Origin of the sequence: Massilia alkalitolerans DSM 17462, from assembly GCF_000427785.1 — a bacterium.
GTDB lineage: Bacteria > Pseudomonadota > Gammaproteobacteria > Burkholderiales > Burkholderiaceae_D > Telluria > Telluria alkalitolerans.
In genome coordinates this window covers 1-56,285 of sequence record NZ_ATYR01000005.1, presented here as the reverse complement: position 1 = coordinate 56,285, position 56,285 = coordinate 1, and the positions used below count along the sequence as shown (strand labels likewise).

Below are 56,285 nucleotides of genomic sequence, written 5' to 3'. Positions count from 1 at the left end.
CATGCACACCGTGGGCAGCCTGAAGTCGCGCTTCGCCGCGGTCTTGTCGCCCCTGTGGGACCTGCGCGGCCTGCTGCGCGCCAGGCGGCGCGGGCGCCCCGACTGTATACAGGTGCGCGACAAGATCGCCTCCGGCCTGCTCGGGCGGATCGCCGCCGCCGTGCTGCGCGTGCCCTTTGTTTACTGGATGTCCTTCCCGATCGTCGAAGGCTTCGAGGTGCGGCGCGACGAGATCGGCCGCCGCGGCAAGGGACTGCTGTGGTGCGGCCATGCCCTGCGCGCCTGGGCCTCGCGTTTCGTCATCTACCGGCTGGTGCTCCCCGGAGCGCGCCACATCTTCGTGCAGAGCGAGGCCATGGCCGACTGGATGGCGAACCAGGGCTTCGAGCGCACGCGCATGACCGCCGTGCCGATGGGAGTCGATGCGGCGCTGTTCGATCGCAGCACCGTGGAGCCAGTCATCGATCCGCGCCTGGATGGCCGCCGCGTCATCCTGTATCTCGGCCGCATCGCCCAGGCCCGCCGCTCCGACTTCCTGCTGGACGTGGCCGAACAGCTCAAGGACGAGTTTCCCGACCTGCTCCTGGTGCTGGCCGGCGACGCCGCCTCGAACGACGAAATGGCCTGGATGCGCGCCGAGATCGCGCGCCGCGGCATCGACGAGCACGTGCTGCTGACCGGCTGGCTGCCCCAGCGCACAGCGCTAGGCTATGCGGTGCGGGCCGAGGTCGGGCTGTCGCCGATTCCGCGCAGCACCCTGTTCGACGTCTCCTCGCCGACCAAGCTGGTCGAGTACCTGGCGCTGGGCATCCCCAGCGTCGCCAACGACATCCCGGACCAGCAACTGGTCATCGACGAGAGCAGGGCGGGCTTGTGCGCGCCGATGGAGGCCGGCCCCTTCGCGGCAGCGGTCAGGCGCCTGTTGCAGGACAAGGCGCTCGCCGCCGAGTTAGCGAAACGTGGTCCAGCGTACGTAAGAAGCCACCGGACCTATGCTATTCTGGGTCGGATTGTTGTAGAAACGTACACAAAAATCCTGCCTGTTCAGAAGTGAAAAAGCAACACTTCAGTCCGGCAGGCATCGTATCGTGCGCTTCCTGGAGTAAATACCGTTGTACTATCCAAAACAATTTCTAATTTGCAAATATCTTTGCAGGGACCTGAAGGAAGGGCGAATGGCATGAACCGGGCATCGGCACCAGCAGCGCCAGCGGCGACGCACTCATCGCCGAAAGTGCTCATGCTGGGTACCGAGCCTGGCGGACGCGGCGGTGTCGCCACTGTGGTCTCGCTGCTGCGCCAGAACGGCTTGTTCGAACGCGAGGGCGTCTGCTACGTGCCGACCCATGCCGAAGGCAGCCGCGCCGCCAAGGTCGGCGCCGCCTTCAAGGGCTTGCTGCGCACCCTGGTTTGCCTGGCACGCCGTCCCGAAGTCGTGCATGCGCACGCCGCCTCGAACGGCAGCTTCGTGCGCAAGTCGGTGCTGCTGGCCCTGTCGCGCGCGAGCGGCGCCAACACCGTCTTTCACCTGCACGGCGCCTGCTTCGACCGTTTCATCGAGGCTTCCGGCCCGCTGATGCAGCGCTGGATCCGCCACACGCTCGAGAAAAGCTCGGTCGTCATCGCGCTCTCCAGCCGCTGGGCCGGTTACCTGGAGGGCTTCGCGCCACGCGCGCGCGTCGTCGTGATCCCGAACTCCGTGCCGCTGCCGCCGCCGGTGCAAGAAGCGCCCGAGCCGGGCCGCATCCTGTTCCTCGGCCAGGTCGAGCCGCGCAAGGGCATCCATGAATTGCTCGAGGCGCTGGCGCTGCTGCGCGAGCGTTTTCCGCATGCGCATCTGGCGCTCGGCGGCCAGGGCGAGCTGGACAAGGCGAGGCGCCGCGCCCTCGAGCTGGGCGTAGCAGACCGCATTACCGAGCTGGGCTGGGTCACGGCCCAGCGCAAGCAGGAGGAACTGGCGCGTGCATCCATCTTCTGCCTGCCGTCGCATGCCGAAGGCTTGCCGATGGCCTTGCTGGAGGCGATGGCGGCCGGCAAGGCGGTGGTCAGCACCGGCGTCGGCGGCATCCCGGATGCGCTGCGCGACGGCGACAACGGCTTGATGGTCGAGCCCGGCAACGTGGCCGCGCTGGCGGCCGCCCTCGGACGCCTGCTCGGCGACGAGGCGGAGCGCAGGCGCCTGGGTGCGCGCGCCCGCGCCACCATCGAACAGGAATTCGAGTCCGGCGTCGTGATCGGACAAATATCAGCGGTGTACAGGCAACTGCGGGAGCTGCGCAGCTAACTAGAACATCGCGACACATCGCAGGGTGAGGGGAGAGCTATGAACGCAACAGTGAGGTTGGGATGGCTGGTGAACCGGCTGCGCTGCATGTCGGTCGCCGAAGTGGGCTACCGTGTCCGCCAGGCGGCCGCCACCAAAATGGGCCGGCGCATGGCCGGCCGCACGGCGCCCGCGCCGCTGCCGCGCGCGCGCACGCTGGCCGTGAGCGGCGCCCCCACCCTGGAGCGTGCCGAGATCGAGGCGCTGCTGCTCGATGCCGACCGCATCTGCGCCGGCCACGTGGTGCTGTTCGCCGAGCGCCGCTTCGACGTCGGCGTGCCCACCGCCTGGAACCGCGATCCCGACACCGGCGTCGTGGGCCCCTCGGTCTATGCCGGCGACATCCCGATCACCAACCGCGAACTGGTCGGCGACATCAAGCACGTGTGGGAGCTGAACCGCCACCTGCACCTGGTGCGGCTGGCCCAGGCCTGGGCAATCACGCGCGACCCGCGCTGGCTGCATGCGCTCGAGCAGCAGCTGCGCAGCTGGCTGGAGCAGTGCCCGCCGCTCACCGGCCCCAACTGGACCAGTTCGCTGGAACTGGGCATCCGCCTGATCAACTGGAGCCTGGTGTGGCAGCTGGTGGGCGGCGAGAACAGTCCTCTGTTCGAAGGCGAGTCCGGGCAGAAGCTGCGCGAAGACTGGCAGGGCAGCATCCACGCCCACTGCCGCAGCATCGCGCGCCACCTGTCGCGCCATTCCTCGGCCAACAACCACCTGATCGGCGAGCTGGCCGGCCTGTATGTCGGCGCCAGCACCTGGCCGTGCTGGAAAGAGTCGGCCGAGTGGCTGGAGCAGGCCCGCCGCGAGCTCGAGCACGAGGCCGTGCTGCAATTCTCGCGCGACGGCGTCAACCGCGAGCAGGCTTTTGCCTACCACATCTTCTCGAGCGAATTCCTGTTCGTCGCCGGCCTGATGGGCCAGGCCTGCGGCCAGCCCTTCCCGCGCCCGTACTGGGCTTCGCTGCAGCGCGCGCTGCGCTTCCTGCGCTCGGTGCGCGACGTTGGCGGCAAGGTGCCGGCGGTGGGCGATGCCGACGACGGCTGCGTGTTCCGCCTCGACGCTTCCGGCATGGACCGCGCCGCCCAATTGCTGGCGCTGGGCGACACCGTGTTCGGCGCCCATTCTGACAACCATCCGGGCGTGCGCTGGCTGCTGCACGCGTTGCCCGGCCCGCGCCCGGACTGCGACCCGCACGAGGTCGACAGCGGCTGGGCCTTCCCGGACGGCGGCTACCTGCTGTTCGGCAACCATTTCGGCGAGCACCAGGAAATCAAGGGCATGCTCGACTGCGGCCCGCTCGGCTACCTCGGCATCGCCGCCCACGGCCATGCCGACGCGCTGGCGATGACGCTTTCGGTGGCCGGCGAGGAGTGCCTGATCGATCCCGGCACCTATTCCTACTGGCAGGATCAGAAGTGGCGCGATTACTTCCGCGGCACCTCCGCCCACAACACGGTGCGCATCGACGGCCAGGACCAGTCCGTCAGCGGCGGGCGCTTCATGTGGCTGCGCAAGGCCCAGGCCCGGATCGACCGCATGCCCAGCAGCCCGAACGACTTCGACTTCCGCGGCTCGCACGACGGCTATACCCGCCTGTCGGACCCGGTGCGCCACATGCGCAGCGTGCGCTTCGACGGCGCCAGCAATACCCTGACCGTGCGCGACGAAGTCTCGGCGCGCAAGCAGCACAAGGTCGAGCTGTTCTGGCACTTCGCGCCCGAGCTCGACGTGCGCCTGACCAGCCACGGCTTGTCGGTGCGCGGCAAGCGTTTCGTGCTGCAGATGCAGGCCAGCGGCGCCGACCTGCAGCTCGAACTGGTGCGCGGCGCCGAGAACCCGCCGCTCGGCTGGTGCTCGCGCACCTATGAATCGAAGCGCCCCTGCGAAGTGCTTCGTATCACGACGGTATCGTCCGCCGTCCCCGTCGAATGCAGGTTTACAATAACGTTCCTGCATTAACAAAAAGTTATCATTAGGAAATTCCCGATGCTGATATATCTCGTTGCTGGTGCCCGTCCCAACTTCATGAAGATCGCACCGATCGTGCGTGCGCTCCAGGCTTCCCGGTCCGGGAATGGCCTGTCCTTCAAGATCATCCATACCGGACAGCACTATGACCGCGAGATGAACGACGTCTTCTTCGAGGAACTCGGCATCCCGCAGCCGGACGTGTTCATGGCCGCCGGCGGCGGCAGCCACGCCCAGCAGACCGCCAAGATCATGCTGGGCTTCGAGGAACTGTGCGAGAAGGAACGCCCGGCCGCGGTGCTGGTGGTGGGCGACGTCAACTCGACCCTGGCCTGCTCGATCGTGGCCAAGAAGCTGCAGATCCCGGTGGCCCACGTCGAGGCCGGCCTGCGCAGCGGCGACATGTCCATGCCCGAAGAAATCAACCGCCTCGTCACCGACAGCATCTCGGACTGGTTCTTCGCCACCGAACCGGCCGCCTGCGAGCACCTGCGCCGCGAGGGCAAGGCGGAATCGAGCGTGCACTACGTCGGCCACGTGATGGTCGACAACGTGCTGTACCAGGCCGACAAGCTGGCGCAGGCCGACACCTCCGGATTCGAGACCAGCGCCTTCAAGGCGCAGCAGGGGCGCTACGGCGTCGTGACCCTGCACCGCCCCAGCAACGTCGACGAGCCGGCCACCTTCGCCCGCATCGCCGGCGCGCTCAAGGAGATCGCGCAGGACCTGCCCCTGATCTTCCCGGTCCACCCGCGCACCCGCGCCAACATCGAGAAATTCGGCATCGACCTCGGCCCCAATGTCACCCTGGCCGGCCCGCAGGCCTACATGGCCTTCCTCAACCTGTGGAAGGACGCGGCCGTGGTGCTCACCGACTCCGGCGGCCTGCAGGAAGAGACCACGGCGCTGGGCGTGCCCTGCATCACGATTCGCGAGAACACCGAACGTCCGGTGACGGTCGACGAAGGCACCAACGTGCTGGCCGGCACCGATCCCGAAGCCATCGTGCGCGAAGCCAGGAAGGTCTTGCGCGGCGAAGGCAAGCAGGGCCGCCGGCCGCAGCTGTGGGATGGCCGGGCGGCCGAGCGCATCGTCGCGGTCCTGGCAAGGGAACTCGCGGCACGCGATGCCACCCCCATTGCAAAGGAAGCCGCATGAACGCACACACCACGCAAGCCACCCACGACCGCATCACCCTGATGGGCTGCCAGGTCGATAACCTGACGATGGAAGAAACGCTGGGCAAGGTCGAGGGCTTCATTCAGTCCGGGCTGCCCCACCAGCACGTGGTGGTCAACGTGGACAAGCTGGTCAAGGCCAGCCGCGACCCGGAACTGCGGCAGATCATCAACGATTGCGCGCTGGTGAACGTGGACGGCATGCCGGTGGTGTGGGCCTCGCGCCTGCTCGGCAAGCCGCTCAAGGAGCGGGTCGCCGGCGTCGACCTGTTCGAGGCCCTGATGCGGCGCGCCGGCGAGAAGGGCTGGCGCGTGTTCCTGCTGGGCGCGCGCGAGGAAGTCGTCAGCAAGGTGGCCGAGACCTATACCCGCAAGTACCCGGCGCTCAGGCTGGCAGGCTACCGCAACGGCTACTGGAAGGGCGAGGAGGAAGAGCGTGCGGTGGCGGAGCAGATCCGTCTAAGTAATGCCGACCTGCTGTTCGTGGCGATCAGCTCGCCCAAGAAAGAACAATTCCTCGGTAAATACCAGGCCCATATGCGAATTCCCTTCGCGATGGGCGTCGGCGGCACCTTCGACGTCGCGATCGGCAAGGTGAAGCGGGCCCCGCTGTGGATGCAGAAGTCCGGGCTCGAATGGTTCTACCGTTTCCTGCAGGAGCCGCGCCGCATGTTCCGGCGCTACTTCATCGAAGACATGGCCTTCATCGGGCTGTTCTGCAAGGAAGCACTCAAGGGCAGGCAGGCCGGTCAGGGATAGGGCGGCCGCAGAAGCCGCCCGCACAAGAATACAAAAAACCCCAAGACAAGAGTATGCGGAGACCGCATCATCGTGCCGGACCGCTTCCTGGCGGCCGGCGCCGTTTTGTGCGTGGGTTTTCGCTACGGGGGTGATATGCTACGCTATTGATTGCCACATTATTAATACATTTCATATATCACAGAGAGAAACACAATGAAGATCCTGGTTACTGGCGGTATGGGCTACATCGGCTCGCATACCGTCGTCGAGCTGCAGAACGCGGGCCACGAGGTGGTCGTGGTGGACAACCTGTCCAACGCGGTCTCGTCGGTGCAGGAGCGGGTGCAGCGCATCACGGGCAAGAACTTCGTCTTCGAGGAAGCCGACATCCGCGACCGCGCGGCGATGGAGCGCATCTTCGGCGCCCACAAGGTCGACGCCGTGATCCATTTCGCCGGCCTGAAGGCGGTGGGCGAATCGGTGGCGCAGCCGCTGCGCTACTACGACAACAACGTCAACGGCAGCGTGATCCTGTTCGAGACGATGGCCAGGTTCGGCGTGAAGACCATCGTGTTCTCGTCCTCCGCCACCGTGTACGGCGACCCGGCCTCGGTGCCGATCCGCGAAGACTTCCCGCTCTCGGCCACCAACCCCTACGGCCGCAGCAAGCTGATGATCGAAGACATCCTGCGCGACCTGGCCAAGGCCGAACCCGACTGGCGCATCGCGCTGCTGCGCTACTTCAACCCGGTCGGCGCCCACGAGAGCGGCCTGATCGGCGAAGAGCCGAACGGCATCCCGAACAACCTCGTTCCCTACATCGCCCAGGTCGCCAACGGCCAGCGCGAGAAGCTGTCCGTGTTCGGCGGCGACTACCCCACCCCGGACGGCACCGGCCTGCGCGACTATATCCACGTGGTGGACCTCGCGATCGGCCACGTGAAGACCCTCGATCGCCTGGCGAAGGAGCCGGGCATCGTCACCTACAACCTCGGCACCGGCCGCGGCAACAGCGTGCTGGAAATGGTGCGCGCCTTCGAGCAAGCCTGCGGCCGCAAGATTGCCTACCAGATCGTCGACCGCCGCCCCGGCGACGTTGCCCAGTGCTACGCCGACCCGGCCAAGGCGCGCGAAGAGCTGGGCTGGACTGCCGAGCGCGATGTCGCCCAGATGTGCGCCGACGTGTGGCGCTACCAAACCACTGCCAAATAAGCACTGCCAAACAATCCATATGTAAAGGACGGTCTGATGAAAGCCATGATTCTCGCTGCAGGCAAGGGCACGCGTGTGCGCCCGCTTACCTATGACCTGCCAAAACCCATGATCCCCTTGCTGGGCAAACCGGTAATGGCCTACCTCGTCGAACACCTGAAAAAGCATGGCGTGACCGAAATCATGGTCAACGTCAGCTGGCTGCACGAAAAGATCGAGGAGTATTTCGGTGAAGGCGAGCAGTTCGGCGTCCAGATCGGCTACTCGTTCGAGGGCTACATCAACAACGAGGGCGAGGTCGTGCCCGAGCCGATCGGTTCGGCCGGCGGCATGAAGAAGATCCAGGAATTCGGCGGCTTTTTCGACGACACCACCATCGTGCTGTGCGGCGATGCCCTGATCGACCTCGACCTAAAGGCCGCGCTGCTTGAGCACCGCCGCAAGGGCGCGATGGCCACCGTCATCACCAAGGAAGTCCCGTGGGACAAGGTCTCGTCCTATGGCGTGGTGGTCACCGACGCGGAAGGCCGCATCACCGAGTTCCAGGAGAAGCCGAGCGAAGCCGAAGCCAAGTCCAACTTCATCTCTACCGGCATCTACATCTTCGAGCCGGAAGTCATCGACCTGATTCCGTCGGGCGTGCCCTTCGACATCGGTTCGGAACTGTTCCCGCTGCTGGCCGAGCGCGGCCTGCCCTTCTATGCCCAGGGCCGCCCCTTCAACTGGCTCGACATCGGCACCATGAGCGACTACTGGGAAGTGCTGCAGACCGTGCTGACCGGCGAGGTCAACCACATGGACGTGCCGGGCATCCAGATCGAGCCGGGCGTCTGGACCGGCCTGAACACCAGCATTGACTGGGAAGGCACCACCATCGAAGGCCCGGTCTACATCGGCTCCAACGTCAAGATCGAAGCCGGCGCCCGCATCGTCGGCCCGACCTGGATCGGCCACGGCAGCCACATCTGCGAAGGCGCCGAGATCGTGCGCAGTGTGTTGTTCGAATACACACGGGTGTTGCATGATGTAACATTGCACGAAATGATCGTCTTCAAGGACTACAGTGTCGACCGCAAGGGCGAGATGAAGCATGCCTCCGAGTATTCTTCGCAGGAATGGCTGAATGCGCGCGACCGCCGCCGTTCGGTCCGCAAGGAAATCGATGGCGTAGCCCAGAACGCAATTCAAAAGATCAAAGAGAAAGCAAGCGCATGAAAATTTATCCAGTCATCCTCTCCGGCGGCGCCGGTACCCGTCTGTGGCCGTTGTCGCGCGCCGTGCTGCCCAAGCAGCTGCTGCCGCTGGTAGCGGACCGGACCATGCTGCAGGAAACTGCGCTGCGGGTGGCTGAATGGCCGGGAGTGATGGCGCCGCTGGTCGTGTGCGGCAACGACCACCGCTTCATGGTGGCTGAACAACTGCGCGAGACCGGCATCACCCCGCTCGGCATCCTGCTCGAGCCGGTCGGCCGCAACACCGCCCCGGCGGTGGCCGCGGCTGCCTACTATCTGAAGGCGATCGACCCGGAAGCCATCATGCTGGTGCTGCCGGCCGACCACGTCATCGAGGACGGCGCCGCCTTCCGCGACGCGGTCGAGCGCGCCGTCACGCTGGTGTCGCAGGGCGCCCTGGCCACTTTCGGCATCGTGCCCAAGACCCCGGAAACCGGCTACGGCTACATCCGCCGCGGCGAACAGGTGGCCGGTTGCGGCGACTGCTACAAGGTGGCGCGCTTCGTCGAGAAGCCGGATGCCGCTACCGCGCAAGGCTTCCTGGACGAGGGCGGCTACTACTGGAACAGCGGCATGTTCATGTTCCATGCCGAGCGTTTCCTCAAGGAGCTGCAGGAGCACGCGCCGGCCATCGCCGACGCTGCCGAGAAAGCCGTCAGCACGGGCTACCGCGACCTCGACTTCTGCCGCCTGGAAGAAAAGGCCTTCTCGGACAGCCCGTCCGATTCGATCGACTATGCGGTGATGGAAAAGACCGTCGATGCCGCCGTGGTACCGGCCGACATCGGCTGGAACGACGTCGGTTCCTGGTCGGCGCTGTGGGAGGTGCAGCCGAAGGATGCCAACGGCAATGCCCAGCGCGGCGACGTCTACCTGGACAACGTGAAGAACTCGCTGGTGCGCGCCGAATCGCGCATCGTGGCCGTGGTCGGCGTGGAAGACCTGGTCGTGGTCGAGACCCAGGACGCGGTGCTGGTCACCCACAAGGACCAGGTGCAGCGCGTCAAGCAGGTGGTCGACCACCTCAAGTCCAAGGCCCGTACCGAGCACCTGCATCATACGCGCGTCTATCGTCCGTGGGGCCACTACGAAGGCATCGATGCGGGCGACCGTTTCCAGGTCAAGCGCATCACCGTCAAGCCGGGCGAGAAGCTCTCGCTGCAGATGCACCACCACCGCGCCGAGCACTGGGTCGTGGTGTCGGGCACTGCGCGCGTGACCTGCGGCGAGAAGGTTTGCCTGCTGTCGGAAAACGAGTCGACCTACATCCCGATCGGCATCACCCACCGCCTGGAAAACCCGGGCAAGATGCCGCTGCATCTCATCGAGGTGCAGTCCGGCAGCTACCTCGGCGAGGACGACATCGTCCGCTTCGAGGATATCTACCAGCGCGCCTGATCTTCAACGGTGTAGTAGCAAGGTGGGCGGCTCGACCGCCCACCTTGCGTATACGGCCGCGTGATAGCGCCGCGCTCGCTTGCATAGCGGAACCGTGTGAACCCCTTCCGGAACGCGGGCATACAATGCCCGCAACTGAACCGAGCGAGGGGGCATCCATGAAAACAATGCTTGCGGCATCGAGCCTGGCCATCAGCATGAGCCTGGGCCTGGTTGCGCCGGCGGCGCATGCCCAGAACGGCACGCCGCTGCTGGACCTGACCCTGTACGGCCAGCTCGAGCGCTGGCTCGGCGCCGGTCCGCTGGACCTGCGCAACATCTATACGCGCGAGCAGGGTCACAATTCGCGCGATTTCCATGCGGCCGCCGATGGCGCCGGCATGAACTTCACGCTGCTGCAGGTGACCAACGATTTCGGCCAGAGCTGGATCGTCGGCGGCTACAACCCGCAGAGCTGGTCGTCGACCGACGGCTGGCACGAAACCCCGCGCGACTGGCAGCGCACCGCCTTCATCTTCAACTTCACCGACGCCAAGCTGTGGCGCCAGGTTCAGTCCGAAGACATCCTGCCGAACCGCGGCCTGCGCCAGACCTTCAACGAACCCAACCACGGCCCGACCTTCGGCGCCGGGCCCGACCTGTTCGTCAACGACCGCCTGAACGCGGCGCTGTCCTGGCAGGTGAGCTATGGCGACGGGCTCTCCGAGGGCACCAGCATCATCGACGGCAGCACCGGCGGCCAGCTGTTCCGGGTCGACGCGCTCGAGGTGTATTCGATCTCGCTGGTGCCGGAACCGGGCAGCACGGCGATGTTCGTCGGCGGCCTGGGCGTGCTGGGCTGGGCGGCATGGCGGCGGCGCGCCGCTGCGGTCCCTGGCGGCAAGGCACGCAAGCATTGAAAAGCGCCGAAGGGCAGGTGCGGATCGTCGCTTGAGGGTTTGGCAAGCTGTGGCATGATGGCGGCGGAGCCCGGCTCCGCCATTCGTCCACCTTGCGACCGATCCATGCGACTGAACCTGCAAACCCGTTTGCGTGCGCCTTTGCGTGCCATCTTCTGCTGCTGCCTGGCGGCCTTGTGCCTTGCCGGCGTCCTCCGCGCGCCGGACGCCCATGCCGCCAGCGCCTCCGCGCTCAAGCCCGAACAACTGGCCATCGTCATCAATGACGACGACCCGCACAGCGTCGCCGTCGGCGCCTATTACCGCAAGCGCCGCGATATCCCGGCCGCGAACGTGGTACACGTGCGCATTCCGGGCAAGCCGCGCAGTATCAGCCCGGCCCAGTTCCGCCTGCTGAAGGAGGAGATCGACAGCCAGCTCGGTCCCGGGGTCCAGGCCGTGCTGATGGTCTGGACCGCGCCCTATGCAGTGGACTGCAATTCGATCACCGGCGCCTATACCCTCGGCTTCGACGGCGGCCAGTGCGCCAGGACCTGCGCGCCTGGACAGCCGAGTGCCTATTTCAACAGCAAATCGGCGAAACCCTTCAGCGAGCACGGGATGCGGATCTCGATGCTGCTGCCCACCGAGTCGGTGCAGGAGGCAAAGGCGCTGATCGACCGCGGCGTCGCGGCGGGCTTTCGTACCGTGCCCGCCACCGCCTACTATCTCGCCACCTCGGAAAAGGCGCGCAACACCCGTGTCGGTTTCTTCCCGCGTCCCGGCCGTATCCCGGGCCGCCGCCTGGCTACCCGCGTCATGCAGGCCGACGTGCTGGAAGGGGTGAAGGACGTACTGGTCTACCAGACCGGTATGGCCCAGGTCGCCAAACTCGAGACCCTCGGCTTCGTGCCCGGGGCTCTGGCCGACCACCTGACCTCGCTCGGCGGCGACCTGCTCGGCAACAGCCAGATGAGCAGCCTGCGCTGGCTCGAGGCCGGCGCCACCGCCAGCTACGGCACCGTCAGCGAACCCTGCAACCACTGGCAGAAGTTCCCCAATCCCTCCGTCCTGCTGCGCCACTACCTGAGCGGCAACAGCGCCATCGAAGCCTACTGGAAGAGTGTTGCGTGGCCAACACAGGGGCTATTTATTGGCGAACCGCTCGCCGCACCGTATCGCGGACGTTAGCAGCAAACTAAGCATACATACACGGCAGTACCAGCTTCTCTTTCCGCCCGTAAATAAAAGGGCAGGTTTGCTCGCGCTTGTCTGTCATGAATTTGTCACCGTGTCGATTTACTATCAATTTTGCTAATGATAAATTTCATTTTGCTAACGTTATCCACGTTCAACTCGACCAGGACTTTTCATGAAAATGCATGTTGCACCGATTTGCCTACCCGGGCGACTCACCGTGCTGGCCGCGCTACTCGCCGGCCTCGCTACTCCTGCCTTCGCCGCGCCCAGCCCTGTCGTGATCAGCCAGGTGTACGGCGCAGGCGGCAATGCCAACGCCGCCTGGAACCGCGATTTCATTGAACTGTTCAACCGGAGCGGCAAGGCGGTCAGCCTCGGTGGCTTGAGCCTGCAATACCAGGCTGCCGGCGCCAGCAGCAACTGGGCGTCGTTTACCGCATTGCCGAACGTAGTGCTGGAACCAGGCCAGTACTTCCTGGTCGGCGCCGCTTCCGGCGGCACGGTGGGCGCCTCGATCGGTGACGTGGACCACAGCACCAACTCGATCAACATGTCCGGAACCACCGGCAAGATCGCGCTGGCCGAGTCCACCACCCTGTTGGGCGTCGCCGACGGCGGCGGCAAGCTGGTCGACCTGGTCGGGTTTGGAACGGCCAGCCGATACGAAGGCGCCGCGGCCGCACCGGCGCCATCGACCACCAACTCCATCCAGCGCCGGGCACTCGGCTGTACCGATACCGACCAGAACGCTGCCGACTTCGAGGCCAAGGCGGTCACCGGTCCGCGCCGGACCACGTCGGATCGCAATGTCTGCCCTGGGGGCGGCGATCCGGATCCGACGCCGCAGCCGAAGCCGATCGTGACCAGTTGCCCTGCCAGCGTCACCGGCCAGCAGGGAACTGCCTTCAGTGCCGCCCTGAGCGCGAGCGACGCCGACAGCATCGTCAACGCCGCCAGCATCAGTTCGGGCGCCGTCGCCGGTATCTCGCTGGTCAACTTCAGTGCGGCCGGCGCGAATGGCGCGAGCGCCAGCGTCAGCCTGGTGGCCGATGCCTCGGTCGCCAGCGGCATCCACCAGGTCGCCGTCAAGTTCACCAATAACGACGCGCAGGAAGCCAGCTGCACCGTGAGCGTGAGCGTGAGCGGCACGCTGACGATCCCGCAGATCCAGGGCAGCGGCGCGACCAGCCAGTACCGGAACACGGTCCAGACCACGAGCGGCGTGATCACCCACAAACTTCCAGGCGGCGGCTTCTTCATCCAGGACGCCGGCGGCGACGGCAACCCGGAGACATCCGACGGCCTGTTCGTGTTCGGCGCCACCACTGCCGCCGCCGTTGGCGACCTGGTGCGCGTGACCGGCACCGTCCTCGAATACACGCCAAGCGGCGCGACCCGCTCGTACACCGAACTGAGCAACGTTACTTCCGTGACCCGCGTCGGTGCCGGCGGCAGCGTGGCGCCCACCAACATCGAGCTCCCCAACAGCGACCTCGCACGTTACGAAGGCATGCTGGTGCGCTTCGTGGGCGGCCTCACCGTCAACCAGACCGCCTACCTCGGCGAACGCGGCGAACTGACGCTGTCCAATGGCCGCCGCGAACTGCCGACCAATCGCTACGTACCGGGCTCGAGCGATGCGATCGCGCTGGAAGCGGCGAATGCACGCAACATGATCGTGCTCGACGACGGCATCTTCACCACCCCGGCCCAGGTTCCCTACCTGTTCGCCGACGGCACCGTGCGCGCCGGCGACACCGTCAGCGACCTGACCGGCGTGCTCGATTTCGGCGCCATTGGCGGCGGCGGCGCGGCGTTCAAGGTGCAGCCGACCGAAGCACCGGTGTTCTCGCGTACCAATCCGCGCACCGAAGCTCCGGTGCTCGCAGCCGGCAACGTCAAGGTGACGAATGCCAACGTGCTGAACTTCTTCACCACCTTCACCAACGGCGGCGATGCCTGGGGCGGCACCGGGAAGGGCTGCACGGTCGGCACGACTACCCGCGCCAGCAATTGCCGCGGCGCCGACAACATGGCCGAGTTCGAGCGCCAGCGCGACAAGATCGTCGCCTCGCTGAAAGCGATCGACGCCGATGTCGTGGGCCTCAACGAGATCCAGAACAACGGCGACGTCGCAGTCGGCTACCTGGTCGACCAGCTCAACGCAGCCTATGGCAAGCCGACCTATGCGGTGGTGCCCAAGCCGGCCGCCCTAGGGACCGACGCCATCCGCGTGGCGATGATCTACAAGCCGGCGGCGGTCTCGCTGGTCGGCGGCGCGCTGTCGGACGGCCACGACGTCAACAACCGCCCGCCGATGGCCCAGACCTTCAAGGCCGCCAATGGCGCGAAGTTCTCGATGATCGTCAACCACCTGAAGTCGAAGGGCGGTTGCGGCGGCGCCCAGCCGGGCGACATCGACAGCGGCGACGGCCAGGGTTGCTGGAACAAGACCCGCATCGAGCAGGCGCAGCGCCTGGTCAGCTACTTCATCCCGCAAGTGCTTGCCGCTTCCGGCGACCCCGACGTGCTGGTGATGGGCGACCTGAACTCGTACGGTTTCGAAAACCCGATCACCTACCTGACCTCGAACGGCCTGGTCAACCAGATCGAACGCTTCGTGCGCCCGAAAGGCATCGCCTATTCGTACATCTTCGGTGGCCTCAGCGGCTACCTCGACCATGCACTGGCCAGCACCTCGCTCGACCCGCAGGTGGCCGACGTGGCCGAGTGGCACAACAATGCCGACGAGCCGGAAGCAATCGACTACAACCTGGGGGACAACGCCGTGGATCCGTACGTCAAGAACGCCTACCGCGCGTCGGACCATGACCCGGTGGTGGTCAGCCTGAACCTGACCCCCAGCTTCACCGACGTGAGCGCCTCGGTCAAGGTGGCGCAGAGCGGCCTGACGATGAACCGCGCCACCCTGAAGTACACCGGCAAGATCACCTTCACCAATACCGGGTCCACTCCGCTGGCCGGGCCCCTGCAGTTCGTGCTGCAGGGCCTGACCGACGGGGTGAGCCTCGACGCTGCGGATGGCTCGTTCAATGGCGCGCCCTATGTGACGCTGCCGGATGCGCTTGCGCCGGGCGCCAGCGTGACGCTGACCACGACATTCAGCAATCCCGCCAAGAAAGCGATCGGCTACACGCCGAAGCTGTTCTCGGGCACGTTCTAATCACTTCATCGGGAATCACACCATGAACTTCAAGAATTTCTTCCTGCGCGCCGTGCTGGTGCTCTCCATCCTGGCAGCGGCCCCGGCCGCACTGGCGGGTCCGATCTACCGCGTCACGCTCAATACCGGGTGGGCTGGGCAGAGCGGATTCCTCGACCTGAGTTTCGGCGGCCTGGTCGGCGCCGGCAGTTCGGTCGCGCGCGTTACCGGGTTCCAGGGCGACTTCGACACCACGGTCGACCCGTACTTCGAGCCGGACGACGGCAGCGGCCAGGGCAGCGAGCGCGCCAACGGCAGTCGCGCCGGGGGCTTTACCCTGGTGGCCGGCGATACGCTGGCGCTGGTCAGCCAGGCCGTGACCTTCGGCGACAGCTTCAGCTTCGACCTGCAGTTCGACATCGCCGCCGCCGGGCTGGCCTCGGACTTCGGCATCGGGCTGCTGGACGAAAACCTGAACCCGCTGACCTGGGGCGATACTGCGTTGACGTTCACCGTCACACCGGGCGGCGGCGTGACATTCGTCGGTGCCGAACTGGCGTCGGTACAGATCGTCAACGACGTGCCGGAACCGTCGGACTGGGCGCTGGTCCTGACCGGCCTGGTCCTGATCGGCAGCATGCGCCGCCTACAATCGCGCCGCTGATCTGTTCCTGCGTGTCAAAGCACCTGCCTGCGGGCAGGTGTTTTTATTTGTAGAAGGGGAAGGGCAGCGGCGCAGGAGCACCGCGATGGAGCAGGAAAGATCAGGACTGGGCAGGACCGTTGCCTTCGGCAGCGGCGCGGCGCATCGCATCGATGCGGTAGGCTTCGGCATTGCCGTCGATGATGCGCAGGCTGCGGCAGCCTTCGGCGGCGCAGTCCGGGGCCGGGTTGTTCGGGCCGGCGGCGGCGGCGACGGCCGGGCCGGTCGACACGGCAGCGGAGGAGGCTGTCGCGGTGGCGGTTGCGGCGACACCCAAGTCGCTTTGGACTGCCGAGCCGAGCGTCATCGAGGTCTGGGTCTCCTGCTGGCCTGCGCCGCAGGCGGTCAGGAGGGTGGTCAGGGCGATGGCGGCGATAGTACGGAGGGAGATGTTCATGGTCGGTCTGTTGAGCAAGCTCGTCTGTAACGAGTTCTATTGTAGTGAGTAAATTTTTCCAGTGCTCAATTATTTTCGTTAGTGAACAGAAAATATTAAGATTTAGAAACAGAAATACGCGACGTTGCCGTGCGTTGGGCGCAGTTGGCGCATCTGTTTTTAAGGAAATAAAGAATTCCCAGAGGAAATTGATGTCCTGCGGCAACGGTTAGGTGTGACCGTACAACGACAGGGCCTCGGTGTTGCTGTTGTCCTGGCAAGCCCAGCCATGCATACGGGATTCGCTTGACCACATGTTGGCAAGAAGGGAAGATGGACCTATGCGAAAACTCATCCTTGTCTTCCTGCTCGGCTGCGCCGCCTGCACCACCCAGGCCCAGGACCCGCTGCGTCAACGGGCGCCTTCCCCGAATGCACCATCGGCCACGGCCCCGTCGGATACCCTCGGCAGCCTGCGCGCACTGGTCGGCGACGCCGCCTGCAGCGACAGCGCCCAGTGCCGTACGCTCCCGCTCGGCGCGCGTGCCTGCGGCGGGCCGGAGGCCTACCTGGCGTATTCGACCGCGAAGGGATCCGAAGCCCAGTTGCGTAGCCTGGCCGAGCGTTACCAGGCCGAGCGCAGGGCAGCCAACAAGGCATCCGGCATGATGTCCACTTGCCAGTTCATGCCCGATCCAGGCGCGGTCTGCCAGGCCGGGCGCTGCCAGCTGGGCACCGGAGAGGCGCTGGCGCGCTAGGCGCGGAGACGGCGACCCGAAAAAAAACACCCTGCAAGCCGGAACTTGCAGGGTGTTTTCATTTGCGCGGGCCAGGAGCCGGCCCTTGCCAACTCAGTCGGCCGCGGCGACCAGCGCCGAGCCTTCTTCCCTGACCTGCTTGGCAGCCGGGGCCGGGGTCGGGATCGGGTTGCTTGCATCCACTTCCAGCAGCGAGGTGCCGAGCGTGGTGCTGCCGTCCAGGTAGCGGATCGCGCCGAGGTAGCGGGTGCCCGGGGTCAGGTCGGACCAGCTTGCCACTGCCGACGAGGTGCCGCCCACGAACACGCTGCTTGGCAGGGTGACCTTCAGGTTGCCGCCGGTGTCGGCGCTGCCGACCACCCACGATGCCAGGGTGTAGGTGGCGCTGCCGCCGCGCGGTGCGTAGCCTGCCACGCAGACACGGTAGGTGCCGGCCGCCGGCGCCATCAGCGTCACCATCTCGTTCGAGGTGGCAGTGCCGCTGTAGCCGACTTCGGTGTTCGCCGAGTTGTAGACCATCAGGTCGAGGTCATCCGAACCGCCGGCCTTGAAGCCGCTGGTGTCGATGTCGCGCAGCGAGAAGCGGGCCACCATGGTGCCGGCCGGGATCGTGACGCTGGTTGCCGTCACGCCTGCCGAACCGCCGGCCTTGCACTCGGCCACGCCGCCGTCTGCCGCCAGGGTGCGGCCGACCGACTGCTCCGCCAGGGTCGCCGGCTTCAGGCCGCCCTTGAGCGAGGTCAGCTTGCCGGTGAAGCCGCTGCCGATGGTGAAGACCTGGTTGCCGGTCACCTGTTCGCTGTGCAGCACTGGCGGGTTGGTGAAGGCCTGCGGACGGGCGGTCAGCGGGCTGCGCACCACGTGGACGCCGTCACGCCATTCCAGCGCGCCGAAGCTGTACGCGTTCATCGCCGCAGTGGTGCGAGTCAGGTTGACGCTGAACGTGCCCTTGGCGCCCGGCGCCAGCGTCAGCGATGCCGGCACCACCGACACGGTGAAGCCCGGCAGCGATGCGGTGGCGTTGTAGGTCGAGGACTTGTCCGACACGTTGGTGACGGTACGGGTCAGCGTGATCTTGCCCAGCACGCTGCCCGCGGTCAGCGAGGGCAGGTTCAGGTTGTACGCCGGGATGCTGCCGAACGAGCTGCAGGTGGCAGCGGTGAACATGCCGCCGATGCCGCAGCCGAAACGCACATGGTCGGTCACGCCCGAGTCGTACACCAGGCCCGGATCGGTGGCCATGTTCGGCACCACGTGGCCGGCGCCCTGGCCCCATGGCAGCTGGCCGTTGGCTGCTCCGGCGCGGCCGTCGGGGAAGGTCGCGGCGGCGGTGGTCATCAGCGCCGACTTGATGGCCGCTGGCGACCAGTCCGGGTGCAGCTGCTTGAGCAGCGCCGCCAGGCCGGCCACGTGCGGGCTCGACATCGAGGTGCCCTGGTAGGACGCCCAGGCGACGTTCGGCACTTCGCTGCCGTTGGCGATCGCGTCGCGTTCGGACTGGGACTTGACCGGGGTGACGCCGGCGATCACGTCGACGCCGGGGGCCGTCAGGTCCGGCTTGAGGATGCTGGTGTAACCCTGGTTCGGGCCGCGCGACGAGAAGCTGGCCATGACCGGGGCCGGGGTGGTACCGACCTGCGGGCTCCAGGCCGAGATCGCGACGGTGGCGCCGCTGTTGGCCTGCACGTAGCTGCGCAGCGCGGTGCCGTCGGCCAGGCTGATGTGGACTGCCGGCACCGAATGCACTTCGGACACGAGGGCGTTGGCGGTATCGATCAGCACCATGCCGGCGCCGCCGAGTTCACCCACCACCTTGCTCTTGTCGATACGGGCGCTGTTGCCGCGTTCGCACAGGACGACCTTGCCCGCGACCAGGCTGGCGTCGAGCGCTGCGGCGGCGCTGCCGCCATAGGTGGTGCGGTCGGTTGCGGAGTAGCACAGGCGGCGCGCTTCCTTGTCGGCGGCGTTCAGGCTGGCATACGGCACCACGCCGGCATCGCGCGCCGAGATCGCCGGGGTGGCCGGCAGCGCGGTCGTGTTGAGCGACGCGCCCAGGTACTTGATGTTGGCGCCGGTGGTGGCGGTGGCGCCGTTCAGGCGGTTGTGGGTCGAGGCGGCGACCGTGGTCACCCACGGGCTCAGGTGGGCCACGGCGTTGGCCGGGCCGCTGTTGCCGGCCGAGGCGGCGACGAACACGTTGGCGTTGGAGGCGCCGAAGAAGGCCAGTTCGACCGGGTCGGTGACGCTGGTCTGCGAGCCGCTGATCGAGTAGTTGATGACGTTGACGCCATCCTTGACGGCCTGGTCGATCGCCGCGACGCTGTCCGAGTTGTAGCAGGAGTTGCGGGTGCCGCTGCCGTCCGGGTTGGTGGGGTCGATGAAGGTCCAGCAGACTTTGTAGGCCGCGATGCGGGCGGCCGGCGCCATGCCGCTGGCGCGGCCCATCGCCACGCCGTTCAGCGTGACCGGGGCGCCGTGGTTGCCGCCCGCGGTGGTGGCGGTGTGGGTGCCGTGGCCGCCGTGGCCGGATGGCCCGTCCACCGAGTCGCGCGGCGAGGTGAAGTCGGACCAGTGCTGGACCCGGCCGCTCGCCTTGAAGGTGGTGTTGAAGTAGCGTGCGCCGATCAGCTTGTTGTTGCAGTGCGATGCACTGAAGCCTTCGCCGGTCTGGCAAGTGCCTTTCCAGCTGCTCGGGGCGGCGCCGAAGGCCAGTTCGCCGGAAGCGTCGAAGGTCGGGTTGCCGTTGGCGTCGACGCGGTCGGCGAACGAAGGATGCTCCGGCCAGATGCCGCCGTCGACGATGCCGATGACGACGCCGTCGCCGGCCTTGCCCACGCCGCCCTGCTGCTGGTTCCACAGGCCTTGCGCCTTGTCCAGGCCCAGGAAGGTCGGGGTGAAGTTGGTGTCGAGGGTGCGTTCTTCGTCGGCGGTGATGGCGGCGACGGCCGGGTCGCGCTTCAGGGCCCGGACTTCATCGTCGGTCATCAGGGCCGCAAAGCCGTTGAAGACCACGTTGTACTTGTGGGTGACATTGGCCTGGTTGACGTTCGCCAGCACGGTGTTCTGCTTTTGGTCGAGGTAGCTGATGTAGGCCTGGACGTCGCCGGCGTTGACATTGAGCTGCTGGCCGGCGGCCGGCTTGGTGGCCGGCAGGCCGGCGATCTCGCCGGTGTAGGTGGCGACCGGCTTGTCGGCCAGCTGGACGATATAGGAGCGGCGCACCTCATCGGCGGATGCCTGCATTGCCACGCTCGACAGCAACGCGAGGACGGCGAGGGATACTGGACGCAGTTTCATTCTTGTTCCTTGTTCTTGTCGGAGGCGCGGATTATTTGGCGCGGCGGCGCGAGGTGGCGGTCAGGCCGGCCATGCCGAGCAGCAGCAGGGCGATCGAACCCGGTTCCGGAACGTCGGCCAGGCGCATGTTGTCGATGCCGAACTGGGCCTGGTTCTGGGTGAAGGCGCGCTCGCTGATGCAGTCGCCGTTACCGTCGAACAGGCAGGCGCTGATGGTCAGGCTGCTCAGCACCGCCGAGCGGAACGCGGCATCGACGTCGAAGCGGTCGAACACGAAACGGCCGGCGCTGTTCTGGCCGGCGAAATCGGCGCCGGTGACGATCGAACCGCCTGCAGCGATGGTGCCGCTCAGGATCAGCCGGCCATAGCTGAAGTTGGGCAGGCCGCCGACCGGGGCGACGAAGCCGAAGTCCAGGCCCTGGAACCTGAAGGTCTGCGTGCCGGTGGTGTTGTAGATGCTCACCCGTCCATCGTTGAGGCCGGCGTAGTAATTGCCGTCGGCGCCGACTGGGCAGGAGGTGATCAGGCAGGCGAAAACGTTCTCCGAATCGATCAGCGCGCCCACGCCGCCCCATTCGTCAGGCTCCGCAGTGGCGCTGTTGCTGACCTCCAGGCGGTAGTTGTCGATCATGAAGGCGTCGCCCGTGTTGTAGGCGGTGTCGCCCGGATTCAGCTGGTCCGACACGATGTTCTTCACGTCCTCGAACGTGATCACGCCGGCGTGCGCGGGAGCGAATGCGCCGAGTGCGCCGATGGCGGATGCGCACAGCAGTTTTTTCAGGGCGATGGGGAGGGAGGGCGCGGTGGATCGGATATCGCGTTTCATCAGTCGAGTTACCTTTATCGTTAGGGTTATGTGGTAATGCCGAAATGCTGCGCCGTTGTTGCTGGCTAGTTGTTAATTGAACATAGATTGCCCACATTTTCCGTTGCGGGTTGTCATGAAATATATCAACGGAAACAACAAGAAAGTAAAAAATTTTAACGTGGAAAATTTTTTAGTTGAGCAACTTTACGGAAGTAAATTCTGTTTCTCCTAATAAGGTTAGATGTGAAACAGATTGCGAACATGTAAGAAAATTGCGACAGCCCTTGCGTGCGTCACTAGCGTGGTTTTTTGTTTTATGGCAGAGCTTTCTGCATGTGCATGCCCTGTCTGGCATCAGGCTTGACGACCATGAAAGAAAAGTTGTCTCAACTGATGGGCACGTGGTAGCCTGCTCGGCGCAGCGCGTCGTGACACGCAGGCGGCAACTACGCAGCACCGTCGCGCACGGTGCGATCGGCGCGCAAGGTCTTATTGATGGGGCAATCGAGGAGTCAGTCAGATGTATGCAGCAATGAAAGATTTCCAGATCAAGGGCCGGCGCGCCCATGGTTTCACGCTGCTCGAACTCCTGGTGGTGATCGTCATCATCGGCCTGCTTGCCGCCTATGTCGGCCCCAAGTACTTCTCGCAGCTCGGCAAGTCAGAGGTCACGGTGGCCAAGGCCCAGATCGACGCCTTCGACAAGTCGCTCGACACCTATCGCCTCGATGTCGGCCGCTATCCCAGCACCGAAGAGGGCCTGAACGCGCTGATGGTGGCGCCGCCGAGCGCCGGCGCGAAGTGGAACGGTCCCTACCTGAAGAAGGGCGTGCCGCAGGACCCATGGGGCCGCGCCTACCAGTACCGTGCGCCGGGCAGCAAGGCCGACTACGAGATCCTCTCGCTCGGCAAGGACGGCCAGCCGGGCGGCGCCGGCGATAACGCCGACATCTCCTCGCAGTAAACCGTTTTCGGTCTCTCGTCCAAGTACCAAGCAGGGCAGCCTCCATGCAGTTTGCCGTTCGTACCCTTGCGCCCGACATGTCGATCTCCAGCGTCGTCGTGGATGCCGCCGACGCCCTCGATGCCCGCCGCCAGGTCGAGGCGCGCGGCTTGTTCGTCAGCGCGGTCGAGCCGGCGCGTAGTTCGCCGTTCTCTGCGCTGTTCTCCGGCAAGGGACGCAGGCAGGGCGGCAAGCTGTCCATCGTCCTGTTCAGCCAGGAACTGCTGGCCCTGCTCAACGCGGGCCTGGGCATCGTCGAAGGCCTGGAAGCACTGCTCGAGAAAGAGGCCAGCCCGGGCGCGCGCAGCGTGTTCGAACGCCTGCTGGGAGGACTGCGCGAAGGCAAGCGCTTCTCCAGCGTGCTGGCAAGCCAGCCCGACCTGTTCCCGCCGCTGTATGTCGGCATCGTGCGCGCCGCCGAGGGCACCAGCGACCTGCCGCGCGCGCTGTCGCGCTACATCGATTACCAGCAGCGCATCGATACCGTGCGCAGCAAGATCGTCAGCGCCTCGATCTATCCGGTGATCCTGCTGCTGGTGGGCGGCGGGGTGAGCGCCTTCCTGATCGGCTACGTCGTGCCGAAGTTTGCCGAGGTCTACCAGGGCGCGGGGCGCTCGCTGCCCTGGATGTCGCAGCTGCTGCTCGACTGGGGCCAGTTCGCATCGAAGCACGGCGGCGCCATCGGGGTAGCCGCCCTGCTGGCCATCGTCGGCGCGGTGGCCGGGGTGCGCCATTTGCTGCGCAGCGGCGGCATCAACCGCCTGCTGGTGCGCCTGCCGGGCATCGGCGAGCGTGCCCGCATCTATGAACTGTCGCGCCTGTACCTGACGCTCGGCATGCTCACCGAAGGCGGCATCACCATCGTCGGCGCCATCGAGACCGTGCAGCCGATGGTGTCCGGCACCGTGCGCAAAGGCCTGCTGCATGCGCGCGTCGCGGTCGAATCGGGGCAGCCGCTGTCGACTGCCTTCGAAGCCAACGGCTTGACCACGCCGATTTCGCTGCGCATGCTGCGCGTCGGCGAGCGCACCGGCGACATGGGGCCGATGCTGACCCAGTCGGCCGCCTTCTATGACGGCGAGATCACGCGCTGGATCGACCGCTTCACCCGCACCTTCGAGCCGCTGCTGATGGCGGCCATCGGCCTGGTGGTAGGCGCCATCGTGGTGCTGCTCTACATGCCGATCTTCGACCTGGCTGGAGACATGGGATGAAAGACGATGCCGTGACCCATGCCCCCCTCGATCCGGCGCTGCTGGCGCGCGCCCGGGCGCAGGCAGCGCAGTCGCGCCGCGGCCTGGTGGCCGAACTCGAAGGTCTGAGCGGCCTGGAGCCGCGCCGGATCATCCGCGAGCTGGCGGCCCCGTTCGGCCTGCCGGTAATGGAAACCGCCGCCATGCTGGCGCAGGCTCCCGCATTCGACCTGCTGCCGCTGGCTGGCGCCATGTCGCGCCATTGCGTGCTGCTGCGCGATGCGTCCGGCCACCTGACCGGCGTATTGTCCGATCCCTTCGACCTCGACCTGCAGACCTGGCTGGGCGCGCAGGCGCGCGCCACCGCCAGGAACCCGCTCGACCTGTGCCTGGCGCTGCAGTCCGACATCCAGGCCTACCTGTCCAAGCAGGAGGAATCGGCGCGCGCGGTGGACAGCCTGGTGGGCGCCGACGGGGAAGGGCGGCGCGACGGCAAGGTCAACCAGGTGCTCTCGTTTGCCTCGGTATCGGAAAGCGGCAGCCCGGCCGTCAAGCTGGTCAATTCGACCCTGTACGACGCCCTGAAAGCCGGCGCCTCCGACATCCACCTCGAGAGCACGGCCGGGGGACTGGCGGTGAAGTACCGTGTGGACGGGGTGCTCGACCATGCGGCCACGGTCGGCGGCATCGAGCTGGCCGAGCACATCATCTCGCGCCTGAAGGTGCTGGCCGAACTCGACATCGCCGAACGCCGCATCCCGCAGGACGGCAGCTTCCGGGTCGAATCCGGCGGACGCGACATCGACTTGCGGGTGTCGATCATGCCCAGCATCCACGGGGAGGACGCGGTGATCCGTATCCTCGACAAGCGCGCCATGATCGAGTCCTATGGCGCGCTCACGCTGGAGGCGCTGGGCTTCGACGCGCCCTCGCTGGCGACCCTGCGCACCCTGGCCCAGGAAGCCTACGGCATGCTGCTGGTGACCGGGCCGACCGGCTCGGGCAAGACCACGACCCTGTACGCGGCGCTCACCGAGATCCACAACGGCCGCGAAAAGATCATCACCATCGAAGACCCGGTCGAGTACCAGCTGCCGGGCATCCTGCAGATCCCGGTCAACGAAAAGAAGGGCCTGACCTTCGCGAAAGGCCTGCGCTCGATCCTGCGCCACGACCCGGACAAGATCATGGTCGGCGAGATCCGCGACCGCGAGACCGCCGAGATCGCGGTGCAGTCGGCGCTGACCGGCCACCTGGTGCTCACGACTGTCCACGCCAACAATGTGTTCGACGTGTTCGGCCGTTTTACCCACATGGGCATCGATCCTTACGCCTTCGTGTCGGCCCTGAACGGCATCTGGGCCCAGCGCCTGATCCGCATGAACTGCCCGCACTGCGCGGTGCGCTACGAACCCGACGAGGCCGAGCTCGCCTCGGTGCACCTGGCGCGCGAGGACGCCCAGGATTACCTGTTCATGCGCGGCAAGGGCTGCGGCGACTGTCGCGGCACCGGCTACCGCGGGCGCCGTTCGATCGCCGAGATCCTGACCCTGAACGACGAGATCCGCGAACTGATCGTCGACAAGCAGCCGATTCGCCGCATCAAGGCCGCGGCCCACGCCAACGGCACCCGCAGCCTGCGCCTGGCCGCGCTCGACCTGGTCAAGCGCGGCGCCACCACCATCGACGAGATCAAGCGGGTGACCCTCCATGCGTAGAAAGTTTGGACAGTCCCTGCGCCTGGGGGTGGCCGCCGACGGCCTGGCGCTGCTGCGCGTGGGCGGCTGGCCGCGCGCGGGCGCCGAGGTGCTGGCCCTGCAGGCGGTCGAAGCCGGCGCCCCGGATGCGCTTGGCAAGGGCCTGCGTGCGCTGCTGGGTGAATGCGATCCGCGCGGCTGGCCGCTGACCGTGGTGCTGGCCGACGACCTGGTGCGCCTGTGGCAGGTGCCGCCGCCGCCAGGCGCGACCCGCCTGGCCGACCTGCAGGCCGCCGCGGCCCTGCGCCACCAGCACCTGTTCGGCGCGCCGCCGCTCGAGTGGCGCATCAGCGCCGACTGGGATGCGGCGCGTCCCTTCCTGGCTGCCGCCGCGCCGGAGGCGCTGCTGGCGCTGCTGGAGCTGCTCGCGCGTGAACACCGCCTCCACCTGGTCGAGGTGGCGCCGCAATTCGTGGCCGCCATGAACGCCTGGCGCCGCGAGCGCCGTCCGGGCGCCTGGTTCGGCCTGGTGCATGGCGGCGTGCTGTCGATCGCCGCCTACGAAAGCAGTTCCCTGGCGGCGGTGCGCACCGCAGTGATCCCGCAAGGCGCCGACCGCGACTGGCTGGAAGCCCACGTTGCGCGCGAAGCATTGCGGGTCGGGGTAGGGCGGCCGGAGCGCATCCAGCTGTGCGGGGCTGCCCCGGCAGGCTGGGCCAGCGCGGCGGGCCGCCTGAAATTCGCCTGCACCCTGCTGGAAGACGACAGCGCCGACTGGCCGCTGCACGTGCGCCTGGCGCGCACCGGGATGGCATCATGAAGCGCACCAATATCGATTTCGCGCCGCGCAGCCTGCGGCGCGCCCTGTTCCGCGTCCCGCCGCGTTTCGCCGGTTTCCTGCTCCCCACCGCCATCCTGTGCTTCGTGCTGGTATCGCAGCTGCGCCAGTACCAGGAAGAGCGCGAAGGGCTGGAAGCATTGCAGGCTGCCATCGCGGCGCGTTCGCAGGCCGTGCGCCCGCTGCCGGTGGCCGCGCAGCCGACCTTCACCGTGTCCGATGCGCAGGCCCAGGCCGTCAACGACGCCGTCATGCAGCTCAACCTGCCGTGGCGCGACCTGGTCGAGGCCGTGCGCGCCGCCACGCCGGGCAACGTCGCCCTGCTGGCGCTGGAACCGGACGCCAAGCGCCGTACGCTACGCATCACGGCCGAGGCGAAGAACAGTGACGACATGCTGGCCTACGTGGCGAGGATGGAAGAGCAGGGCTGGTTCGCATCGAGCGCCCTGGTGCGTCACGAGATCGCCGAGCAGGAGCCGAACCGGCCGCTGCGCTTCCAGATCAGCGCTCAATGGGGCACAAGCGGGGGCGGCCAATGAAAGACATGAATCTGTCCGCGCTGTGGCTGCGCCTGGTGCTGGCGCTGCGCCGCGTGAATCCTGTCGTGGCCGGCGCCGTCGCGCTGGCGCTGGCGCTCATGGTCGCCTTCCTCCTGATGCTGCGGGCCCAGTTCGACCTCGAGGAGCAATATACCGAAGCGCGCCGTCAGGCCGCCTTGCCGCCACCCATGCCCGGTGCCGTCGCGCCGCCCCCGCCGAGCGCGGACCAGAACCTCGCGCATTTCTATGCCTCGCTGGGCGAGCGCGGCAAGGTCGAGCGCCAGCTCAAGACCCTGTTCGGGCTGGCCGAGAAGAACGGCCTGGCCCTGCGCCAGGGCGAATACCGCAGCAGCCAGGACCGGGCAGGGCGCTTCCTCACCTACCAGATCACGCTGCCCGTGACGGGCCGCTACGGCGCCATCTGGCAGTTTGCCTTCGACGCGCTGCGCGCGCTGCCGCACGCCTCGCTCGACGACGTGGCGTTCCGGCGCGACGCGATCGGCAGCGAGCTTGTGGAGGCGCGCCTGCGCCTGACGCTGCACCTGTCCGCCACCTCGGGAGCGCCGCGATGAAGCCGCGCCATATCGCGATGGCCGTGGCCCTGGTGGCGGCCGCACTCCTGGTGGTCTTCGGCGACAACACCCCCGAGGACGTGGTGGCCGAGCCGGTCGAGCGGGCGCAGGCGCCGGCGGCCGCGCCGGCCACGGAAACCCGGCCCGCCTCGGACAAGGACAAGAACGTTGCCATCCTGCGCCTGCTCCCGCGCGAAGTGCTGATCGGCGACAGCGACGATCGCTTCAACGGGGGCGAGAATGGCGTGTTCGCGCGCCAGGACTGGACTCCGCCGCCGCCGCCGCCGGCGCCCGCGCCGCCGCCTCCGCCGCCGAGCGCGCCGCCGCTGCCCTTCACCTTCATCGGCAAGTCGCTGCAGGACGGCGTCTGGGAGATCTACCTCGCCCGGGGCGAGCGCACCCATCTCGTGCGCGAGAACACGGTCATCGACGGCATGTACCGGGTCGACGCGATCAAGCCGCCGGTGCTGACCCTGACTTACCTGCCGCTGAACCAGGTTCAGCAGCTTAATATTGGAGTGTTCGACTGATGCTTCGTTTCCAGGCACATGTGCTGGGTATGGCCCTTGCGGCGGCTCTCATCGGCGGCTGCGCCGGCCAGCGCGCCTACCAGGAAGGCAATGCGCTGGTGGCGCAGGACCAGGTGGCGGCCGGGCTGGCGAAATACCAGGAGGCGGTCGCCGCCGACCCCGGCAATCCCCAGTACCGCAGCGCCTACCTGCGCGCGCGCGACACGGCGGCCAACCGCCTGATCGGCCAGGCGGAAAGCGCGCTCGCCAACAGCCAGACGGAAGCGGCGCTGCAGGATTACCGCCGGGTGCTGGCCTTCGACCCGGCCAACGAGCGCGCCAGAGCCGGACTGCGCCAGGTCGAGGTCGACCGCCGCCACGCCGCCATGCTGCAGGAGGCGCGCGCCGCCTTCGACAAGGGGGAACTCGATGCCGCGCGCCAGAAGCTGGCCGCGATCCTGACCGAGCGCCCGGCGCACGAGCCGGCGCGCCTCCTGATGCTGGACGTGGACGAGAAGGCGGCGGCAAGCCCTGCCGCCGAGGCGGCGCTGGCGGCGTCCTTTCGCAAGCCGATCAGCCTGGAGTTCCGCGACGCGCCGCTGAAGCAGATCTTCGAGGTCATCTCGCGCCACGCGGGCCTGAACTTCGTGTTCGACAAGGACGTCAAGGCCGACCAGCGCAGCTCGATCTTCCTGAAGAACAGCACGGTCGAGGCGGCGGTCTACTACCTCCTGATGACCAACCAGCTCGAGCGCCAGGTCATGGACGGCAACACCATCCTGATCTACCCGAACGTGGCGGCCAAGCTGAAGGAATACCAGGAGATGACGGTCAAGACCTTCTTCCTGGCCAATGCCGACGCCAAGAACATCGCCAACACCTTCAAGACCATCCTGAAGTCGCGCGACGTGGTGGTGGACGAGAAGCTCAACCTGGTGATCCTGCGCGACAGCCCGGAAGCGGTGCGCGTGGCGACCCAGCTGGTGGCGCTGCAGGACGTGCCCGAGCCGGAAGTCATGCTGGAAGTCGAGGTGCTGGAGATCAAGCGCAGCCGCCTGGTCGACCTCGGCATCTCCTGGCCGGGCTCGGTGTCCTTCGCGCCCCTGGCGTCGATCGACGGCCCGGTCAGCATCGACCAGCTGCGCGGCCTGAACCGCGGCAACGTCGGCGTCATCAGCGACCTGAGCGCCACCGTCAACGCCAACAAGACCGACGGCGACTCCAATATCCTGGCCAACCCGCGCATCCGCGTGCGCAACAAGGAAAAGGCCAAGGTCGTCATCGGCGACAAGATTCCGAACATCTCGACCACGATCTCGTCCGGCGTGGGCGGCTTCGCTTCCGAATCGGTGAACTACATCGACGTCGGCCTGACCCTGAACGTGGAGCCGACCATCTACCTGAACAACGAGGTCGGCATCCGCATCTCGCTCGAGGTCAGCACCCTGGGCGACTCGGTCACGACCCGTTCCGGCACCGTGGCCTACCGGATCGGCACCCGCTCGGCGACCACCTTCCTGCAGCTCAAGGACGGCGAGAACCAGGTGCTGGCCGGCCTGATCAGCAACGAAGACCGCTCCAGCGGCAGCAAGCTGCCGGGCATCGGCGACCTGCCGATCGTCGGCCGCCTGTTCGGCAGCACGCGCGACACCAGCGACCGCACCGAGATCGTGCTGTCGATCACCCCACGCCTGGTGCGCACGGTGCAGCGTCCGGCGGCGGCCAGCTCCGAGTTCGGCGCCGGCACCGAGGCCAGCTTCCGCCGCCGTCCGGACAGCACCGCGCGCGCGCCGGTACAATTGCCGGTCAGTGCCGGCGCCGCCGCGGCCGCTGCCGCGCGTGCGGCAGGCACGGCGCAGGGCACGGCGCCGGTCGGCGCCCCGGCCGCCGGATCGCCGGACCGTCCGATATCCGTACCGCCGTCGCAACTGCCCGTGACGCCGCAGACCGGCTCGCCGCAATCCGGCCAGCCGCCATCGAGCCCCGCCACCAACCTGCAGGTGGTCCCGGTCGCGCCGCCGCCACCCGCGAACCCGGCCACGCAACGCTGATGTCCACACGCGGCTTCACGCTCATCGAGCTCCTGGTCACGCTGGCGATCCTGGCCCTGCTGGGAACGCTCGCAGTGCCGGTGGCCCAGGTGACGGCGCAGCGCCGCGATGAAGCCGAGCTGCGCCGCGCCTTGCGCGAGATCCGCGCCGGTATCGATGCCTACAAGAAGGCGAGCGACGAAGGCCGCGTGGCCAAGGCGGCGGGCGCCACCGGTTACCCGCCACGCCTGGAGATGCTGGTCGAGGGCGTGCGCGACCAGAAGAGTCCGAAGCAGGCGCAGGTCTATTTCATGCGCCGGCTGCCGCGCGATCCTTTCCATGCCAATCCTGGTTCCTCGGACGCCGAGACCTGGGGCAAGCGCAGCTATGCCAGCGAACCGGACGAGCCCAGGGAGGGCGACGACGTCTACGACGTGTATTCCATGTCCGAGAAGCCGGGATTGAACGGCATCCCCTACAACAAGTGGTGAACCCGATGTCCAAGCTCACTCGCCTGCGCGCCTTCACCCTGATCGAACTGCTGGTGGTGCTGGGCATCGTGGCCCTGCTATTGACGCTGGCGGTGCCGCGCTTCTTCCCGAGCATCGACGCTACCCGCGAAACCATCCTCGAGGAGAACCTGCGCAATACGCGCGCGATCATCGACCAGTACAAGGCCGACACCGGGCGCTATCCGGATTCGCTCGAGCAACTGGTGGAGAAGAAGTACCTGCGCGAGCTGCCGATGGACCCGATCACCGAGAGCCGCGAGACCTGGATCGTGGAGCCGCCGCTGGAAGAAGAACAGGGCGAGGTCGGCAACATCAAGAGCGGCGCGCCGGGCAACGGCCGCAAGGGCAAGCCCTACGCGGAGTGGTAGCATGCGTGCCCGACGCCAGGCCGGCTTCACCTACCTCGGCCTGATCATCCTCGTCTTCATCGTCGGCCTGGTCGGCGCCGCCACGCTGAAGGTCGGCGCGCTGCTGCAGCGCGCCCAGCTGGAAACCGAACTGCTGGAGACCGGCGCCCAGTTCAGCGCCGCGCTCAAGAGCTATGCCGACGCCACCCCGCGCGGCCAACCGACCCAGCCCCTGACGCTGCAGGAGCTGCTGCGCGATACCCGCTTCCCGACCCCGCGCCGGCACCTGCGCAAGATATTCGTCGACCCCATCACCGGACGGCCCGAGTGGGGGATCGTGTCGGCGGCCCAGGGCGGCCGCATCCTGGGGGTGTACAGCCTGTCGCAAGCGAAGCCGCTCAAGCTCGCCGGCTTCGACGAGCGCTTCCCCAATTTCGAGAACCGTGAGCACCATGCGGACTGGAAGTTCATGGCGCTCGGGCAGGGCGCCGCCCCGCGGCCTCGCGCCGTGCCGGGCGCCTCCGCGGAGCCGCCGATCACGATGGCGCCGCCGCCGGAGCAGCCGGCCGGGCCGGTCGTCGCACCGGTGGAGGCGCAGGCGCCGATGCGCGAGGTGGCTCCGCCCCCGCGCAACGAGCCGGAGCCCGAGGCGCCGCGCGAGGAAGCGCCGGAGCCGCCTGCCGACGACGACCGGGAACAAGACAAGGACAAGGACAAGGACGGTCCCCGGGAGCCGCCGCCCCCGTCCACGGACTCCGGGCGCTAGGGGGCGCTTGTGTCTACTTGGCGCGGCGCTTGAAGTCGCGCGGGCGGAAGCCCAGCGCCAGCAGCACCGCGAAGTAGGCGCAAGCCGCGACCGCGATGATCGCCGCCAGCGCGCCGGCGCGCAGCAGCGGCGTGGCGCGCAGCGCGATCCAGTCGAACTGCGCCTGGCCGAACCAGGACACGGCGCCCATCACGCTCACCGCGACCAGGAGCTTGAGGAAGAACTTGCCCCAGCCCGGCTGCGGCACGTAGATGTGGCGCCGGCGCAGACCGGTGTACAGGAAGGCCGCGTTGATGCAGGCGCCCACGCCGATCGACAGCGCCAGGCCGGCCACGCCGAACAACGGCACGAACACGAGGTTGAGGAGCTGGGTCGCCACCATCACGCCGACCGCGATCTTGACCGGGGTACGCACTTCCTGGCGCGCATAGAAGGCAGGCGCCAGGGTCTTGACCAGGATGAAGCCGAGCAGGCCCGCGCTGTAGGCCATCAGCGGCAGCGAGGAGTGGGCCACGTCCTGGGCGGTGAACACGCCGTAGTGGAACAGGGTGGCGATCATCGGCACCGCCAGCGTCGCCATGCCCACCGAAGAGGGGACGGCCAGCAGGAAGGTCAGGCGCAGGCCCCAGTCCAGCAGCGAGGAGTATTCCTGGGTGTCGCCTTCGGTGTTCGCTTTGGCCAGGCTGGGCAGCAGGATGGTGCCCAGGGCCACGCCCAGCAGGGCGGTGGGGAATTCCATCAGGCGGTCGGCGTATTGCAGGGCCGTCACCGCGCCCGCGGCCAGGCTGGCGGCGATGGTGGTGTTGATCAGGAGGCTGATCTGGGCCGCCGACACCGCGAACACGGCCGGCCCCATCTTGCCGAGCATGCGGCGCACGCCGCTGTCGCGCAGTCCGGTCATGGGATTGAGCGAGAGGCGCGGCAGCATGCCGAGCTTCACCAGCGAAGGAATCTGGATCGCCACCTGGGCCAGGCCGCCCACGCACACGCCCACCGCCATCGCATAGATCGGTTGCTCGAACCAGTCGGCCAGCACCAGCGCCGAGACGATGAAGGAGATGTTCAGCAGCACCGGCGTGATGGCCGGGATCTTGAAGTGGCGCCAGGTATTGAGCACGCCGCTGGCCAGGGCCACGAAGGCCATGCAGGCGATGTAGGGGAACATCATGCGCGTCATGAGCACGGCGGCGTCGAAGGCTGCCGGTTCGCGCTGCAGGCCGCCGCCGATCAGGTAGATCAGCACCGGCGCGGCGAGGATGCCGACGATGCTGGTCAGCACCGTCGCCCAGACCAGCACGGTAGCCACGTGGTCGACCAGGGTTTTCGTGGCCTCCTGGCCATGCTTGGTCTTGTACTCGGTCAGGATCGGCACGAAGGCCTGCGAGAACGCGCCTTCCGCGAACAGCCGGCGCAGCAGGTTGGGCAGGCGGAAGGCGATGTTGAAGGCGTCGGTGAAATTCGAGGCGCCGAAGGTGGCGGCAAACAGGCTGTCGCGCAGCAGACCGGTGACGCGGGACACCATGGTCATGCTGGAAATAGCGGCGAGGGTACGGAGCAGGTTCATGGCCCGGGATTATACTTGGGCAATAGTCCCGTATTGCCGCCGCACGTGCTCTCAGGCGACAATTATTGAATTATGAATTGCCCTAAGTGCTTTCGTTCGCTATAATCGTGGGCTGTACTGAATTCTGTTAGCAGACACGAATCGTTGGGCAGGCACCGTAGGCGCCAGTTTCACTCGCGAATGTTTGCAAACGCAACTTGACCCCGATTTAGGAAATTTCATGGCAAATACCGCACAAGCGCGCAAACGCGCTCGTCAAGCAGTTAAGCAAAACGCACACAACTCGTCGCAGCGTTCGACCCTGCGTACCGCAATCAAGGCAGTTCGCAAGGCCATCCAGGCTGGCGACAAGGCCGCTGCGACCACCATCTTCCAGCAGTCCGTGTCGACCATCGACAGCATCGCTGACAAGAAGATCATCCACAAGAACAAGGCAGCCCGCCACAAGAGCCGCCTGGCTGCTGCCCTGAAGGCACTGTCCGCTTAATTAGCGAGGTGCGTGCGGCCTAGGCCGCGCAGGCAGTTCTGTGCAGAGCAAGACCCGCCCGACTTCGGTCCTGGCGGGTTTTGTCGTTTGCTGCATATGCTTGGGCTCGCCTCGAAATCCACGTGCTCCAGCCGGCAGCCTAAAATTTAAAACCCATGGCGCACAGTAAAATACTGGTGCATAATGTGAAACGCCGTCTTATGTCTTATAGAAGACTTCCCGAAGTCCCGCCTTCAAGACCTGAGCGTTACCACCTGTTTTTGACATCGTGCGACCCGCATGATCATCGAGGAAAAAGCGTATGAGCAGTGATCCGACCATCATCTACACCCTGACCGACGAGGCCCCGCTGTTGGCGACCCACGCCTTCCTGCCAGTCGTCAGCACCTTCACCAAGCCGGCCGGCATCAAGGTCGAGCAGGCCGACATCTCGGTTGCCGCCCGTATCCTGGCGCAGTTCCCGGAGAACCTGACTCCGGAACAGCGCGTCCCGGACGTGCTGACCGAACTGGGCAAGAAGACGCTCGAGCCGGACGCGAACATTATCAAGCTGCCGAACATCTCGGCCTCGGTGGGCCAGCTGACTGCCGCCATCAAGGAACTGCAGGCCAAGGGCTACAAGCTCCCGGATTACCCGGCCGACCCGAAGACCGATGAAGAGAAGGCCATCAAGGCCAAGTACGGCAAGTGCATCGGCTCGTCGGTGAACCCGGTCCTGCGCGAAGGTAACTCCGACCGCCGCGCGCCGAAGGCCGTCAAGGAATACGCCCGCAAGAACCCGCACTCGATGGCGCCATGGTCGCAGGCATCGCGCACCCACGTGTCGCACATGACCCACGGCGACTTCTACCACGGCGAAAAGTCGATGACCCTGGACGGCGCCCGCGACGTCAAGATGGAACTGGTCACCAAGTCGGGCCAGACCATCGTGCTCAAGCCGAAGGTCGCGCTGCAGGCCGGCGAGATCATCGATTCGATGTTCATGAGCCGCAAGGCCCTGCTGGCCTTCTACGAACAGCAGATCAATGACGCCAAGGAAACCGGCGTGCTGTTCTCGCTGCACGTCAAGGCGACCATGATGAAGGTCTCGCACCCGATCGTGTTCGGCCACTGCGTGCGCATGTTCTACAAGGAAGCCTTCGAGAAGCACGGCGCCCTGTTCGACAGCCTCGGCATCAACGTCAACAACGGCATGGCCGACCTGTACAACAAGATCGCCGCGCTGCCGGCCTCGCAGCGCGAAGAGGTCGAGCGCGACCTGCACGCCTGCCAGGAAAACCGTCCGGCGCTGGCCATGGTCGACTCGACCAAGGGCATCACCAACTTCCACTCGCCGAACGACGTGATCGTCGATGCGTCGATGCCGGCCATGATCCGCGCCGGCGGCAAGATGTACGACGCCACCGGCTCCCTGAAGGAAGTCAAGGCCGTCATCCCGGAATCGACCTTCGCCCGCATCTACCAGGAGATCATCAACTTCTGCAAATGGCACGGCGCCTTCGATCCGAAGACCATGGGCACCGTCCCGAACGTGGGCCTGATGGCGCAGCAGGCCGAGGAATACGGCTCGCACGACAAGACCTTCGAGATCCCGGAAGACGGCGTGGCCAACATCACCGACCTGGCTACCGGCGAAGTCCTGATGAGCCAGAACGTGGAAACCGGCGACATCTGGCGCATGTGCCAGACCAAGGACGCCCCGGTCCGCGACTGGGTCAAGCTGGCGGTCACCCGCGCGCGCAACTCGGGCATGCCGGCCGTGTTCTGGCTGGACCCGTACCGTCCGCACGAGAATGAACTGATCAAGAAGGTCAAGACCTACCTGAAGGATCACGACACCACCGGCCTGGACATCCAGATCATGTCGCAGGTCCGTGCGATGCGCTACACCCTGGAGCGCGTCTCGCGCGGCCTGGACACCATCTCGGTGACCGGCAACATCCTGCGCGACTACCTGACCGACCTGTTCCCGATCCTGGAGCTGGGCACCTCGGCCAAGATGCTGTCGATCGTCCCGCTGATGGCCGGCGGCGGCATGTACGAAACCGGCGCGGGCGGCTCGGCGCCGAAGCACGTGCAGCAGCTGACCGAAGAGAATCACCTGCGCTGGGATTCGCTGGGCGAGTTCCTGGCCCTGGCCGTGTCGCTGGAAGACCTGGGACTCAAGACCGGCAACAACAAGGCGAAGGTGCTGGCCAAGACCCTCGACGCCGCTACCGGCAAGCTGCTGGACAACCGCAAGTCGCCGTCGCCGAAGACCGGTGAACTCGACAACCGCGGCAGCCAGTTCTACCTGTCGATGTACTGGGCCCAGGAGCTGGCCGCGCAGACCGAGGACGCCGAACTGGCAGCCAAGTTCGCGCCGCTGGCCAAGCAGCTGCTTGATAACGAAGCCAGGATCGTCCAGGAACTGCTGGAAGTGCAGGGCAAGCCGGCCGACATCGGCGGCTACTACAAGGCCGACGACGCCAAGGTGAAAGCCGTGATGCGTCCGAGCGCGACCTTCAACGCCGCGCTGGAGTCGTTCGCGGTTTAATACGCTCCTGCGTAAATGAAAACGCCGACCTGCGGGTCGGCGTTTTTTTTGGATTACGAATACCGGACTTCGATGAACTCCCCCGGCATCAAGGGATGCGTCGCCAGCGAAAACGGCCCGATGCTCGAGCGCACCAGCCGCAAGGTCGGCAATCCCACCGCCGCCGTCATCCTGCGCACCTGCCGGTTTTTCCCTTCTTCCAGCGTGATCGCGATCCAGCTGGTCGGCTTGTCCTGGCGCGCACGGATCGGCGGATTGCGCGGCCACAGCCAGGCCGGCTCCGCGATGCGCACCGCCTTGCACGGCTTGGTGACGAAGTCGCCCAGGTCCAGCGGCGCCTGCAGCCGCGCCAAGGCGGCGCTGTCCGCCACCCCGTCCACCTGCACCAGGTAGGTCTTGGCTTCCTTGTGGTCCGGATGGGCGATCTTGTGCTGCAGCTTGCCGTCGTCGGTCAGCAGCATCAGGCCTTCGCTGTCGGCGTCCAGCCGGCCGGCAGGGTAGATGTTCGGGATGTCCAGGTAGTTGGCCAGGGTTTCGCGGCCGTCCTGGCTGGAGAACTGGCACAGGACCTGGAAGGGTTTATTGAAGAGGATCAGAGGCATGGGGTGCGAATCGGTACATAAAAGGTGCTGCGTAGCGCCTCGGAAAATACTGGTGCATAATGCAAGATGCTGGGAAGGTGTCTTATACAAGACTTGCAGCCGTATTCCACATTGTAGATGAAATGCGGGCCGGGCCCGACGCCGCGACGCGGCCTGCCACGCGACCACATGGGAGAGCATGATGTACCAACATATCAAGGTCCCGGCCGACGGCCAGAAAATCACCGTCAACGCCGACTTCTCGCTAACCGTGCCGGACAATCCGGTCATTCCATACATCGAGGGTGACGGCACCGGCGTCGACATCACCCCGGTCATGCTCAAGGTTGTCGACGCGGCCGTGGCCAAGGCCTATGGCGGCGCGCGCAAGATCAGCTGGATGGAAATCTACGCCGGCGAAAAGTCGACCCAGGTCTACGGTCCCGACGTGTGGCTGCCCACCGAAACCCTGGACGTGGTGAAGGACTACGTGGTCTCGATCAAGGGCCCGCTGACCACCCCGGTAGGCGGCGGCATCCGTTCGCTCAACGTCGCGCTGCGCCAGGAACTCGACCTCTACGTCTGCCTGCGCCCGGTGCGCTATTTTGCCGGCGTGCCCTCGCCGTTGAAGCAGCCGGAGAAGACCGACATGGTGATCTTCCGCGAGAACTCGGAAGACATCTACGCGGGCATCGAATGGGCCGAAGGCTCCGAAGGCGTCAAGAAGGTCATCAAGTTCCTGACCGAAGAGATGGGCGTCAAGAAGATCCGCTTCCCCGAAACCTCGGGCCTGGGCATCAAGCCGGTCTCGCGCGAAGGCACCGAACGCCTGGTGCGCAAGGCGATCCAGTACGCCATCGACAACGACAAGCCCTCGGTGACCCTGGTCCACAAGGGCAACATCATGAAGTACACCGAAGGGGGCTTCCGCGACTGGGGCTATGCGCTGGCGCAGCGCGAATTCGGCGCCGAGCTGATCGACGGCGGTCCATGGTGCAAGTTCAAGAACCCGAAGAGCGGCCGCGAGATCACCATCAAGGATTCGATCGCCGACGCCTTCCTGCAGCAGATCCTGCTGCGTCCGGCCGAATACAGCGTGATCGCCACCCTGAATCTGAACGGCGACTATGTCTCCGACGCGCTGGCGGCCCAGGTGGGCGGCATCGGCATCGCGCCGGGCGCCAACATGTCGGACTCGGTGGCGATGTTCGAGGCCACCCACGGCACCGCGCCGAAGTACGCCGGCAAGGACTACGTGAATCCGGGTTCGCTCATCCTTTCGGCAGAGATGATGCTCCGCCATATGGGGTGGACGGAAGCGGCCGATCTCATCATCAGCGCGATGGAACGCGCGATCACCTCGAAAAAGGTCACGTATGACTTCGCGCGGCTGATGGAAGGCGCTACGCAAGTGTCGTGCTCGGGCTTCGGCGAGGTCATGATCGAACAGATGTAAGCAGGTATCGCCCCCGACATCGTCCTTCGTGGGACGATGTCGGCACATTGCGTGCGGCGCCGCTACCGTGCGCATGCCCCCTGAGCGTTGAGGATGTGAATGATCTCCGTCGCCAGGGAACGGTATTCCAGGGCCGCGACCGAACTGGGTGCGGTATCGGCAATGAGCTCGGATTTCCCGCGCGGTTCTTCAAGCCGTGCATCACGCCAGAACCGCTTTTCGATTTTCTTGCGTTCTACGGCATATGCAGTGCTGAGTGTCGTATGCATCAGCGGCAATCCGAATGCATGCGCGGCAGCATAGCCGCCCGACTCCGTCTGCCATCCCTGGCTTCTTGTTCGTGAACAAAGTGAACAACTTGGGGCTCGCGCCTGGTTCGGCATGCTTGGCGAGGCGGCGCGAAAACACATTCCGTATCGAGTTCGGGGCGTCCCAGCGTTCGAGGTCGAAGACGAAGGTGACCAGGTCGCTCAGCAGCAGCGCGGTTTCGATATCGCGGCCGAGATCCAGGAAGACGAAGTCCGTGCTGGTCCTTAACTCGGCAAGCGTTGCATCCGGCTTGTTTTTGGCTTGCCACTCCTTGGCCTCGAAATAGCAATCAAACGCCCGTTCGGGACGCAGCGTCCCGTCTTCCGCCAGCGCGCCCATGGCTTGGAGGCGATGCCGCAGATCCGTCAGTTCGGAAGGATTCAGTATGACGTGCGATCGCCGCAGCACACGCGGGTTATCGAACTGGAAGTTGTCCTGGCTGAGATAGTCGGCGTCTGTGACGACCGCGCTGCGATACCCGTCTTGCGCCAACAGGCGGCCAAGCTCGAGGGAAATATAGGTCTTCCCGCATCCGCCGGTCGCGCTGACAATGCTGATGATGTGTGTATCGCCGGAAGTCGGGGTGCCGTCCAGGCGAACGGGCGGGAACGGCAAGCGGTGCTTGATGCAAAACAGGGCAAGTGCCCCGGCGCTGATTCCGCGCGTCGACTTCCGGTCCCGCGGCGCTTCATAGGCAGCCCAGGTACGGCGATCGACGTGGATCGACTGCGCTGCTTCTGCGATAGTCAGGCCAAGGCGTTCCCGCGTTTGTTTCAGATGTAGTGGCTGGATATGCATGTCGTTCTCCTGATGGCAACACGGAAAATTTAAGGCAGTCCCGCCATTTTGGATAGATGCACAACGTGCATGGCCGACGCACTCGCGTCTTGCGGGCTCCGTTTCAGGGAGTGCTGATCAATGGGCGCGCGCGTACCGCGACTCAACCCGGTTCGGCTAAGATGAAAGCTTCGATCCCGGCAGCGGCCGGGTCTTCCCTTTTCAATAGGAGGAGCAATGGCGTCCCAGGCACATTTCGAACGGATCGGCCGCTTCATCTATGGCTTCCACCGCATTGTCTCGCCCGAGGAACTGCGCGCGCTGCAGGATGGAAGCAGGCTCCCGGTGGAGCTGGCCGACCGCGGCGCCGCGCTGGCGGAGCGCTTCGATGCCGTGCTGGCCGACTGGCATGAGGACGCGCGGCTCGAACGCGGCGACTCCGTCAGCGACGAGCGCATCGCCGCACTGTTGAAAGACACCCGCGACTTCTCGGCGGAACTGGCTTATGCTCGTACCCAGGGTGCATGAAATGCAGGGCAGGCAGGCAAGGGGGGAACGCCACGGGCGAAAAAAAACCCCGCCGTGGCGGGGTTCTTCGCTTCCGGGAGGGGAATGATTACATGCCCTGGATGTTGGAAGCTTGCTTGCCTTTCGGGCCTTGCGTGACTTCGAATTGGACTTTTTGACCTTCTTTGAGGGTCTTAAAACCGTTCATATTGATCGCGGAGAAGTGTGCGAACAGATCCTCGCCGCCGTCATCAGGAGTGATGAAGCCAAAGCCTTTGGAATCATTGAACCACTTAACAGTACCAGTTGCCATAAAAGAACTTTCAAATTTTAACTAATCACACGAGCCATAAAAGCAAGAAGCTTCTTGCCCCCTCCTCAGCCTGCTCACTTCTTATCAACAAGTACATAAGTACAATGTCAATGACTGCATTGTTGGTGGAATAATCACTGAAGTCAAGCGGTTTTGGGGGGCTGTTGCCAAATTTTTCACGGCAGAGGTAACACGACTCTTGATTTCGTCAATTGGATCGCCATCTGCGCATTCATCGGAAAACCAGTAACATGGAAGCACATGAGAACGAGCTGATGTTTACGCTTGGCACAGACATTGAAAGCATTAGAATACGCCCATGGCTACGAAGCATGACACCGAACAGCTGCTGGAGCGGCAAACTGTAAAACCGCCACCCTTATATCAGGTGGCGTTGCTGAACGACGACTACACGCCGATGGAATTCGTGGTTGCGATCATCCAGGAGTATTTCAACAAGGATCGCGAAACGGCGACCCAGATCATGCTTTCCGTGCATCGGCACGGCAAGGGCGTCTGTGGGGTGTTTTCCAAAGATATAGCGTGTACCAAAGTGGAGTTTGTCTTAACGCATGCGCGTAAGGCAGGGCACCCCCTGCAGTGCGTGATGGAGGAAGTATGATTGCGCAGGAACTTGAAGTATCCCTACACATGGCCTTTGTCGAAGCCCGTCAGGCCCGCCACGAGTTCATTACCGTGGAACACCTGCTGCTGGCCCTGCTCGACAACCCATCAGCCGCCGAAGTCCTGCGTGCGTGCGCGGTCAATATCGAAGACCTGCGCAAGACCCTGACTAATTTTATCGGTGATAACACCCCGACCGTGCCGGGCACGGGCGAGGTCGACACCCAGCCGACGCTCGGATTCCAGCGCGTGATCCAGCGCGCGATCATGCACGTCCAGTCGGCCTCGAACGGCAAGAAGGAAGTCACTGGCGCCAATGTGCTGGTGGCGATCTTCGGCGAGAAGGACTCGCACGCCGTCTACTACCTGCACCAGCAGGGCGTGACCCGTCTCGACGTGGTCAACTTCATCTCGCACGGCGTGCGCAAGGACCAGCAGCTCGACACCAGCAAGGCGTCGGAAGGCGTGGAAGAAGCGCAGGTCGAAGGCCAGGCCAAGGAAAGCCCGCTCGACCAGTTCACCCAGAACCTGAACAAGTCGGCCGCCGATGGCAAGATCGATCCGCTGATCGGCCGCGAGGAAGAAGTCGACCGCGTGATCCAGATCCTGTGCCGCCGCCGCAAGAACAATCCGCTGCTGGTGGGCGAGGCCGGTGTCGGCAAGACCGCCATCGCGGAAGGCCTGGCATGGCGCATCGTCCAGGAAGACGTCCCCGAAATCCTGCAGAACGCGGTCGTGTTCTCGCTCGATATGGGCGCGCTGCTGGCCGGCACCAAATACCGCGGCGACTTCGAGCAGCGCCTCAAGGCCGTGCTCAAGCAGCTCAAGGACACCCCGAACGGCATCCTGTTCATCGACGAGATCCACACGATCATCGGCGCCGGTTCGGCGTCGGGCGGCACGCTCGATGCATCGAACCTGCTCAAGCCGGCCCTGGCCAACGGCCAGCTCAAGTGCATCGGCGCGACCACGTTCACGGAATTCCGCGGCGTGTTCGAGAAAGATCACGCACTTTCCCGCCGCTTCCAGAAGGTCGACGTCAACGAACCGTCGGTCGAGCAGACCGTGGCGATCCTGCGCGGCCTGAAGTCGCGCTTCGAAGAGCACCACGGCGTGAAGTACTCGGCCTCGGCGCTCTCGACCGCGGCCGAGCTGGCGGCGCGCTTCATCAATGACCGGCACCTGCCGGACAAGGCCATCGACGTGATCGACGAAGCGGGCGCGGCACAGCGCATCCTGCCGAAGTCGAAGCAGAAGAAGACCATCGGCAAGACCGAGATCGAGGACATCATCGCGAAGATCGCGCGGATCCCTCCGCAGACCGTCAACCAGGACGACCGCAGCAAGCTGCAGACCATTGACCGCGACCTGCGCAACGTGGTGTTCGGCCAGGACCCGGCGATCGAAGCCCTGTCGGCCGCGATCAAGATGGCGCGTGCCGGCCTGGGCAAGACCGACAAACCGATCGGCTCCTTCCTGTTCTCGGGTCCGACCGGCGTCGGCAAGACCGAGGTCGCCAAGCAGCTGGCCTTCATCCTGGGCATCGACCTGGTGCGCTTCGACATGTCCGAGTACATGGAGCGCCACGCGGTGTCGCGCCTGATCGGCGCGCCGCCGGGCTACGTCGGCTTCGACCAGGGCGGCCTGCTGACCGAGGCCATCACCAAGAAGCCGCACACCGTGCTGCTGCTGGACGAGATCGAGAAGGCCCATCCGGACATCTTCAACATCCTGCTGCAGGTGATGGACCACGGCACGCTGACCGACAACAACGGACGCAAGGCCGACTTCCGCAACGTGATCATCATCATGACCACCAATGCGGGCGCCGAGAGCCTGACCAAGCGCTCGGTGGGCTTCGTGGATTCGAAGGCGGCAGGCGACGAGATGGCCGACATCAAGCGCATGTTCACGCCGGAGTTCCGCAACCGCCTGGACGCCATCATCAGCTTCCGCGCGCTCGACGAAGACATCATCCTGCGCGTCGTGGACAAGTTCCTGATGCAGCTGGAAGAGCAGCTGCACGAGAAGAAGGTGGAAGCCGTCTTCACCGAGAAGCTGCGCAAGTTCCTCGGCACGAAGGGTTTCGACCCGCTGATGGGCGCCCGTCCGATGTCGCGCCTGATCCAGGACATGATCCGCAAGGCGCTGGCCGACGAGCTGCTGTTCGGCCGCCTGGTCAACGGTGGCCGCGTGACGGTGGACCTGAACGAGAAGGACGACGTCGTCCTCGAGTTCCCGGAAGGCGACGCACTGCCGCCGCCGGCTCCGGCCGAGACGGTCGAGATCGAGTAATCCCCCGTCTTGCAATGAAAACCGCGCGTCAAGCGCGGTTTTTTTTGCATGTATGCACGTCGTACACCCCCTTCACCTGTGGCAAACTCTTCCGCTTGAGTAACCCTTGCCATTGTGAACATGCAACTGTCCCGCACCATCCTCGCCCTGTCGCTGGCCCTGATCGGCAGCCAGGCCGCCGCCGCCGATCCCTATTTCCGTTTTCCCGCGATCCGCGGCGACAGCATCGTCTTCACCGCCGAGGGTGACCTGTGGCGCACGACGCTCCAGGGCGGCAAGGCCACCCGCCTGACCACGCATCCTTCCAGCGAAACCCAGGCTGCGATCTCGCACGACGGCAAGCTGGTCGCTTTTGCCGCCTCGTATGAAGGCGCCCAGGAAGCCTATGTGATGCCGATCGAGGGCGGCCTGCCCAAGCGCATCACCTTCGAAAACGGCGGCGTGAACGTGCTGGGCTGGACCGCGCAGGGCGAAGTCCTTGTCAGTACCGAAAATTCGGTGGGACCGTCGAAACACCGTATCGTCGCCGCCCTCGACCCCATCAAGATGACGCGCCGCGTGCTGCCGCTGGCCGACGCCAACGACGCCGTGCTGAGCGACGACGGCCGCACCGTGTTCTTCACGCGCATGGGCCTGTCGATGACCAACGATAACGTCAAGGCCTACCGCGGCGGCGCCCATGCCCAGCTGTGGCGCTACGAACCCGGCGCCAAGGGCGAGGCCACGCGCCTGTTCAAGGACGACAACGCCAACAACCGCCGCGCCATGTGGCATCAAGGCCGCATCTACTTCATCAGCGACACCGGCGGCGCCGATAACATCTGGTCCGCGCTGCCCGACGGCAGCGACCGCAAGGCGCATACCAGGCATACCGAATGGGACGTGCGCACCGCCTCGCTCGGCGACGGCCGCATCGCCTACCAGTTGGGCGCCGACCTGCGCGTGTTCGACATCGCGGCCGGCACCGACACGCGCGTAGAGGCCAGCCTGGTCTCGGACTTCGACCAGCAGCGCACCCGCCGCGTGCGCTCGCCGCTCGACGCGCTGACCAGTATCGACGTCGCCAACAAGGCCCAGCGCATCGTGCTGACGGCGCGCGGCAAGGTGACCATCGCCGGCACCGGCAGCTACCGCCGCGTCGAGATCGCGGTGCCGGACGGGGCGCGCGCCCGCGGCGCCGTGTTCAGCCACGACGACAAGTGGGTCTATGCATTCGTGGATACCACCGGCGAGAACGAGATCTGGCGCTATGCCGCCGACGGTTCCGGCAAGGGCGAGCGCCTGACCATCGACGGGGCCAGCCACCGTTCCGGCATCTATCCGTCGCCAGACGGCAGGTACCTGGCCCACACCGACAAGAAGGGCCGCACCTGGCTGCTCGACCTGCAGGCCAGAACCAACGTCATCATCGACGACGCCAACCAGGTCGGCGCCGAGCGTCCGGACCAGGTGGTGTGGTCGCCGGACAGCCGCAACCTGGCGTTTGTCCGGGTCGGCAGCAGCGAGCAGCGCAACCAGATCGGCATGTATAACCTGGCCAGCAAGAGCATGGCCTTTGTCACCACCGACCGCTACACGGCCAACTCGCCGGTGTTCTCGCCGGACGGGAAGTGGCTGTATTTCCTGTCCGCGCGCCACTTCAATGTGGGTAACGCCGGCCCCTGGGGCGACCGCAACATGGGCCCGGTGTTCGACCGTCGCGTCGGCATCTATGCGCTGGCACTGCAGCCGGGCGTGCGCTTCCCCTTCAAGCCCGAGGACGAGCTGACCAAGCCGGAAGTGGCATCGCCCGAGGCCGCCGCGCGCGCCGCGGTCCAGACCCCCGGCAAGGAAGAAGCCGACAAGACCGCCGCCGTCGCCGCGGCCGCGGCGGCCACTGCGGCGGCGAATGCGGCTGACCCCAAGGCCAAGGCAGCGCCGACCCCGGCGATCGACTACGCCGGCCTGCGCGAGCGCCTCTACGAAGTGCCGGTCGCGCCGGGCAACTACCGCGCCCTGGCCATCGACGAGAAGCGCCTGTACGTCCTCGAATCGGACAACGGCCGCAGCGGCGCGCTCAAGACCCTCGAGATTTCGCGCAGCAGCCCGCAGCTGGAAACCTTCGTGAACAACGTGCGCGAGTTCGGCCTGAGCACCGACCGCAAGCATGTCTTCTACCGCACCTTCCATGCCACCGGACCGGGCGAGATGCTGATCGTCGCCGCCGGCGCCAAGGCCCCGGCCGACGTGTCGAAGGCGCGCATCAAGATCGACGACTGGGCGGTGAGCACCAACCCGCGCCTGGAGTGGAAGCAGATGTTCAGCGATGCCTGGCGCATGCACCGCGACTTCCTGTACGACGCCAACATGCGCGGCATCGACTGGGTGGCCGTGCGCAACCGCTACGCGCCGCTGGTCGAGCGCGTGACCGACCGCGCCGAGCTCAATGACGTGCTGGGCATGATGGTGGGCGAGCTCGGCGCGCTGCACTCGCAGATCATCCCGGGCGACGTGCGCCGCGCCGCCGGCGAGGGCGTTCCCTCGAGCCTGGGCGCCGTGCTGTCGCGCACGCCCGAGGGCTTCCGCGTCGACCGCGTCTACCGCAGCGAACCCGAGCTGCCGTCCGAGCGCGGGCCGCTGGCGGCGCCGGACGTCGGCGTCAAGGAAGGCGACATCATCACCGCCGTGAACGGCAAGTCGCTGGCGGAAAGCAGGGACATCGCCGACCTGCTGCTCGACCAGGCCGACAAGCAGGTGCTGCTGCACGTGAAGAGCGGGGCAGGCAAGCCGCGTCCCATGATCGTGACGCCGGTGTCGATGGCGCAGCACGCCAGCCTGCGCTACGCCGACTGGGAGCAGGGCAGGGCGCAGCAGGTCGACCAGGCCTCCAAGGGCAAGATCGGCTACCTGCACCTGCGCGCCATGGTGGCGCGCGACATCAACGCGTTTGCCCGCGACTTCTACGCCAACATCAACAAGGAAGGCCTGATCATCGACGTGCGCCGCAACAACGGCGGCAACATCGACAGCTGGATCATCGAGAAGCTGCTGCGCCGCTCGTGGGCATTCTGGACCTCGAACGGCACCCTGCCGCAGTCGAACATGCAGAACACCTTCCGTGGCCACCTGGTGGTGCTGATGGACGAGCTGACCTACTCGGACGGCGAGACCTTCGCCGCCGGCGTCAAGGCCCTGAAACTGGGCCCGCTGGTGGGCAAGCGAACCGCCGGCGCCGGCGTCTGGCTCAGCGACGGCAACAGCCTGGCCGACAACGGCAGGGCGCGCGTGGCCGAGTTCGGCCAGTTCGCCGCGGACGGCGAATGGCTGATCGAAGGCGTGGGCGTGTCGCCCGACGTCGAGGTCGACAACCTGCCGCACGAAACCTTCGAAGGCCGCGACCGCCAGCTGGAAGTGGCGATCGGACTGCTCGAGAAGAAGATGAAGGAGCAGCCGGTCATGCCCTGGAAGCCGGCCGCGATCCCGGCGCTCAAGCGCCAGTGGGAAGCCGGCGAGGCTGCTGGCAAGGCGCCGCCAACCAACAAGTAAGCGCCTCCCTCCCGTGACATTCGCAGGCGCGGATGTCACGGATTTTCATCGCCCTGTCACATTGCATTTTTAGACTGCAGGTATCCGATCAACTCGATACCTGCCATGCACCTCGCGAAGCTCCAGACCGGCACCAAGATCCTCGGCGCCTTCGGCATCGTCTCCTTCCTCCTCCTGATCATCTCGGCCGTGGCGCTGTGGCGCATGCAGTCCAACGATGCCCTCACCACCGACCTGGTCTACGACAAGCTGGCCAGGCAGCAGCTGGCCTCCGACCTGCTCGGCGTCGAACGCCTGAACGGCTCGCGCACGGTCGCCATCGCGCGCAGCGACAGCCTGGAGCTGGCGGACTACTTCGGCGCCCAGCTGGCCCAGGGCAGGAAGGCCGCCGCCGATCTCGAAGCGAAACTGGGCAAGCTGCCGCGCACGCAGGCTGAAGCCGCCCTGATGGCGCAAGCCGGCGGCCACAAGGCGGCGCTGGACAAGGTGCAGGCCGCGCTGTTCCAGGCCAAGGACCTCGGCCAGACCGGCGTCGTCGAGCAGCTCGTCGGCGGCGACTGGGAGCAAGGCTACCAGGCCTACACGGGTGCGCTGGAAGCCTTGCTGGCCCACGAAACCGACGCGGCGCACCGCCTCGCCAGCGAATCGGCCTCGGCCTCGCTGTTCGGAAAATCCTTGGTGCTGGCGCTCGGCCTCGGCGCCCTCGGTATCGGCGCGCTGCTCGCCTGGATGCTGACCCGGAACATCGTCGGCCCGCTGCAGCAGGCCGTCAGCCTGGCCGAGCAGGTGGCGAAGGGCGACCTGCGTCCGGTCATCCGCCACGCGCGTGCGGACGAGATCGGCCGCCTGTTCGACGCCCTCAACGGCATGACCGGTGGCGTCGCGGCCACCGTGTCCCAGGTACTGGCCGGCGCCCGGGCGATCGATTCGGTATCGGGCGAGATCGCCGACGGCAACCAGGACCTGTCGCGCCGCACCGAGCGCCAGGCAGCCAGCCTGCGCCAGACCGTCGGCGCGATGGAAGAACTGCGCGAAGCCATCGACCGCAACAATGCCAGCGCCCGCTCGGCGAATGCGCTGGCGCAGTCGGCCTCGAGCGTCGCCACCCGCAGCGCCCAGGCGGTCGACGAGGTGGTGGCGCGCATGGGCGCGATCAAGGCCTCGGCCGACCGGATCACCGACATCACCGGCATGATCGACAGCATCGCCTTCCAGACCAATATCCTGGCGCTGAACGCGGCGGTGGAAGCGGCGCGCGCCGGTGCCGAGGGACGCGGCTTCGCGGTGGTGGCGGCCGAGGTGCGCAGCCTGGCCCAGCATTCGGCGTCGGCGGCGAAGGAGATCAAGAAGCTCATCAAGGATTCGAGCGCGGAGATCGCCGCCGGCACCGGCATCGCCGGCACCGCGGGCGAGACCATGCGCGCCGTACTGGCCCACGTGCACGACGTGGCCGGCCTGCTCGACACTATCTCCACCGCCAGCGGCGAGCAGGCCAGCGGCGTGGCCCAGGCCAGCCAGGCGATCGCCGAGATGGACGAGTCGACCCGGCAGAACGCGGCCATGGTGGAGCAGGCGGCCAGCGCGGCCGGGGCGATGCGCCGGCAGGCGGCCGAGCTGTCGGAACTGGTGGCGACCTTCAAGCTGCGCCAGGGCGCGCATGCGGACGAAAAAAAGCCGCCTGCAAGCAGGCGGCTTTCGCTGGAAACGGCGGCGTGATTACCAGCCGATGTCCTTGAACAGTTCCATCGTCAGGTCGGTCGGCGCCGTCACCGAGTGGGTCAGGTCGGCATTGATCGACGGTTCCATCAGCTGGTTGCGGGTGGTCGCGGTGTTGTAGTGCGACACCGACGAGCCCTGCTGGAACGGATTCGGCGTGAACATCGTGACGCGGCCCTGTGCATCGGCGCCCGAGAGCTGGGTCTTGGAACGTTCGAGCTTGCCCACGGTGCCGTTCGCGTTGCCGTTCGGCTTGGTCAGGCTGGCGAGGATCGTCGCGCCGTCGGCCTGCGACACGCGCACGGCCGGGATGGTGATCGACGGATCGGCGCCGCCCAGGCCGGTGACTGCGCCCGGTGCGTTGTCGGCCACGATCACGCCGATCGCGCCGGCGTCCTGGGCGTTCTTGACCTTGACCGTGAAGCCGCAGGTGCCGCGGCTGACCAGGGCGATCTTGCGGCGCACCGCTTCGGCGTTGGCGGCATTGAACGGCGTGCAGGCCGAACCCGGGCTGTCAGGCTGCAGGGCCACCGCGGCGATCTGGCCGGTCAGCGGCGACTTGTCGATCTTCGGACCGAAATCGGCTTCGCCGACGGCGTACAGGTCGCCGGACGGCGAGTTGGCGCCGACGCCGATCACGCGCAGCTGGGCGGTCGGAGTCAGGACCGATGGTGCGGCCGCGGTGACGCGGGCGCCGGTCCAGGACAGGCCGCCCGGCTTGAGCGCCGATGCCGCACGCTCGGCGTTGGTCATGTCGATCCACAGCTTGCCGGTGGTGTTATCGAGCAGGAAGGTATCCCAGACCGACGCACGTCCGGCGAATGGGGCACCGGTCGCGCCGCTGGTGAAGGTCTGGAAGCCCAGGCCGTGGCCCATTTCGTGCAGCAGGGTGGCGACGAAGTCGATGTTGTTGCCTTCGTTGGCATCCAGGCCCAGGTAGAACGCGCTGCCTGCCAGGCAGTCCGACTTGCCGAGGTTGGAATTGAAGCGCGCCGTGATCTGGCCACCCGGCGAGGTCGAGATTTCGCTGCCGTACAGCTTGTTGGCCAGGGCATACGAATACCAGACGTCGGTCTTCGGCGCGCCCTTGAAGTTGGCGAACACCTGGGTGGCGCCGGCGCTGCCCAGCACCGCGCTGGTCGCGGTGCACGACAGCGGCTCGAAGGTCGCATTGATGACGATCGGGACGTCACTGGTCAGGGTCTTGCCCCAGATATTGGCCGCGTGCGTGAACGCGATCAGGCGCTGCTGGCCGATGGTGGTGCCGGTGTTGCCGCCGATGGGCGTCGCCGGGGTCGTCTCGTTGAAGCCGATGCCGGGCGCGTTCAGGTTGTTGATGACGATCTTGGCAGCTGCCTGTGCAGTGCCCATGCTGCCGCAGGCCAGGGCCAGGGCCGCGGCTACCAGAGTGAGGCTTGGACGCTTATTCGACTTCATTCTGGTGCTCCTTGGCGTGCGTGGACACTGGGGTGGACAGGGCAGAGTGGGCTGCATGCGAGCCGTGGGCGCACTCGGCTTCGAGCTTGCCGTCCGCGGTGCGGCGCACCACCGTGTGCATCATCGACTCCTCGTCGACGTGGGCGGCAAGGACGCCGTTCTGCTGCAGGCTGGCGACGCCGGCGACCGGGGCGCCGGAGGCTGCGCGGGCGGCCTTCTGGGCTTCGCGCTCCGCTTTGCGCAGCTCGTTCAGTTTCTGTACCTCAGCGGCAGTCGCATTGCGCAGCTTGCCGGTGCGCTGGTCCTTGGCAACGGTCTGGCCTTCCTGTCCGGCAGCGAGCGCCGATCCGGCGAACGCCAGCGCCGCGATGGCGACAGCGCTACGCAGCATGGATACACGAATTTGCATGTTGTGTTTTCTCTCAGAAAAATATACGTCAATCGGTACAACTTTTCTTTCCCCGTCTCTAGAGCCGGTTGTCAACAACTATAGCTTTGGAAATAACGAAACTGAACACAACTATTAAAAATTTTATATCTTTGTTTTAGTTGATGTGCATATAAAATTCGGCTTTCTCTCTCAAAAGTCTGATGTAAATACAGTTTCTTCGCGCGTTGTTTTTTGTGCGCAAGACACTTCAGGCTGAACTGTGGTATTGACGCACGCGCGGTCCTGCACTAGGACGCAGCGATATGGGAGAGGGGCGCCGGCGCAGTTGCCGGCGCCATGAAGACTCAGCGCACGTCGAGCAGTTCGACGTCGAAGATCAGGTTGGCATTCGGCGGGATCGGGCCGGCGCCCGAGCTGCCGTAACCCATGCTGGCCGGAATGATGAGGGTGCGCTTGCCGCCGACCTTCATGCCGGCCACGCCCGCATCCCAGCCGGGAATGACCTGTCCGCCGCCGAGGTGGAAGCTGAACGGCTCGCGTCCGCTCGAGGAGTCGAACTGGGCGCCGCGCTTCGATTCGGTGTTCGGCTCGTACAGCCAGCCGGTGTAGTGGACGACCACGGTGGCACCGTCGGTCGCTTCCTTGCCGGTACCGGCCACGGTGTCGATCTTTTGCAGCGCCACGCTGTCGGCGGCCGCCGCGGGAGGGGTTTCGGCGCGCTTGCAGCCGGTGACGGCCAGCGTCATGCTCAAGCCAAGGATGCAGTAGGAGATCAGCTGTTTCAAGGTATTCTTTCGTAAAAGGGACAGGGCGAAGGCAGCGGCAGTATACATGCGATCGCCCCACGGGAGAACGCATGCGCCTGTCGCAGGGTCTACGCGCCGTCGCCGCGCTCGAGGCGGCCAAGGGCATGGTGGTGTTGTTGACCGGCTTCGGCCTGTTCGCGCTGCTGCACCGCGACGTCCAGCGCCTTGCCGAGCTGCTGGTGGCGCACGCGCACCTGAACCCCGCATCCCACACGCCCCCGGTGTTCGTCGAGCTGGCAGGGCGGCTGGACGACGCGCGCCTGCTGCAGCTTGCGGCGGCGGCCCTCGCGTATTCAGGCCTGCGCATGGTCGAGGCCTACGGCCTGTGGCATGGCCGTGCATGGGCGGAAGGCCTGGCGGCGGCCAGCGGCGCCATCTACCTGCCGTTCGAGCTGGACGAACTGGCGCACCGTCCCGGCCTGCTGAACGCCGGCCTGCTGGCCGTTAACCTGGCCATTGTCGCTTTCATGGTCTACAGTTTGAAGAGGCGCCGCGCAGCGCACCGATCCGATTGACACGCGTGGCCCACGTACGGACCGCATATGGTATCGAACCAACCCGGATTCCTCTTTGCCACCGGCATCGAGAACAGCATCCCGACCATCGACGGCGGCCGGGTCCGCATGGACGAGATGGACAAATGCGGGCACTACCGCCATTGGCGGCGCGACTTCGACCTGGTGCAGGAAATCGGCATCCGCTTCCTGCGCTACGGCCCTCCCTTGCATACGACGCTGGTCGGGCCGGGGCGCCATGACTGGGCGTTTGCCGACGCGGTGTTTCCCGACCTGCGGCGCCGCGGCCTGGTGCCGATCGTCGACCTGTGCCATTTCGGCCTGCCCGATTTTCTGGGCGACTTCCAGAACCCGGACTTTGCCGCGATCTTCGCCGACTATGCGCGCGCCTTTGCCCAGCGCTATCCCTGGGTCCAGCTGTACACGCCGGTCAACGAGATGTCGATCTGCGCGCTGTTTTCCGCCCTGTACGGCTGGTGGAACGAGCAGATGCGCAGCGACCGGGCCTTCGTCACCGCGCTCAAGCACATCGTGAAGGCCAACCTGCTGGCCATGCGCGCCATCCTCGAGGTGCGCCCGGATGCGCTGTTCGTCCAGAGCGAATCGACCGAGTACTTCCACGCCCGCTCGCCCGCCGCGATCGGCCCGGCCGAGACCAGGAACGCGCGCCGCTTCCTGTCGCTGGACCTGAACTACGGCCGTCGCGTCGACTCCACCATGTACGAGTACCTGCTCGACAACGGCATGACGCGCGACGAGTACCACTTCTTCCTGAACAACAACCTCAAGCATCACTGCATCATGGGGAACGATTATTACCAGACCAACGAGCACCATGTGTCGGCGGGCGGCTCGACCATGGCGTCCGGGGAAATCTTCGGCTACGCCGTGATCACGCACCAGTACTACAACCGCTACCGCCTGCCGGTGATGCATACCGAGACCAATCTGTGCCAGGGAGCGTGTGGGGACGAGGCCGTGAAGTGGCTGCGCAAGGAGTGGGCCAACGTGCTGCGGGTACGTAACAACGGCGTGCCCCTGGTCGGCTTCACCTGGTACTCCCTGACCGACCAGGTCGACTGGGACACCGGCCTGCGCGAGAACAACGGCCATGTGAACGCCCTCGGCCTCGCCGACCTCGACCGCCAGCTGCGCCCGGTCGGGCTGGCCTACCGCGACCTGATCCGGGACTGGACCGAAGTGCTGCCCACCCAGAGCGTGTGCCTGCAGGTGCCGCTGGCGCTGGACAACGACTACCCCGGATTCGACTTCGCAGCGCCGCACACGGCGCCGGCCGAGGCGGCGACCGGCGCACCCAGGAACACGGAATAGGAGGGCGTATGCGCTTCGACGGCAAGCTCGTTCTCGTCACCGGCGCCGCCGGCGGCATCGGCCTCGCGGCGGCCAAGCGCTTTGCTGCCGAAGGCGCCAGCCTGGCGCTGGTCGACCGCGATGCGCTCGCCCTGCCGGCGGCGGCCGCCGCGGTGGGCGGGTGCGGCGCCGGCGAGGTCATGGAGGTAGTGTGCGACGTCGGCGCGGAGCAGGAAGTCGGCGCCGCCGTCGGGAAGGTCCTGCAGCGCTTCGGGCGGCTCGACGTGGTGGTCAACAACGCCGGCCTGATGGTCTTCAAGCCCATCGTGGAACTCGACGCGGCCGACTGGACGAAGGTGCTGCAGGTCGACCTGCTCGGGGCCTTCTTCTTCATCAGGCAGGCCTTCCTGCACATGGGGCAGGGCGGGGCGGTCGTCAACGTCGCGAGCGTGCATGCCCTGGAGACCGAAGTCAAGGTGGCGCCCTACGCGGCCGCCAAGGCCGCCTTGCTGTCGCTGACGCGCTCGGCGGCGCTGGAAGGCGGGCCCAGGGGCATCCGGGTCAATGCCGTGCTCCCTGGCGCGGTCGACACGCCGATGCTGTGGAATAACCCGGAGGTCCAGTCCGGGGTCGAGCACATCGATGCGGCCGAGGTGGGCAAGCCCGCCGACATCGCCGCGGCGATCGCCTTCCTGGCTTCGAGCGACGCCGCCTTCATCCAGGGCGCCTCCCTGCTGGTGGACGGCGGGCGCCTGTGCCGCCTGTAGCGGGTCCGAACCGCGCCCTCAGATCGCGGCCAGCGCCCGGCGCAGGTCGTCGCGCTGGTCTTCCAAATGCTCGATGCCGACTGACAGGCGGATCAAGCCGTCGCCGATGCCCAGCCCGGCGCGCTGCTCGGCCGGGATGCTGGCATGGGTCATCAGGGCAGGGTGCTCGATCAGGCTCTCGACGCCGCCCAGGCTCTCGGCCAGGGTGAACACCTCGCAGGCTTCCAGGAAGCGCCTGCTGCCGGCCAGGTCGGTGGCCAGGTCGATCGACACGATGCCTCCGAAGCCGTTCATCTGGCGCCGCGCCAGCGCGTGCTGCGGATGCGATTCCAGGCCCGGATAGAACACCTTGCGTACCTTCGGCTCGCGTTCCAGCCACTGGGCCAGCGCCAGCGCGTTGGCGCTGCTGCGCTCCACCCGCAGGGCAAGTGTCTTGATCCCGCGCAGCACCAGGAAGCTGTCGAAAGGACCCTGGATCGCGCCGACGGCGTTCTGGATGAAGCCGAGCCCCTCGGCCAGGGCCGCATGGCGCTCCTCCTTGCCGACCACCGCCACGCCGCCGATCACGTCGGAATGGCCGTTCATGTACTTGGTGGTCGAGTGCACCACGATGTCGAAGCCGAGTTCCAGCGGACGCTGGACAATCGGGCTGGCGAAGGTGTTGTCGCACACAGTGATGATGCCACGCGCGCGGCACAGGGCCGCGATGGCCGCCAGGTCGGCCAGCTTGAGCATCGGGTTGGTCGGCGTTTCCACCCACACCAGCCGGGTTTCAGGCGTGAGCGCCTTGGCGAGCGCATCCGGATCGGTCAGGTCGGCGTAGGCGAAGCTGTGGCCGGCGCTCTTCCTGCGCACGCGCTCGAACAGGCGGAAGGTGCCGCCATACATGTCGTCGCCCGCCACAATGTGCGAGTTCGCCGGCAGCAGCTCCAGCACCGCCGCGATCGCGGCCAGGCCGGAGGCGAAGGCGAAGGCCGCGCTGCCGCTTTCGATGTCGGCCACGCAGCGCTCCAGCGCCCAGCGCGTCGGGTTGTGCGAGCGGCCGTAGTCCAGGCCCTTGTGCACGCCCGGGCTCTCCTGGCGGAAGGTCGAGGTGGCGAAGATCGGCGGCATCACGGCGCCGGTGCCTGGCTCCGGCGCCTGGCCGCCGTGGATCACGCGGGTGGCGAGGTGTTTTTTGTGGTCGGTCGGGTTATTGCTCATGAGAGGGTCCTGCGAAGGTGGTTGAGCAGGTCGTAGCGCGTGATCAGGCCGTAGAAGCGTTCGCCGTCATGGATCACGGCCGTCAGCCCGCGGTCGAGGATCTCGCGCAGGTGGCCCATGCTGGCTGTGGGCAGCAGGGTCTGGAGCGAGGAAGTCATGGTGCTCGACACCGGCGCGCTGAAGTGCTTGGGTTCGGCGGTGACGTGCAGCAGCAGGTCGGACTCGTCGATCAGGCCGGCCAGCCGGCCCTTGTCGTCGATCACGGGCAGCTGCTGCAGGTCGGCGTTGCGCATGCGGTTGAAGGCGGTGAGCAGGGTGTCGGAGGGCGATACCGTGACCACTTCGCCTTCGTCGTAGCGGCGGCCGATCAGGTCGCGCAGGTCGCCCGTCCTGGGACGCGTCTTCAAGCCCTGGTCGACCATCCACCCGTCGCTGTACACCTTGCTCAGGTAGCGGGTGCCGGTGTCGCAGACAAAAGAAACGACGCGTTTCGGACGGGTCTGCTCGCGGCAGTAGCGCAGGGCGGTGGCCAGCAGGGTCCCGGTGGACGAGCCGGCCAGGATGCCTTCCTGCTGCAGCAGCAGGCGCGCGGTGCCGAAGCTTTCCTCGTCGGAGATGGTGTAGGCCTTCTTCACGCGCGACAGGTCGGCGATGCCGGGGATGAAATCTTCGCCGATGCCCTCGACCGCCCAGGAACCGGCGTCAAGGCGCAGCACGCCGGTGTTGATGTAGTCGGCCAGGATCGAGCCCTGCGGGTCGGCCAGCACGAATTCCAGGTTCGGCTGGGTCTTCTTGAAATAGCGCGACAGGCCGGTGAGGGTGCCGGACGAGCCGACCCCGACCACGATGGCATCGAGCTTGTGGTTGACCTGGTCCCAGATCTCGGGACCGGTGGTGGTTTCATGGGCGCGCGGGTTGGCCGGGTTGTTGAACTGGTCGGCGAACCAGGCGCCGGGGATCTCCCTGGCCAGGCGCGCCGCATAGTCCTGGTAGTACTCGGGGTGGCCCTTGCCGACGTCGGAGCGGGTCAGGTGGATCTCGGCGCCGAGCGCCTTCAGGTGCAGGATCTTCTCGGCCGCCATCTTGTCGGGGACGACCAGCACCACGCGGTAGCCCTTGATGCGCGCCACCAGGGCCAGCCCCAGGCCGGTATTGCCGGCGGTGGCCTCGACCACGGTGCCGCCCGGCTCCAGCAGCCCGTCGTGCTCGGCCTGCTCGATCATGGCGCGGCCGATGCGGTCCTTGATGGAGCCGCCGGGATTCTGGGATTCGAGTTTCAGGAACAGCTGGCAGGGACCGGTGTCGATCCGGGTCACTTCGATCAGGGGGGTGTCACCGATCAGGGAAAACAAAGCCGCTTGCGACGCATGTTGCATAGTGCCTCCGTCAGGCCGGGCAGGGGCCCGGGCGGTGCGCCGCTTGATGGGCAGGCGCTAGTCGAAGAGCTGGCGCTTGCTCGTATCAATGGGCGCCAGGCCATGTAAAAAAGTCATGATACGGCGATAATTTAACATGGTGTTGATCCAGCGCGGGGTGGGGAATTTGTAGGGTGGGCGGCTTGTCCGCCCACGCGGTGATGGTTATCGGCCTCGTTTTCGGGCGCGATGATCTTGCTGCAAACTATCACCGCGTGGGCGGGAGACCCTGTATGGCACAGGGACATGGGTTACACATGTCTAGAGACATAGGTGACACATGTCGAACCATTCTACGCCTTAATCCTGAGGTCGATTTCTGCGACTTTTCGCGTACAGAACATGACGTCGAAGAGTCCATCGGTGTCAGTGGGCTTGACCGCAACAGGCTCTCCAGCCAGGCCCTCTCCGATATACGGTTGCAAACCTGAGAAACTGATGCAGCCGCTTTGTTTGACCTTCCTGACGTCGTCCTCATTGTCATACTCGACGTCGGGGAGCTG

The 56,285-nt window shown here is 66.0% G+C and carries 48 protein-coding genes and 1 pseudogene (1 of these 49 running past the window's edge); 35 read left to right on the top strand and 14 right to left on the bottom strand.

Annotated elements, in window-relative coordinates:
* Positions 1–1,054, top strand: the 3' portion of a protein-coding gene (locus tag YWC_RS0107155; protein ID WP_027864754.1) for a glycosyltransferase. It extends 164 nt beyond the left edge of the window; only the last 1,054 of its 1,218 coding nucleotides appear in the window; its start codon lies off the left edge, out of view; its stop codon occupies positions 1,052–1,054.
* Here the strand turns inward: YWC_RS0107155 and YWC_RS32710 are convergent.
* Positions 1,045–1,242, bottom strand: a complete 198-nt coding sequence (locus YWC_RS32710; RefSeq protein WP_156923548.1) for a hypothetical protein — start codon at positions 1,240–1,242, stop codon at positions 1,045–1,047. The two genes, YWC_RS0107155 and YWC_RS32710, sit on opposite strands and share 10 nt — an antisense overlap.
* On the opposite strand from YWC_RS32710, the gene YWC_RS0107150 reads away from it, so the two are divergent.
* The 11 genes from YWC_RS0107150 (at position 1,241) to YWC_RS0107100 (ending at position 15,963) form a co-directional block, all read left to right on the top strand.
* Positions 1,241–2,284, top strand: coding sequence for a glycosyltransferase (locus tag YWC_RS0107150; RefSeq protein ID WP_027864753.1), 1,044 nt, complete (start codon positions 1,241–1,243; stop codon positions 2,282–2,284). The genes YWC_RS32710 and YWC_RS0107150 overlap by 2 nt on opposite strands.
* A gap of 39 nt (positions 2,285–2,323) precedes the next feature.
* On the top strand, positions 2,324–4,288 hold the full coding sequence (locus tag YWC_RS0107145; RefSeq protein WP_027864752.1) for a heparinase II/III family protein: 1,965 nt from the start codon (positions 2,324–2,326) through the stop codon (positions 4,286–4,288).
* Positions 4,289–4,315: 27 nt separating this feature from the next.
* Positions 4,316–5,455: a non-hydrolyzing UDP-N-acetylglucosamine 2-epimerase gene (gene wecB / locus YWC_RS28615; RefSeq protein ID WP_051306299.1), complete on the top strand. Its 1,140-nt coding sequence runs from the start codon at positions 4,316–4,318 to the stop codon at positions 5,453–5,455.
* Positions 5,452–6,234, top strand: a complete 783-nt coding sequence (locus YWC_RS0107135; protein ID WP_229413034.1) for a WecB/TagA/CpsF family glycosyltransferase — start codon at positions 5,452–5,454, stop codon at positions 6,232–6,234. Before wecB ends, YWC_RS0107135 begins: the two co-directional genes overlap by 4 nt.
* A gap of 195 nt (positions 6,235–6,429) precedes the next feature.
* Positions 6,430–7,428 carry a UDP-glucose 4-epimerase GalE gene (galE, locus tag YWC_RS0107130; RefSeq protein WP_027864750.1) on the top strand — a complete coding sequence of 333 codons (999 nt, stop codon included), beginning with the start codon at positions 6,430–6,432 and terminating at the stop codon, positions 7,426–7,428.
* 36 nt (positions 7,429–7,464) lie between these two features.
* Complete coding sequence (locus tag YWC_RS0107125; RefSeq protein WP_027864749.1) at positions 7,465–8,643, top strand: nucleotidyltransferase family protein; 1,179 nt, start codon at positions 7,465–7,467, stop codon at positions 8,641–8,643.
* Positions 8,640–10,058, top strand: a complete 1,419-nt coding sequence (locus YWC_RS0107120; RefSeq protein WP_027864748.1) for a mannose-1-phosphate guanylyltransferase/mannose-6-phosphate isomerase — start codon at positions 8,640–8,642, stop codon at positions 10,056–10,058. The genes YWC_RS0107125 and YWC_RS0107120 overlap by 4 nt, the downstream gene beginning before the upstream one ends.
* Positions 10,059–10,216: 158 nt before the next feature.
* The gene (locus tag YWC_RS0107115) at positions 10,217–10,957 is read left to right on the top strand and encodes a PEP_CTERM-anchored TLD domain-containing protein (protein WP_036213515.1); all 741 of its coding nucleotides are present in this window, start codon (positions 10,217–10,219) and stop codon (positions 10,955–10,957) included.
* A 105-nt stretch (positions 10,958–11,062) separates the two neighbouring features.
* Positions 11,063–12,127: a TIGR03790 family protein gene (locus YWC_RS0107110; RefSeq protein ID WP_027864746.1), complete on the top strand. Its 1,065-nt coding sequence runs from the start codon at positions 11,063–11,065 to the stop codon at positions 12,125–12,127.
* A gap of 181 nt (positions 12,128–12,308) precedes the next feature.
* Positions 12,309–15,320: an ExeM/NucH family extracellular endonuclease gene (locus tag YWC_RS0107105; RefSeq protein ID WP_027864745.1), complete on the top strand. Its 3,012-nt coding sequence runs from the start codon at positions 12,309–12,311 to the stop codon at positions 15,318–15,320.
* A gap of 22 nt (positions 15,321–15,342) precedes the next feature.
* A complete protein-coding gene (locus tag YWC_RS0107100) occupies positions 15,343–15,963 on the top strand; it encodes an NF038129 family PEP-CTERM protein (RefSeq protein ID WP_027864744.1) in 621 nt (206 codons plus the stop codon).
* A gap of 100 nt (positions 15,964–16,063) precedes the next feature.
* Here the strand turns inward: YWC_RS0107100 and YWC_RS0107095 are convergent, their stop codons facing one another.
* Positions 16,064–16,399 (bottom strand): hypothetical protein, encoded by a 336-nt coding sequence (locus tag YWC_RS0107095; protein WP_027864743.1) that lies wholly within the window; start codon positions 16,397–16,399, stop codon positions 16,064–16,066.
* A gap of 320 nt (positions 16,400–16,719) precedes the next feature.
* Between YWC_RS0107095 and YWC_RS0107090 the strand changes: the two genes are divergently transcribed.
* A complete protein-coding gene (locus YWC_RS0107090; protein ID WP_036213511.1) occupies positions 16,720–17,136 on the top strand; it encodes a hypothetical protein in 417 nt (138 codons plus the stop codon).
* 93 nt (positions 17,137–17,229) lie between these two features.
* On the opposite strand, the gene YWC_RS28610 is transcribed toward YWC_RS0107090, so the two are convergent.
* Complete coding sequence (locus YWC_RS28610; protein ID WP_036213509.1) at positions 17,230–20,433, bottom strand: S8 family serine peptidase; 3,204 nt, start codon at positions 20,431–20,433, stop codon at positions 17,230–17,232.
* A gap of 31 nt (positions 20,434–20,464) precedes the next feature.
* Positions 20,465–21,259, bottom strand: coding sequence for an NF038120 family PEP-CTERM protein (locus tag YWC_RS0107080; protein ID WP_027864741.1), 795 nt, complete (start codon positions 21,257–21,259; stop codon positions 20,465–20,467).
* A gap of 514 nt (positions 21,260–21,773) precedes the next feature.
* Here YWC_RS0107080 and gspG point away from each other — a divergent pair.
* Genes gspG through YWC_RS0107025 form a run of 11 tightly spaced genes read left to right on the top strand, consistent with a single transcriptional unit; the run spans position 21,774 to position 31,247 of the window.
* Entirely contained in the window at positions 21,774–22,205 is a 432-nt protein-coding gene (gene gspG, locus YWC_RS0107075; RefSeq protein ID WP_229413033.1) for a type II secretion system major pseudopilin GspG, read from the top strand.
* 44 nt (positions 22,206–22,249) lie between these two features.
* Positions 22,250–23,458, top strand: coding sequence for a type II secretion system F family protein (locus YWC_RS0107070; protein WP_027864739.1), 1,209 nt, complete (start codon positions 22,250–22,252; stop codon positions 23,456–23,458).
* Entirely contained in the window at positions 23,455–25,155 is a 1,701-nt protein-coding gene (locus YWC_RS0107065) for a GspE/PulE family protein (protein ID WP_027864738.1), read from the top strand. Before YWC_RS0107070 ends, YWC_RS0107065 begins: the two co-directional genes overlap by 4 nt.
* The gene (locus YWC_RS0107060) at positions 25,148–25,954 is read left to right on the top strand and encodes a hypothetical protein (RefSeq protein WP_027864737.1); all 807 of its coding nucleotides are present in this window, start codon (positions 25,148–25,150) and stop codon (positions 25,952–25,954) included. Before YWC_RS0107065 ends, YWC_RS0107060 begins: the two co-directional genes overlap by 8 nt.
* The gene (locus tag YWC_RS0107055) at positions 25,951–26,511 is read left to right on the top strand and encodes a PilN domain-containing protein (RefSeq protein ID WP_027864736.1); all 561 of its coding nucleotides are present in this window, start codon (positions 25,951–25,953) and stop codon (positions 26,509–26,511) included. The genes YWC_RS0107060 and YWC_RS0107055 overlap by 4 nt, the downstream gene beginning before the upstream one ends.
* Complete coding sequence (locus YWC_RS0107050) at positions 26,508–27,083, top strand: hypothetical protein (RefSeq protein ID WP_027864735.1); 576 nt, start codon at positions 26,508–26,510, stop codon at positions 27,081–27,083. Before YWC_RS0107055 ends, YWC_RS0107050 begins: the two co-directional genes overlap by 4 nt.
* On the top strand, positions 27,080–27,613 hold the full coding sequence (locus tag YWC_RS0107045; protein WP_027864734.1) for a hypothetical protein: 534 nt from the start codon (positions 27,080–27,082) through the stop codon (positions 27,611–27,613). Before YWC_RS0107050 ends, YWC_RS0107045 begins: the two co-directional genes overlap by 4 nt.
* Positions 27,613–29,643: a secretin GspD/PilQ domain-containing protein gene (locus YWC_RS0107040; protein ID WP_027864733.1), complete on the top strand. Its 2,031-nt coding sequence runs from the start codon at positions 27,613–27,615 to the stop codon at positions 29,641–29,643. Before YWC_RS0107045 ends, YWC_RS0107040 begins: the two co-directional genes overlap by 1 nt.
* Complete coding sequence (locus YWC_RS0107035) at positions 29,643–30,113, top strand: type II secretion system protein (protein ID WP_027864732.1); 471 nt, start codon at positions 29,643–29,645, stop codon at positions 30,111–30,113. Before YWC_RS0107040 ends, YWC_RS0107035 begins: the two co-directional genes overlap by 1 nt.
* A 5-nt stretch (positions 30,114–30,118) precedes the next feature.
* Entirely contained in the window at positions 30,119–30,502 is a 384-nt protein-coding gene (locus tag YWC_RS0107030; protein WP_036213609.1) for a type II secretion system protein, read from the top strand.
* A 1-nt stretch (position 30,503) separates the two neighbouring features.
* Positions 30,504–31,247, top strand: coding sequence for a type II secretion system protein (locus YWC_RS0107025; protein WP_027864730.1), 744 nt, complete (start codon positions 30,504–30,506; stop codon positions 31,245–31,247).
* A 13-nt stretch (positions 31,248–31,260) separates the two neighbouring features.
* Here the strand turns inward: YWC_RS0107025 and murJ are convergent, their stop codons facing one another.
* A complete protein-coding gene (murJ, locus tag YWC_RS0107020) occupies positions 31,261–32,811 on the bottom strand; it encodes a murein biosynthesis integral membrane protein MurJ (RefSeq protein ID WP_027864729.1) in 1,551 nt (516 codons plus the stop codon).
* A gap of 220 nt (positions 32,812–33,031) precedes the next feature.
* Here murJ and rpsT point away from each other — a divergent pair, with 220 nt between their 5' ends.
* Entirely contained in the window at positions 33,032–33,298 is a 267-nt protein-coding gene (gene rpsT, locus YWC_RS0107015) for a 30S ribosomal protein S20 (RefSeq protein WP_027864728.1), read from the top strand.
* Between the two features lie 301 nt (positions 33,299–33,599).
* Positions 33,600–35,834 carry an NADP-dependent isocitrate dehydrogenase gene (locus YWC_RS0107010; protein ID WP_027864727.1) on the top strand — a complete coding sequence of 745 codons (2,235 nt, stop codon included), beginning with the start codon at positions 33,600–33,602 and terminating at the stop codon, positions 35,832–35,834.
* 53 nt (positions 35,835–35,887) lie between these two features.
* Here YWC_RS0107010 and YWC_RS0107005 read toward each other — a convergent pair whose 3' ends face one another.
* Complete coding sequence (locus tag YWC_RS0107005) at positions 35,888–36,436, bottom strand: pseudouridine synthase (protein WP_027864726.1); 549 nt, start codon at positions 36,434–36,436, stop codon at positions 35,888–35,890.
* 181 nt (positions 36,437–36,617) lie between these two features.
* On the opposite strand from YWC_RS0107005, the gene icd reads away from it, so the two are divergent.
* Positions 36,618–37,871, top strand: a complete 1,254-nt coding sequence (gene icd, locus YWC_RS0107000; RefSeq protein ID WP_027864725.1) for an NADP-dependent isocitrate dehydrogenase — start codon at positions 36,618–36,620, stop codon at positions 37,869–37,871.
* Positions 37,872–38,072: 201 nt separating this feature from the next.
* Here icd and YWC_RS0106995 read toward each other — a convergent pair whose 3' ends face one another.
* On the bottom strand, positions 38,073–38,978 hold the full coding sequence (locus YWC_RS0106995; RefSeq protein WP_027864724.1) for a nucleotide-binding protein: 906 nt from the start codon (positions 38,976–38,978) through the stop codon (positions 38,073–38,075).
* Positions 38,979–39,194: 216 nt separating this feature from the next.
* Between YWC_RS0106995 and YWC_RS0106990 the strand changes: the two genes are divergently transcribed.
* Positions 39,195–39,485 (top strand): hypothetical protein, encoded by a 291-nt coding sequence (locus YWC_RS0106990; RefSeq protein WP_027864723.1) that lies wholly within the window; start codon positions 39,195–39,197, stop codon positions 39,483–39,485.
* A gap of 88 nt (positions 39,486–39,573) precedes the next feature.
* Here YWC_RS0106990 and cspE read toward each other — a convergent pair whose 3' ends face one another.
* Positions 39,574–39,777: a transcription antiterminator/RNA stability regulator CspE gene (gene cspE, locus YWC_RS0106985; protein WP_020653506.1), complete on the bottom strand. Its 204-nt coding sequence runs from the start codon at positions 39,775–39,777 to the stop codon at positions 39,574–39,576.
* A 319-nt stretch (positions 39,778–40,096) separates the two neighbouring features.
* Here cspE and clpS point away from each other — a divergent pair, with 319 nt between their 5' ends.
* The 4 genes from clpS to YWC_RS0106965 all read left to right on the top strand — a co-directional run bounded on the left by clpS (position 40,097) and on the right by YWC_RS0106965 (position 47,937).
* Positions 40,097–40,399: an ATP-dependent Clp protease adapter ClpS gene (clpS, locus tag YWC_RS0106980; protein WP_027864722.1), complete on the top strand. Its 303-nt coding sequence runs from the start codon at positions 40,097–40,099 to the stop codon at positions 40,397–40,399.
* Positions 40,396–42,696, top strand: coding sequence for an ATP-dependent Clp protease ATP-binding subunit ClpA (gene clpA, locus YWC_RS0106975; protein WP_027864721.1), 2,301 nt, complete (start codon positions 40,396–40,398; stop codon positions 42,694–42,696). The genes clpS and clpA overlap by 4 nt, the downstream gene beginning before the upstream one ends.
* 120 nt (positions 42,697–42,816) lie before the next feature.
* Positions 42,817–46,221, top strand: a complete 3,405-nt coding sequence (locus tag YWC_RS28605; RefSeq protein WP_051306297.1) for a S41 family peptidase — start codon at positions 42,817–42,819, stop codon at positions 46,219–46,221.
* Positions 46,222–46,326: 105 nt separating this feature from the next.
* Positions 46,327–47,937, top strand: coding sequence for a methyl-accepting chemotaxis protein (locus YWC_RS0106965; protein ID WP_027864720.1), 1,611 nt, complete (start codon positions 46,327–46,329; stop codon positions 47,935–47,937).
* Here the strand turns inward: YWC_RS0106965 and YWC_RS0106960 are convergent, their stop codons facing one another.
* From YWC_RS0106960 to YWC_RS0106950, 3 genes are all read right to left on the bottom strand, one after another.
* A complete protein-coding gene (locus YWC_RS0106960) occupies positions 47,938–49,374 on the bottom strand; it encodes a PA domain-containing protein (protein ID WP_027864719.1) in 1,437 nt (478 codons plus the stop codon).
* Complete coding sequence (locus YWC_RS0106955; protein WP_156923546.1) at positions 49,361–49,783, bottom strand: post-PEP-CTERM-1 domain-containing protein; 423 nt, start codon at positions 49,781–49,783, stop codon at positions 49,361–49,363. Before YWC_RS0106955 ends, YWC_RS0106960 begins: the two co-directional genes overlap by 14 nt.
* A 326-nt stretch (positions 49,784–50,109) precedes the next feature.
* A complete protein-coding gene (locus YWC_RS0106950) occupies positions 50,110–50,550 on the bottom strand; it encodes an FKBP-type peptidyl-prolyl cis-trans isomerase (RefSeq protein WP_027864717.1) in 441 nt (146 codons plus the stop codon).
* Positions 50,551–50,621: 71 nt separating this feature from the next.
* Here YWC_RS0106950 and YWC_RS0106945 point away from each other — a divergent pair, with 71 nt between their 5' ends.
* From YWC_RS0106945 to YWC_RS0106935, 3 genes are read left to right on the top strand one after another with little or no spacing between them, the layout of a single operon-like run.
* A complete protein-coding gene (locus YWC_RS0106945; RefSeq protein ID WP_027864716.1) occupies positions 50,622–51,086 on the top strand; it encodes a DUF2127 domain-containing protein in 465 nt (154 codons plus the stop codon).
* Positions 51,087–51,113: 27 nt separating this feature from the next.
* Positions 51,114–52,418 carry a family 1 glycosylhydrolase gene (locus YWC_RS28600; protein WP_051306296.1) on the top strand — a complete coding sequence of 435 codons (1,305 nt, stop codon included), beginning with the start codon at positions 51,114–51,116 and terminating at the stop codon, positions 52,416–52,418.
* Between the two features lie 8 nt (positions 52,419–52,426).
* Positions 52,427–53,164 carry an SDR family NAD(P)-dependent oxidoreductase gene (locus tag YWC_RS0106935; protein WP_027864715.1) on the top strand — a complete coding sequence of 246 codons (738 nt, stop codon included), beginning with the start codon at positions 52,427–52,429 and terminating at the stop codon, positions 53,162–53,164.
* 18 nt (positions 53,165–53,182) lie between these two features.
* Here the strand turns inward: YWC_RS0106935 and YWC_RS0106930 are convergent, their stop codons facing one another.
* From YWC_RS0106930 to YWC_RS33505, 3 genes and pseudogenes are all read right to left on the bottom strand, one after another.
* Positions 53,183–54,367, bottom strand: a complete 1,185-nt coding sequence (locus tag YWC_RS0106930; protein ID WP_027864714.1) for a trans-sulfuration enzyme family protein — start codon at positions 54,365–54,367, stop codon at positions 53,183–53,185.
* Entirely contained in the window at positions 54,364–55,743 is a 1,380-nt protein-coding gene (locus YWC_RS0106925) for a pyridoxal-phosphate dependent enzyme (protein WP_027864713.1), read from the bottom strand. Before YWC_RS0106925 ends, YWC_RS0106930 begins: the two co-directional genes overlap by 4 nt.
* Before the next feature lie 332 nt (positions 55,744–56,075).
* Positions 56,076–56,285 (bottom strand): annotated as a pseudogene (locus tag YWC_RS33505) (IS481 family transposase); the annotation flags it as partial.

Excerpts from the sequence above, each read along its gene's own strand:
- YWC_RS0107150 (WP_027864753.1), top strand. The coding sequence starts at position 1,241 with ATGCTGGGTACCGAGCCTGGCGGACGCGGCGGTGTCGCCACTGTGGTC.
- YWC_RS32710 (WP_156923548.1), bottom strand. The coding sequence starts at position 1,242 with ATGAGCACTTTCGGCGATGAGTGCGTCGCCGCTGGCGCTGCTGGTGCC.
- YWC_RS0107145 (WP_027864752.1), top strand. The coding sequence starts at position 2,324 with ATGAACGCAACAGTGAGGTTGGGATGGCTGGTGAACCGGCTGCGCTGC.
- wecB (WP_051306299.1), top strand. The coding sequence starts at position 4,316 with ATGCTGATATATCTCGTTGCTGGTGCCCGTCCCAACTTCATGAAGATC.
- YWC_RS0107135 (WP_229413034.1), top strand. The coding sequence starts at position 5,452 with ATGAACGCACACACCACGCAAGCCACCCACGACCGCATCACCCTGATG.
- galE (WP_027864750.1), top strand. The coding sequence starts at position 6,430 with ATGAAGATCCTGGTTACTGGCGGTATGGGCTACATCGGCTCGCATACC.
- YWC_RS0107125 (WP_027864749.1), top strand. The coding sequence starts at position 7,465 with ATGAAAGCCATGATTCTCGCTGCAGGCAAGGGCACGCGTGTGCGCCCG.
- YWC_RS0107120 (WP_027864748.1), top strand. The coding sequence starts at position 8,640 with ATGAAAATTTATCCAGTCATCCTCTCCGGCGGCGCCGGTACCCGTCTG.
- YWC_RS0107115 (WP_036213515.1), top strand. The coding sequence starts at position 10,217 with ATGAAAACAATGCTTGCGGCATCGAGCCTGGCCATCAGCATGAGCCTG.
- YWC_RS0107110 (WP_027864746.1), top strand. The coding sequence starts at position 11,063 with ATGCGACTGAACCTGCAAACCCGTTTGCGTGCGCCTTTGCGTGCCATC.
- YWC_RS0107105 (WP_027864745.1), top strand. The coding sequence starts at position 12,309 with ATGAAAATGCATGTTGCACCGATTTGCCTACCCGGGCGACTCACCGTG.
- YWC_RS0107100 (WP_027864744.1), top strand. The coding sequence starts at position 15,343 with ATGAACTTCAAGAATTTCTTCCTGCGCGCCGTGCTGGTGCTCTCCATC.
- YWC_RS0107095 (WP_027864743.1), bottom strand. The coding sequence starts at position 16,399 with ATGAACATCTCCCTCCGTACTATCGCCGCCATCGCCCTGACCACCCTC.
- YWC_RS0107090 (WP_036213511.1), top strand. The coding sequence starts at position 16,720 with ATGCGAAAACTCATCCTTGTCTTCCTGCTCGGCTGCGCCGCCTGCACC.
- YWC_RS28610 (WP_036213509.1), bottom strand. The coding sequence starts at position 20,433 with ATGAAACTGCGTCCAGTATCCCTCGCCGTCCTCGCGTTGCTGTCGAGC.
- YWC_RS0107080 (WP_027864741.1), bottom strand. The coding sequence starts at position 21,259 with ATGAAACGCGATATCCGATCCACCGCGCCCTCCCTCCCCATCGCCCTG.
- gspG (WP_229413033.1), top strand. The coding sequence starts at position 21,774 with ATGAAAGATTTCCAGATCAAGGGCCGGCGCGCCCATGGTTTCACGCTG.
- YWC_RS0107070 (WP_027864739.1), top strand. The coding sequence starts at position 22,250 with ATGCAGTTTGCCGTTCGTACCCTTGCGCCCGACATGTCGATCTCCAGC.
- YWC_RS0107065 (WP_027864738.1), top strand. The coding sequence starts at position 23,455 with ATGAAAGACGATGCCGTGACCCATGCCCCCCTCGATCCGGCGCTGCTG.
- YWC_RS0107060 (WP_027864737.1), top strand. The coding sequence starts at position 25,148 with ATGCGTAGAAAGTTTGGACAGTCCCTGCGCCTGGGGGTGGCCGCCGAC.
- YWC_RS0107055 (WP_027864736.1), top strand. The coding sequence starts at position 25,951 with ATGAAGCGCACCAATATCGATTTCGCGCCGCGCAGCCTGCGGCGCGCC.
- YWC_RS0107050 (WP_027864735.1), top strand. The coding sequence starts at position 26,508 with ATGAAAGACATGAATCTGTCCGCGCTGTGGCTGCGCCTGGTGCTGGCG.
- YWC_RS0107045 (WP_027864734.1), top strand. The coding sequence starts at position 27,080 with ATGAAGCCGCGCCATATCGCGATGGCCGTGGCCCTGGTGGCGGCCGCA.
- YWC_RS0107040 (WP_027864733.1), top strand. The coding sequence starts at position 27,613 with ATGCTTCGTTTCCAGGCACATGTGCTGGGTATGGCCCTTGCGGCGGCT.
- YWC_RS0107035 (WP_027864732.1), top strand. The coding sequence starts at position 29,643 with ATGTCCACACGCGGCTTCACGCTCATCGAGCTCCTGGTCACGCTGGCG.
- YWC_RS0107030 (WP_036213609.1), top strand. The coding sequence starts at position 30,119 with ATGTCCAAGCTCACTCGCCTGCGCGCCTTCACCCTGATCGAACTGCTG.
- YWC_RS0107025 (WP_027864730.1), top strand. The coding sequence starts at position 30,504 with ATGCGTGCCCGACGCCAGGCCGGCTTCACCTACCTCGGCCTGATCATC.
- murJ (WP_027864729.1), bottom strand. The coding sequence starts at position 32,811 with ATGAACCTGCTCCGTACCCTCGCCGCTATTTCCAGCATGACCATGGTG.
- rpsT (WP_027864728.1), top strand. The coding sequence starts at position 33,032 with ATGGCAAATACCGCACAAGCGCGCAAACGCGCTCGTCAAGCAGTTAAG.
- YWC_RS0107010 (WP_027864727.1), top strand. The coding sequence starts at position 33,600 with ATGAGCAGTGATCCGACCATCATCTACACCCTGACCGACGAGGCCCCG.
- YWC_RS0107005 (WP_027864726.1), bottom strand. The coding sequence starts at position 36,436 with ATGCCTCTGATCCTCTTCAATAAACCCTTCCAGGTCCTGTGCCAGTTC.
- icd (WP_027864725.1), top strand. The coding sequence starts at position 36,618 with ATGTACCAACATATCAAGGTCCCGGCCGACGGCCAGAAAATCACCGTC.
- YWC_RS0106995 (WP_027864724.1), bottom strand. The coding sequence starts at position 38,978 with ATGCATATCCAGCCACTACATCTGAAACAAACGCGGGAACGCCTTGGC.
- YWC_RS0106990 (WP_027864723.1), top strand. The coding sequence starts at position 39,195 with ATGGCGTCCCAGGCACATTTCGAACGGATCGGCCGCTTCATCTATGGC.
- cspE (WP_020653506.1), bottom strand. The coding sequence starts at position 39,777 with ATGGCAACTGGTACTGTTAAGTGGTTCAATGATTCCAAAGGCTTTGGC.
- clpS (WP_027864722.1), top strand. The coding sequence starts at position 40,097 with ATGGCTACGAAGCATGACACCGAACAGCTGCTGGAGCGGCAAACTGTA.
- clpA (WP_027864721.1), top strand. The coding sequence starts at position 40,396 with ATGATTGCGCAGGAACTTGAAGTATCCCTACACATGGCCTTTGTCGAA.
- YWC_RS28605 (WP_051306297.1), top strand. The coding sequence starts at position 42,817 with ATGCAACTGTCCCGCACCATCCTCGCCCTGTCGCTGGCCCTGATCGGC.
- YWC_RS0106965 (WP_027864720.1), top strand. The coding sequence starts at position 46,327 with ATGCACCTCGCGAAGCTCCAGACCGGCACCAAGATCCTCGGCGCCTTC.
- YWC_RS0106960 (WP_027864719.1), bottom strand. The coding sequence starts at position 49,374 with ATGAAGTCGAATAAGCGTCCAAGCCTCACTCTGGTAGCCGCGGCCCTG.
- YWC_RS0106955 (WP_156923546.1), bottom strand. The coding sequence starts at position 49,783 with ATGCAAATTCGTGTATCCATGCTGCGTAGCGCTGTCGCCATCGCGGCG.
- YWC_RS0106945 (WP_027864716.1), top strand. The coding sequence starts at position 50,622 with ATGCGCCTGTCGCAGGGTCTACGCGCCGTCGCCGCGCTCGAGGCGGCC.
- YWC_RS28600 (WP_051306296.1), top strand. The coding sequence starts at position 51,114 with ATGGTATCGAACCAACCCGGATTCCTCTTTGCCACCGGCATCGAGAAC.
- YWC_RS0106935 (WP_027864715.1), top strand. The coding sequence starts at position 52,427 with ATGCGCTTCGACGGCAAGCTCGTTCTCGTCACCGGCGCCGCCGGCGGC.
- YWC_RS0106930 (WP_027864714.1), bottom strand. The coding sequence starts at position 54,367 with ATGAGCAATAACCCGACCGACCACAAAAAACACCTCGCCACCCGCGTG.
- YWC_RS0106925 (WP_027864713.1), bottom strand. The coding sequence starts at position 55,743 with ATGCAACATGCGTCGCAAGCGGCTTTGTTTTCCCTGATCGGTGACACC.